The sequence below is a fragment of the Pseudomonas sp. S10E 269 genome (assembly GCF_002798465.1).
Lineage (GTDB): Bacteria > Pseudomonadota > Gammaproteobacteria > Pseudomonadales > Pseudomonadaceae > Aquipseudomonas > Aquipseudomonas pergaminensis.
In genome coordinates this window covers 5,664,316-5,721,986 of sequence record NZ_PHIJ01000001.1, presented here as the reverse complement: position 1 = coordinate 5,721,986, position 57,671 = coordinate 5,664,316, and the positions used below count along the sequence as shown (strand labels likewise).

General features: G+C 60.1%; 42 protein-coding genes and 3 pseudogenes (2 of these 45 only partly in view). 17 read left to right on the top strand and 28 right to left on the bottom strand.

Features of this window, described 5'->3' with window-relative positions; genetic code table 11:
• Together ligD and CWC48_RS26485 are read right to left on the bottom strand one after the other, a co-directional pair.
• A protein-coding gene (gene ligD / locus CWC48_RS26490) for a DNA ligase D (RefSeq protein ID WP_100490734.1) crosses the window boundary here: on the bottom strand, positions 1–2,377 show its 5' portion. It extends 110 nt beyond the left edge of the window; the window shows 2,377 of its 2,487 coding nt (coding positions 1–2,377); its start codon is at positions 2,375–2,377; the stop codon falls past the left edge of the window.
• Positions 2,378–2,380: 3 nt separating this feature from the next.
• The gene (locus CWC48_RS26485) at positions 2,381–3,214 is read right to left on the bottom strand and encodes a Ku protein (RefSeq protein ID WP_099491154.1); all 834 of its coding nucleotides are present in this window, start codon (positions 3,212–3,214) and stop codon (positions 2,381–2,383) included.
• 186 nt (positions 3,215–3,400) lie between these two features.
• Here CWC48_RS26485 and CWC48_RS26480 point away from each other — a divergent pair, with 186 nt between their 5' ends.
• A complete protein-coding gene (locus CWC48_RS26480; RefSeq protein ID WP_078048373.1) occupies positions 3,401–3,715 on the top strand; it encodes a hypothetical protein in 315 nt (104 codons plus the stop codon).
• A 12-nt stretch (positions 3,716–3,727) separates the two neighbouring features.
• Positions 3,728–4,885, top strand: a complete 1,158-nt coding sequence (locus CWC48_RS26475) for a PQQ-dependent sugar dehydrogenase (protein WP_100490732.1) — start codon at positions 3,728–3,730, stop codon at positions 4,883–4,885.
• A 71-nt stretch (positions 4,886–4,956) separates the two neighbouring features.
• Here CWC48_RS26475 and CWC48_RS26470 read toward each other — a convergent pair whose 3' ends face one another.
• Together CWC48_RS26470 and CWC48_RS26465 are read right to left on the bottom strand one after the other, a co-directional pair.
• Positions 4,957–5,436 (bottom strand): nuclear transport factor 2 family protein, encoded by a 480-nt coding sequence (locus tag CWC48_RS26470; protein ID WP_078048375.1) that lies wholly within the window; start codon positions 5,434–5,436, stop codon positions 4,957–4,959.
• 53 nt (positions 5,437–5,489) lie between these two features.
• Complete coding sequence (locus CWC48_RS26465) at positions 5,490–6,053, bottom strand: TetR/AcrR family transcriptional regulator (protein WP_078048376.1); 564 nt, start codon at positions 6,051–6,053, stop codon at positions 5,490–5,492.
• Positions 6,054–6,178: 125 nt separating this feature from the next.
• Here CWC48_RS26465 and pssA point away from each other — a divergent pair, with 125 nt between their 5' ends.
• Positions 6,179–7,522 carry a CDP-diacylglycerol--serine O-phosphatidyltransferase gene (gene pssA / locus CWC48_RS26460; RefSeq protein WP_099491152.1) on the top strand — a complete coding sequence of 448 codons (1,344 nt, stop codon included), beginning with the start codon at positions 6,179–6,181 and terminating at the stop codon, positions 7,520–7,522.
• 64 nt (positions 7,523–7,586) lie between these two features.
• On the opposite strand, the gene efeO (CWC48_RS26455) is transcribed toward pssA, so the two are convergent.
• The 5 genes from efeO (CWC48_RS26455) to CWC48_RS26435 all read right to left on the bottom strand — a co-directional run bounded on the left by efeO (CWC48_RS26455) (position 7,587) and on the right by CWC48_RS26435 (position 13,312).
• Complete coding sequence (gene efeO / locus CWC48_RS26455; protein WP_078048378.1) at positions 7,587–8,405, bottom strand: iron uptake system protein EfeO; 819 nt, start codon at positions 8,403–8,405, stop codon at positions 7,587–7,589.
• A 28-nt stretch (positions 8,406–8,433) separates the two neighbouring features.
• Positions 8,434–9,738, bottom strand: coding sequence for an iron uptake transporter deferrochelatase/peroxidase subunit (gene efeB, locus CWC48_RS26450; RefSeq protein WP_078050918.1), 1,305 nt, complete (start codon positions 9,736–9,738; stop codon positions 8,434–8,436).
• A 14-nt stretch (positions 9,739–9,752) separates the two neighbouring features.
• Positions 9,753–10,955: an iron uptake system protein EfeO gene (gene efeO, locus CWC48_RS26445; protein WP_100490730.1), complete on the bottom strand. Its 1,203-nt coding sequence runs from the start codon at positions 10,953–10,955 to the stop codon at positions 9,753–9,755.
• Positions 10,956–10,965: 10 nt separating this feature from the next.
• Positions 10,966–11,811, bottom strand: coding sequence for an iron uptake transporter permease EfeU (gene efeU / locus CWC48_RS26440; protein ID WP_099491149.1), 846 nt, complete (start codon positions 11,809–11,811; stop codon positions 10,966–10,968).
• Positions 11,812–11,917: 106 nt separating this feature from the next.
• Positions 11,918–13,312: a J domain-containing protein gene (locus CWC48_RS26435; protein WP_100490729.1), complete on the bottom strand. Its 1,395-nt coding sequence runs from the start codon at positions 13,310–13,312 to the stop codon at positions 11,918–11,920.
• Positions 13,313–13,442: 130 nt separating this feature from the next.
• Between CWC48_RS26435 and CWC48_RS26430 the strand changes: the two genes are divergently transcribed.
• Both CWC48_RS26430 and CWC48_RS26425 read left to right on the top strand, forming a co-directional pair.
• Positions 13,443–14,459: an AraC family transcriptional regulator gene (locus CWC48_RS26430; RefSeq protein ID WP_100490727.1), complete on the top strand. Its 1,017-nt coding sequence runs from the start codon at positions 13,443–13,445 to the stop codon at positions 14,457–14,459.
• Positions 14,460–14,655: 196 nt separating this feature from the next.
• The gene (locus tag CWC48_RS26425; protein WP_157806776.1) at positions 14,656–18,171 is read left to right on the top strand and encodes a hypothetical protein; all 3,516 of its coding nucleotides are present in this window, start codon (positions 14,656–14,658) and stop codon (positions 18,169–18,171) included.
• Positions 18,172–18,367: 196 nt separating this feature from the next.
• On the opposite strand, the gene CWC48_RS26420 is transcribed toward CWC48_RS26425, so the two are convergent.
• The 3 genes from CWC48_RS26420 to mexE are packed head-to-tail and all read right to left on the bottom strand — an operon-like array spanning position 18,368 to position 24,216.
• Complete coding sequence (locus CWC48_RS26420) at positions 18,368–19,783, bottom strand: efflux transporter outer membrane subunit (protein WP_078048384.1); 1,416 nt, start codon at positions 19,781–19,783, stop codon at positions 18,368–18,370.
• Positions 19,780–22,959: an efflux RND transporter permease subunit gene (locus CWC48_RS26415; RefSeq protein ID WP_099491145.1), complete on the bottom strand. Its 3,180-nt coding sequence runs from the start codon at positions 22,957–22,959 to the stop codon at positions 19,780–19,782. Before CWC48_RS26415 ends, CWC48_RS26420 begins: the two co-directional genes overlap by 4 nt.
• A 15-nt stretch (positions 22,960–22,974) precedes the next feature.
• On the bottom strand, positions 22,975–24,216 hold the full coding sequence (mexE, locus tag CWC48_RS26410) for a multidrug efflux RND transporter periplasmic adaptor subunit MexE (RefSeq protein WP_099491276.1): 1,242 nt from the start codon (positions 24,214–24,216) through the stop codon (positions 22,975–22,977).
• Between the two features lie 456 nt (positions 24,217–24,672).
• Here mexE and CWC48_RS26405 point away from each other — a divergent pair, with 456 nt between their 5' ends.
• Entirely contained in the window at positions 24,673–25,866 is a 1,194-nt protein-coding gene (locus CWC48_RS26405) for a hypothetical protein (protein WP_100490724.1), read from the top strand.
• On the opposite strand, the gene CWC48_RS26400 is transcribed toward CWC48_RS26405, so the two are convergent.
• The 5 genes from CWC48_RS26400 to CWC48_RS26380 all read right to left on the bottom strand — a co-directional run bounded on the left by CWC48_RS26400 (position 25,847) and on the right by CWC48_RS26380 (position 33,409).
• The gene (locus tag CWC48_RS26400; RefSeq protein ID WP_100490722.1) at positions 25,847–27,469 is read right to left on the bottom strand and encodes an ABC transporter ATP-binding protein; all 1,623 of its coding nucleotides are present in this window, start codon (positions 27,467–27,469) and stop codon (positions 25,847–25,849) included. The genes CWC48_RS26405 and CWC48_RS26400 overlap by 20 nt on opposite strands.
• Complete coding sequence (locus CWC48_RS26395; RefSeq protein WP_100490721.1) at positions 27,466–28,365, bottom strand: ABC transporter permease; 900 nt, start codon at positions 28,363–28,365, stop codon at positions 27,466–27,468. Before CWC48_RS26395 ends, CWC48_RS26400 begins: the two co-directional genes overlap by 4 nt.
• A 3-nt stretch (positions 28,366–28,368) precedes the next feature.
• Positions 28,369–29,319, bottom strand: coding sequence for an ABC transporter permease (locus CWC48_RS26390; protein ID WP_100490720.1), 951 nt, complete (start codon positions 29,317–29,319; stop codon positions 28,369–28,371).
• Positions 29,316–30,926 carry an ABC transporter substrate-binding protein gene (locus CWC48_RS26385; RefSeq protein WP_177409509.1) on the bottom strand — a complete coding sequence of 537 codons (1,611 nt, stop codon included), beginning with the start codon at positions 30,924–30,926 and terminating at the stop codon, positions 29,316–29,318. The genes CWC48_RS26390 and CWC48_RS26385 overlap by 4 nt, the downstream gene beginning before the upstream one ends.
• 62 nt (positions 30,927–30,988) lie before the next feature.
• On the bottom strand, positions 30,989–33,409 hold the full coding sequence (locus tag CWC48_RS26380) for a TonB-dependent siderophore receptor (RefSeq protein ID WP_100490718.1): 2,421 nt from the start codon (positions 33,407–33,409) through the stop codon (positions 30,989–30,991).
• A 306-nt stretch (positions 33,410–33,715) separates the two neighbouring features.
• Between CWC48_RS26380 and CWC48_RS26375 the strand changes: the two genes are divergently transcribed.
• Entirely contained in the window at positions 33,716–34,162 is a 447-nt protein-coding gene (locus CWC48_RS26375; protein WP_100490717.1) for a GNAT family N-acetyltransferase, read from the top strand.
• An 80-nt stretch (positions 34,163–34,242) separates the two neighbouring features.
• Here the strand turns inward: CWC48_RS26375 and CWC48_RS26370 are convergent, their stop codons facing one another.
• Positions 34,243–34,617: a hypothetical protein gene (locus CWC48_RS26370; protein ID WP_250883724.1), complete on the bottom strand. Its 375-nt coding sequence runs from the start codon at positions 34,615–34,617 to the stop codon at positions 34,243–34,245.
• Between the two features lie 39 nt (positions 34,618–34,656).
• Complete coding sequence (locus CWC48_RS26365) at positions 34,657–35,208, bottom strand: GNAT family N-acetyltransferase (RefSeq protein WP_100490716.1); 552 nt, start codon at positions 35,206–35,208, stop codon at positions 34,657–34,659.
• 162 nt (positions 35,209–35,370) lie between these two features.
• On the opposite strand from CWC48_RS26365, the pseudogene CWC48_RS26360 reads away from it, so the two are divergent.
• Positions 35,371–35,577, top strand: a pseudogene (locus CWC48_RS26360) (zinc-binding dehydrogenase); the annotation flags it as partial.
• Between the two features lie 33 nt (positions 35,578–35,610).
• Here the strand turns inward: CWC48_RS26360 and CWC48_RS26355 are convergent.
• Together CWC48_RS26355 and CWC48_RS30470 are read right to left on the bottom strand one after the other, a co-directional pair.
• A complete protein-coding gene (locus CWC48_RS26355) occupies positions 35,611–36,366 on the bottom strand; it encodes a DUF4239 domain-containing protein (RefSeq protein ID WP_100492465.1) in 756 nt (251 codons plus the stop codon).
• 127 nt (positions 36,367–36,493) lie between these two features.
• A pseudogene (locus CWC48_RS30470) lies at positions 36,494–36,565 on the bottom strand (aldo/keto reductase); the annotation flags it as partial.
• Positions 36,566–36,960: 395 nt separating this feature from the next.
• On the opposite strand from CWC48_RS30470, the gene CWC48_RS30990 reads away from it, so the two are divergent.
• The gene (locus CWC48_RS30990; RefSeq protein ID WP_371857053.1) at positions 36,961–37,125 is read left to right on the top strand and encodes an integrase arm-type DNA-binding domain-containing protein; all 165 of its coding nucleotides are present in this window, start codon (positions 36,961–36,963) and stop codon (positions 37,123–37,125) included.
• A 207-nt stretch (positions 37,126–37,332) separates the two neighbouring features.
• On the opposite strand, the gene CWC48_RS26345 is transcribed toward CWC48_RS30990, so the two are convergent.
• Positions 37,333–37,689 carry a type II toxin-antitoxin system RelE/ParE family toxin gene (locus tag CWC48_RS26345; RefSeq protein ID WP_100490715.1) on the bottom strand — a complete coding sequence of 119 codons (357 nt, stop codon included), beginning with the start codon at positions 37,687–37,689 and terminating at the stop codon, positions 37,333–37,335.
• Between the two features lie 2 nt (positions 37,690–37,691).
• A complete protein-coding gene (locus CWC48_RS26340) occupies positions 37,692–37,982 on the bottom strand; it encodes a type II toxin-antitoxin system ParD family antitoxin (RefSeq protein ID WP_057010991.1) in 291 nt (96 codons plus the stop codon).
• Positions 37,983–38,284: 302 nt separating this feature from the next.
• Here CWC48_RS26340 and CWC48_RS26335 point away from each other — a divergent pair, with 302 nt between their 5' ends.
• Both CWC48_RS26335 and CWC48_RS26330 read left to right on the top strand, forming a co-directional pair.
• Positions 38,285–39,268, top strand: a complete 984-nt coding sequence (locus CWC48_RS26335) for a 5'-nucleotidase (protein ID WP_177409508.1) — start codon at positions 38,285–38,287, stop codon at positions 39,266–39,268.
• A gap of 146 nt (positions 39,269–39,414) precedes the next feature.
• A pseudogene (locus tag CWC48_RS26330) lies at positions 39,415–39,564 on the top strand (transposase); the annotation flags it as partial.
• 9 nt (positions 39,565–39,573) lie between these two features.
• On the opposite strand, the gene CWC48_RS26325 reads toward CWC48_RS26330, so the two are convergent.
• Positions 39,574–39,891: a hypothetical protein gene (locus tag CWC48_RS26325; protein WP_100490714.1), complete on the bottom strand. Its 318-nt coding sequence runs from the start codon at positions 39,889–39,891 to the stop codon at positions 39,574–39,576.
• Positions 39,892–40,125: 234 nt separating this feature from the next.
• Between CWC48_RS26325 and CWC48_RS26320 the strand changes: the two genes are divergently transcribed.
• Genes CWC48_RS26320 through CWC48_RS26310 form a run of 3 tightly spaced genes read left to right on the top strand, consistent with a single transcriptional unit; the run spans position 40,126 to position 47,316 of the window.
• A complete protein-coding gene (locus CWC48_RS26320) occupies positions 40,126–45,282 on the top strand; it encodes an AAA domain-containing protein (RefSeq protein ID WP_100490713.1) in 5,157 nt (1,718 codons plus the stop codon).
• Positions 45,275–46,297, top strand: a complete 1,023-nt coding sequence (locus CWC48_RS26315) for a hypothetical protein (RefSeq protein WP_100490712.1) — start codon at positions 45,275–45,277, stop codon at positions 46,295–46,297. Before CWC48_RS26320 ends, CWC48_RS26315 begins: the two co-directional genes overlap by 8 nt.
• Entirely contained in the window at positions 46,294–47,316 is a 1,023-nt protein-coding gene (locus CWC48_RS26310; RefSeq protein ID WP_157806775.1) for a hypothetical protein, read from the top strand. Before CWC48_RS26315 ends, CWC48_RS26310 begins: the two co-directional genes overlap by 4 nt.
• 85 nt (positions 47,317–47,401) lie before the next feature.
• On the opposite strand, the gene CWC48_RS26305 is transcribed toward CWC48_RS26310, so the two are convergent.
• Positions 47,402–47,608, bottom strand: coding sequence for a sigma-70 region 4 domain-containing protein (locus CWC48_RS26305; protein WP_057010985.1), 207 nt, complete (start codon positions 47,606–47,608; stop codon positions 47,402–47,404).
• Between the two features lie 191 nt (positions 47,609–47,799).
• On the opposite strand from CWC48_RS26305, the gene CWC48_RS26300 reads away from it, so the two are divergent.
• Positions 47,800–48,888 (top strand): hypothetical protein, encoded by a 1,089-nt coding sequence (locus CWC48_RS26300; RefSeq protein WP_100490710.1) that lies wholly within the window; start codon positions 47,800–47,802, stop codon positions 48,886–48,888.
• A gap of 32 nt (positions 48,889–48,920) precedes the next feature.
• On the opposite strand, the gene CWC48_RS26295 is transcribed toward CWC48_RS26300, so the two are convergent.
• The 3 genes from CWC48_RS26295 to CWC48_RS26290 are packed head-to-tail and all read right to left on the bottom strand — an operon-like array spanning position 48,921 to position 49,773.
• Positions 48,921–49,271 (bottom strand): hypothetical protein, encoded by a 351-nt coding sequence (locus CWC48_RS26295; RefSeq protein WP_100490709.1) that lies wholly within the window; start codon positions 49,269–49,271, stop codon positions 48,921–48,923.
• 3 nt (positions 49,272–49,274) lie between these two features.
• Positions 49,275–49,463 carry a hypothetical protein gene (locus CWC48_RS30465; RefSeq protein ID WP_218261623.1) on the bottom strand — a complete coding sequence of 63 codons (189 nt, stop codon included), beginning with the start codon at positions 49,461–49,463 and terminating at the stop codon, positions 49,275–49,277.
• Complete coding sequence (locus CWC48_RS26290; RefSeq protein ID WP_256581781.1) at positions 49,432–49,773, bottom strand: thioesterase II family protein; 342 nt, start codon at positions 49,771–49,773, stop codon at positions 49,432–49,434. Before CWC48_RS26290 ends, CWC48_RS30465 begins: the two co-directional genes overlap by 32 nt.
• Positions 49,774–50,468: 695 nt before the next feature.
• On the opposite strand from CWC48_RS26290, the gene CWC48_RS26280 reads away from it, so the two are divergent.
• Both CWC48_RS26280 and CWC48_RS26275 read left to right on the top strand, forming a co-directional pair.
• A complete protein-coding gene (locus tag CWC48_RS26280; protein WP_100490708.1) occupies positions 50,469–52,190 on the top strand; it encodes a ShlB/FhaC/HecB family hemolysin secretion/activation protein in 1,722 nt (573 codons plus the stop codon).
• Between the two features lie 33 nt (positions 52,191–52,223).
• Positions 52,224–57,671, top strand: the start of a protein-coding gene (locus CWC48_RS26275) for a filamentous hemagglutinin N-terminal domain-containing protein (protein ID WP_100490707.1). It continues 6,870 nt past the right edge of the window; 5,448 of the gene's 12,318 nt are visible here — the first part of the coding sequence; its start codon is at positions 52,224–52,226; its stop codon lies beyond the right edge, outside the window.

Sequence of the window (57,671 nt, the reverse complement as noted above, 5' to 3'; positions counted from 1 at the left end):
GATTGGCGACTGTCCACTGCTGTGCACTGCGTAACCCCTTTAATTCATAACGACTGATCGGCACCGAGACCGGCAAGCCCGGCCGCGCCCGTACCGAATACGCGGCCACCGTGCTGGCACCCCGCGCATTACGCAAATAGTCGATGAATATCCTGCCGACCCGGTTCTTGGGGCCTGAGGTCGCGGTAAAACGCTCCGGCAATTGTGCGGTCATGAACTGGGCGATGGCCTTGGCGAAGGCCTTGACGGTGTCCCAGCTGTCTCGGCGCGCCAGTGGCACGACCAGGTGCAAGCCCTTGCCGCCGCTGGTCTTGACGAAGGCTTGCAGGCCTATTTCATCCAATACCGAGAGGGTCAATTGCGCCGCTTCGAGCATGGCTTTCCACGGCAGCGCCGGGTCCGGGTCGAGATCGAGCACAAACAAGTCAGGGGTTTCGATCTTGTCCGAGGTGGCGCCCCAGGTGTGAAACTCCACGGAGCCCATCTGCACGGCCCCGATCAACGCCTTGACGCTGTCGATTTCCATCAGGCGCGCATGCCCTGGGTCGAGGGCCTGATCCAGTTGCTTGATATTGGGAATGGCCAGGCGCTCCGAGTGTTTCTGGAAGAACTGCTCGCCGTCGATGCCTTCAGGCGCCCTGAGCAGTGAAACCGGGCGGTGGTGCAGGAAGGGCAGGATCCATCGGCTGATCCCCGCGTAGAACTGCGCCAGTTGCTGCTTCTGCGTGCCGCTTTGCGAGTCGATCACACGATCGGGGTGTGTGATGTTCACCCCTGCGCTGGGTTTTTTTGCGGGTTTCATGGATTTTGCCGTACGCGGTTGCTCATGAATGATCTGGGCTGCGGGTTTGTCGGTGCGCATCGCCACGAACGCCGCCTGGCGCACCACGCCTTCGCGGGTCCATTCGGCAAATTGCACCTCGCCGACCAAGGTCGGCTCCACCCAGTGCACACCGCGGGCCTGGGCGCTGGTCAATGGTTTTTCCAGGGGCGATGCCTTGCGCTCCAGCGGCGTGAGTTGCGCATAGATGGCTTTCAGCGCCGCTTGATCAAAGCCTGTGCCCACACGCCCGGCATACACCAGCCCTGTCTTGTCGTTCACCGCCAGTAATAGCGCCCCGAAACCACTGCGCGAACCCTGCGGCCGCGTGTAGCCGACGATCACGAACTCCTGGCGCAGGCGGCATTTGAGCTTGATCCAATCGGCGCTGCGACTGGACACGTAAGGGCTGCCCAGGCGCTTGCCAATCACGCCTTCCAGGGATAGGTCACAGGCACTTTCAAAAATATCGCGATGGTGGGCGGTGAACGCTTCCGAGAACCGCAATAGCTTGCTTCTGCTGCCCGCCAACGCTGCCTTGAGTGCCGCACGGCGATCTTCGACCGGTGCCTGGCGCTGATCCTGGCCATTGAGGAAGGGCGCATCGAACAGGTAATAGACAATGTCCAGGCTGCGGCCGATATCAAAAGCATTTTGCAGCGCCTGGAAGTCCGGCAGGCCGTCGCCGTTGAGGCTGACCACCTCGCCGTCGAGCCAACTGTCCTTGAGCTTCAGGGCTTGCAGGGCCTTGGCCTGGCGCGGCAGGCGTTCGGTCCAGTCATGGCCGTTGCGGGTGAACAGGCGCACGTCGCCATCGCGTATGCGTGCGAGCATGCGGTAGCCGTCGAACTTGATCTCGTAGTGCCAGTCGCCTTCGGGGGCGCGGTCCACCAGCGTGGCCAATTGCGGTGCGAATTGCTCAGGGAGGGCGGACGTCGCGGCTTTTTTGGGCTTGGCCTTGGTTTTCGCCGGGGGCTTGGCTTTGGGCGCGCCGACCGACGCGTTGCTGACCACGCTGTTCGGCTGAGCCTGGACGATATCGTAGTCGTCGGCCGGGCGTGCCTGCGGGTCTTTCTCCTTGATCAGCAGCCACTGCTCCTTGTCGGCGCTGCCTTTAAGGCGGGTGCGCACCAGTGTCCAGTCGCCGGAAAGTTTCTCACCGACCAAGGTGAATTTGAGTTTTCCAGCGGCGTAGGCCTTGCGCGGGTCGTCATGGGGTTGCCATACGCCACGGTCCCACACGATGACATCGCCCGCGCCATATTGGCCGGCCGGAATACTGCCTTCGAAGCTGCCGTAGCTGAGGGGGTGATCCTCCACGTGTACGGCCAGGCGCTTCTGCGACGGGTCCAGGCTCGGGCCTTTGGGCACCGCCCAACTGAGCAACACGCCATCGAGTTCCAGGCGAAAGTCATAGTGCAGGTTGCGCGCGTCATGTTTCTGGATCACGAAGGACAGCGCCGATGCTTTGCGCTTGGCGGCGGGCGCACTGCCTGCCGGCTCGCCGGTAACGCCGAAGTCGCGCTTGCGGTTGTACTCGCTAAGGGGCTTTGGCATGACTTAAGAGGCCTTGGTGGATTTTTTCGCCGCGGGCTTCTTGGCGGGTTTGCCGGCCAGGCTGCGCTTAAGCAGTTCCGTCAGGTCGATCACGTCGGCGGACTTGCGCTCTTCAGTGTCTTTGCTGGTTTCCACGTCTTCGATCTTGCCGGCCTTGGCCTTCTTGGCCACCAGCGCCATGATTTTTTCCTGGAAGCTGTCGCGGTAATCATCGGGCTGCCAATCGGCGCTCATGTCTTCCACCAGACGCTTGGCCATGTCCAACTCACCCTTGGCCAGGGTGGGTTTGGTCACGTCGCTGCCCAGTTCCAGTTCATCCAGGCTGCGCACTTCGGCGGGCCAACGCAGCATCACCAGTACCAACGCCGAGTCCAGGGGCATCAAGGCCGCCAAGTGCTGCTTGGTGTGCAGCACCACGTTGGCCAGCGCAACCTTGCCGGTTTTTTTAAGGGTTTCCCTTAGCAAGGCATAGACCTTGCCCCCACGCTTGTCCGGGGCGAGAAAGTAGGGGGTGTCGATATTCTGCAATGGGATCTGGTCGCTGGCGACAAACGCGATGATCTCGATGGTCTGGGTCGACTTGGGGTGGGCTGAGCGGATTTCTTCTTCGCTGAGCACCACATAGCGACCTTTCTCGAAAGCCACGCCCTTGACGATGTTTTCTTTGGTGACTTCCTTGCCGGTGGTCTTGTTGATGCGCTTGTAGCCCACCGGGTCCATGCTGCGCTTGTCCAGCCAGTCGAAGTCTACGCCCTGTGATGACGTGGCCGAGACCAGCGACACCGGGATATGCACCAGGCCAAAACTGATGGCGCCTTTCCAGATTGACCGTGGCATATGTGCGATTCCTTAAGTAGAGGCTGTGTTCTGGTGACTCGGACGCTGCGTGAAAAGTTTCCCCAGGCAGATGCGCGGACAGATCGTGTTACACCTGATGAGAAAGTATTTAGTGTCGAAAGCCGAACCCTAGGCGTAGCGTGTTATCGAAAGCACGTACTCCTTGGCCCCCAGAGAGGCTTTGTCATGAATAGCTGTGTGCGTCACGTTGCTGCGCTGGTGTTGGGGCTGGCCCTTGCGCCTTTGGCCCTTGCGCAAAACCTGCCCGGCAACAACAACTCCAATAACAGCCCGATTCACCGGGCCAACCCGAACAGCATGCAGGGCACGCAGCCCAATGCGCCCGCCGTTCGCGGTATTCAGACCGGGCCGACCACACGCACCCCAACCCTGGAGAACGGTGGCATTGGCAATAGTTACCCCAAGCGCGATGCCGCCCCCAGTCGCCCAGCGACTCAAACCAAATCCCCCACCTATGATGCCAACGGCAATCGCCGGTAAGGATCCCGCCCTATGTTGCTACGCAAAACCCTTCTCGCCGCCTTTTGTGCAACCACGCTGCTGCCGATGACGGCCGCTTTCGCTGCCGACACCCAGCAGTTCCCCAGTGAACAAGGCAGCATCACCGCGACCCCGATCGCCAAAGGGCTTGACCACCCTTGGGCGGTGGCTTTTCTGCCGGACAAGCAAGGCTTCCTGGTCACCGAACGCCCTGGCCACCTGCGTTTTGTCAGCCCGGACGGCAAGCTTTCGGCGCCACTGAAGGGCGTGCCTGAGGTGTGGGCCAAAGGGCAGGGCGGTCTGCTGGATGTGGTGCTGTCGCCGGACTTCAAGCAGGACCGCCTGGTCTACCTGTCCTACGCCGAAGGCGGTGGCGAGGGCGGCAAGGCCGGTACTGCCGTGGGGCGTGGCCGTCTGGCCGCTGACCTCAGTGGCCTGACCGACTTCAAGGTGATCCTGCGCCAAGAGCCCAAGCTGTCTACCGGCAATCACTTCGGCTCACGCCTGGCCTTCGACCGTGATGGCTACCTGTTCGTGACCCTGGGAGAAAACAACGACCGCCCGACGGCCCAGGACCTGGACAAGTTGCAAGGCAAGGTCGTGCGCATCTACCCGGATGGCCGCGTGCCGGATGACAACCCCTTCGTCGGCCAACCAGGGGTGCGCCCGGAAATCTGGTCTTACGGCCAGCGCAATCCCCAAGGCCTGGCCTTGAATCCCTGGAGCGGCACGATCTGGGAAAACGAACACGGCCCGCGCGGCGGTGACGAGATCAACATCATCGAGCGCGGCAAGAACTACGGTTGGCCGCTGGCAACCCACGGTATCAACTATTCCCTGACGCCGATTCCCGAAGCCAAGGGCAAGACGGCAGAAGGTACGGTGCCGCCGCATCACGTCTGGGAAAAATCACCGGGTATCAGCGGCATGGCGTTTTACGATGCAGACCGCTTCAAGCCTTGGCAGCACAACGTGTTCATCGGCGCGCTGGTCAACCAGGAGCTGATCCGGTTGCAGTTCGACGGTGACAAGGTGATCCACGAAGAGCGTTTACTCGGTGGTTTGAAAGCGCGGATTCGCGACGTGCGGCAGGGGCCGGATGGCTTCTTGTACGTGCTGACGGACGAGGACAATGGCGTGCTGTATCGGGTCGGCCTGAACCAGGACTGAAGGTCCACGCCCGCCGTAGGCAGCCGGCTGGGCGGCGATGGCGATTTCATCAGCGCCATCGCCGCCAAGGTTTACAGGCCTAGTTCAGACAGCCCCGGATGATCATCCGGGCGTCGCCCCAGCGGCCAATGGAACTTGCGTTCACTCGCTTTGATCGGCAGATCGTTGATGCAGGCAAACCGATTGGCCATCAGGCCGTTCTCGTCGAACTCCCAGTTCTCGTTGCCATAGGAGCGGAACCAGTTGCCCGAGTCGTCGTGCCACTCGTAGGCATAACGCACCGCGATGCGGTTATCGGTAAATGCCCACAACTCCTTGATCAACCGATAATCCAGCTCCTTGGCCCATTTGCGGGTAAGAAAGCCCTTGGCGTCTTCACGGTTGTAGGCGAATTCGGCGCGGTTACGCCATTTTGTATCCAGGGTATAGGCCAGGGACACCCGCTCGGGGTCGCGGGAGTTCCAGCCGTCTTCGGCCAAGCGGACTTTTTCGATGGCCGACTCGCGTGTAAATGGCGGCAGCGGCGGGCGTGTTTCAGCGGCGGATGACATGGGCATTTCCTCAAAGGAATAAGGTTTAATCGAAAGTTGCGCTGACCTGTGCGTCACAGTCCCAATAACGTTCGCGCCATGCATTGCGCATTATCGGCGGCTGTTGAATCACCCATCACCAGGGCAACGGTAATGGCGCCATCGATCAGGATCAGCAGTTGCGCGGCCTGCCGTTCGGGGTCGGGGGTGCCATGTGCTTGACACAGTTCAAGTGCGTACTCGAACAGTTTCTGTTTATGGGCCTTGGCCAGCAGGCGCACCGGGTCTTGGGGGTCGCCGGTTTCGCCACTGGTGTTGATAAAGGCGCAACCGCGAAAATCGGCGGTGCCGAACCAGGCCTTGAGCGCGCTGAACAGCGCGAGCAAGCGTTCGCCCGAGCCTTCACTGCGTTCCACTTCATTGCGCAGCCACTGCATCCAACGCTCGTCGCGGCGTTGCAGGGCGGCAATCACCAAGTCGTCTTTGTTGGCGAAGTAACGGTAAATGCTTTTTCTCGAGACGCCGGCGGTTTTCACCAGAAGGTCCATGCCGGTGGCGGCGATGCCATGGCGATAGATCAACTTTTCGGTCACATCGAGGATGATGTCGCGGGTTTCATTTTGAGTAATATCGTTCATGAGGCTAACAGTAGAACGATCGTTCTTCTTGGTCAATAAGATTTTTTCCATGCGCCACAGCGAGACCTGGGCACCCCCATGGTGTAAGCTCGGGGACTCTTTGGATTCGACCCACTGCGAGCCTTATGCCGTCGTTCTTCAAACGCTCCCTGTTGCCCAAACTGCGCGGTTTCCCCGTTACTCCAGACGCCCTTGAGGTGTTGTCCGGCGCCGACGCATACCGCCGTTGCCTACTGGAAAAAATCGCCCAGGCCACCCGGCGTATCTACATCGTCGCGCTGTATCTGCAGCACGACGAAGCGGGGCAGGAGATCTATGACGCCCTGCACGCAGCCAAGGCTGCGCGGCCGGAGTTGGACATCGTGGTGGTGGTCGACTGGCTGCGCGCCCAGCGCGGCCTGATCGGCGCCGGCAAACAACCGGGCAACAGCGCCTGGTACCAGGCCATGACCCAAAGCCACAGCAGCGAGGTGCCGGTGTATGGCGTGCCGGTGCAAACCCGCGAGCTGTTCGGCGTGCTGCACCTCAAGGGCTTCGTGATCGACGACAGCGTGCTGTACAGCGGCGCGAGCCTGAACAATGTGTACCTGCACAAGTTCGACAAGTACCGTTTCGACCGTTATCACCTGGTCCACAGCAAAGCCCTGGCGGATTCGATGCAGCACCTGGTGGAACACGGGCTGGTCGCCTCCAAGGCGGTCAATCGCCTGGACCTGCCCAACCCGCCCACCACACGCAGCTTGCGCAACGATATCGGCGACTTGCGCAGCCGCCTGAAACACGCAACCTACGACACCACCACGGGGCAATTGCCCAACGGGCATCTGTCGGTCAGCCCGTTGCTCGGGGTTGGCAAGAACAACCCGCTGAACCGGGTGATCCTCGAACTGATCGCCAGCGCCCAGCACCAACTGACCATCTGCACGCCGTACTTCAACCTGCCGCTGCCGGTCACCCGTGAAATCAACCGCGCGTTGGCGCGTGGGGTGAAGATCGACATCATCGTCGGTGACAAGACCGCCAACGACTTCTACATCCCGCCGAGCGAGCCATTCAAGGTCATTGCGGCGCTACCGTACCTGTACGAAATCAGCCTGCGCCGCTTCGCCAAGCGCCATCAGCCGATGATCGACAGCGGCCAGTTGAACCTGCACCTGTGGCGCGACGGTGACAACACCTACCACCTCAAGGGCATGTGGGTCGACCTGCGCTACACCTTGCTGACCGGCAACAACCTCAACCCGCGCGCGTTCCGCCTTGACCTGGAAAACGCCCTGTTGATCGACGACCCCCAGGGCCAGTGGCTTGAGCCGCGACGGACCGAGCTGGCGCAGATTTTCCAGCACACCACGCGTATCGAGCGTTACCAGGACTTGCAGACACTGCCGGACTACCCGGAGGCGGTCGGCAAGTTTCTGCGGCGGGTCAGCCGTGTGCGGATCGAGCGGTTGCTGTACCGAATCCTGTAAAACCTTCCGGCAAAAAAAGACCCGGCCCCTTCAACAGGGCCGGGTCTTTTTTTTGGCGTACGGTTTAGTTCAAGCCCAACTTGCCACGCAGGGTCGACAGGTCTTCCGCCAAGGTGTTGACCGGACCCACCAGGGCCTTGCGGTCGTTTTCCTTGACCTTGTCGTAGGTCTCGAAGCCGCCGTCCTTGGTCTTGTACTTGGCCAGGATCTTGTCCACGGTGGCGAAGTTTTTGTCGACCTTGGCCAGGAAGGCCTTGTCTTGCTTCTCGATCTGGCCACGGAACAGGTCGACGATTTTCTTCGCGCCGTCGATGTTGCCTTGGAAGTCATACAGGTCGGTGTGACTGTAGCGGTCTTCTTCGCCGGAGATCTTGGTGGCGGCGACTTCTTCCAACAGCGCTGCGGCACCGCCCACGACTTTCTCGGGTGGGAAGGTCAGGCCATCGACGCGGGTCTTGAGGTCGTTGACGTCGGTGTTGAGCTTGGCGGTCAGCGCTTCCAGGCCCTTGGTGGTGTTCTGCGAGAACAGCGCGTATTCGATACGGTGGAAGCCGGTGAAGTCTTCGGCGGTCACGCCTTTTTCGTGGTCGTCGACGCGGGAGTCGATGGACGCATCGAGGTCGCTGAACAGCTCGGCGATCGGCTCGATGGACTCATAGTGCACGCGGGTCGGTGCGTAGAGCTTCTTGGCGGTGGCCAGGTCGCCTTTGTTGATGGCGTCAGTGAAGGCTTGGGTCTGGGTGACCAGCTCGCCGATTTCTTCGGTGACGTAGATTTTGTAGTCCGACACCGGGCCAACCAGGTCCAGCGGCGCGGTAGCGGCGAACGCTGCCAACGGCGAAAGGGTCATTAACAACGACAACGCAATAGTCGACTTCTTCATGGGACGGTATCCGCTCTGGGTATGTTTATTAGGTGTTGGCAGTGGTTTGAGGGTGCGTTGCAGCGAGTAGCGTGCGCCCGATGAAATCCTGGGCCCCGGTGACGCCGGGCAAGGTGAAGAAATACCCGCCGCCAACCGGCTTGAGGTATTCCTCCAGGGGCTCGCCGTTGAGCCGGGTTTGCACACTGATAAAGCCTTTCTCCAGGTCAGCCTGGTAGCAGATGAACAACAGCCCCATGTCCAGCTGACCGTTTTTGTTGACGCCGTTGGAGTAGTTGAACGGCCGGCGCAGGATCAGGTTCGCCTGAGTCTGCGGGGTGCGCGGGTTGGCCAGGCGGATGTGGGCATCAAGCTTGGTCAACTTGCCTTCCGGGTCCTTGCTGTAGTCGGGCACCTGGGTCTCTTTGTCGCCGTCCATGGGCGCACCGGTCGGCTTGATGCGGCCGATGATGCTCTCCTGTTCTTGCAGCGGGGTACGGTCCCAGCGCTCGACGAAGTTACGGATGATGCGCACGGCCTGGTAGCTGCCGTTGGCCGCCCAGGCCGGTTCGTCGCTGCCGGGCTGCACCCACACAATCTGGTCCATGGCCTTGGCGTCGTTGGAGTTGGGGTTGGCCGAGCCGTCACGGAAACCAAGGAAGTTGCGCGCGCTCTGGGCTGGCTCGCCAGGTTTGGCCGGCGCCTGTGGCGGCACGCTGCCTTCCTGCTTCCAGCGCACCAGCAACAGGTCGGGCAGGTTTTTCACGATGTCACGCAGCGCGTGGATATTGGTGTCCGGGGTGTTGGAACTGAATTGCAGGCTCAAGTCGCCGTGGCACTGCGCCGGTTCCAGCGCATCGTTGGGGAAGCCGACCATGCGGCTCAGGCGTTTGGGCTTGACTGCCGTGAGACCAAAGCGCTCATCGAACAGCGATTCGCCGACGGACACGGTGATGGTCAGGTTGTCTGGCGTGACCACTGGGCCGAGGATGCCGGAATCGGTGGGCGGTAGCTTCGGGTCGACTTGCGGCACGGTGCCGCCGGTCATCAGGAAGGCGATGCGCTCGTTCAAGGTGCGGAACAGGCGCTCCAGGTCTTCGCGGTCGCTGGCCAGCACATCGAATGCCACGAGCATGCCGCAGGCTGGGCGTGGGGTGACGATACCGCTCTGGTGCTTGCCGAAAAAATCGTGGTGGTCCTGGGTCTTGTCGCTGCGTGGCGCAGTGGTGACTTGCTCGGCAGCGGCGGCCATGGCCGGGCAGGTCAGGGTGCTGCCAGCAATCGCAGCGCCAGTGGCGGCCATGCCCAACAGGACACGGCGGCGTTGGAGGTCAAATTGTGCGGAATCACTCATGTGTGCGGTCGTCTTCACTGCAGGCCAGAAAGGCCAAGGGCGGGGTCGATTCCATCGAGTGCAGCGGCCAGAGCCTTGGCCTTGTCGGCGATCTGCTTGCGCTGATCGGCGGTTACGCTGTCGTAGCGGCGGTACTGGCCGTCGACTTTCAATTCGTTGAGTTGGCTGTCGAAGGCCGTGAGAGCGCTGTCGACTTTAGGCAGCAGGTCTGGGGCAGACTTGGTCAGCAAAGGGCGCATCAGGTCGACGACTTTGTGGGCGGCCTCCAGGTTGGCAGCGAAACCATTCAGGTCGACGTGGCTGTAGCGTTCCTCTTCACCGCTGATGGCGCGTACATCGGCCAGGCTGTTGAGGTTGCGCACCACAATGCTCACCAGTTGCTCCGGCGGCAGCGACTGGGCCAGCAATTGTTGCTTGAGGGTGGTGACGTCGGTCAGCAAGCGCTGCGCAATTGGCGCCAGGCCGTCGAGGCTGCGTTGCTGGAACAGGCTGTATTCCAGGCGGTGGAAGCCGCTGAAGGCCGGGTCCTGCTCGCGTTTTTCAAAGTAGTCGGCGCGGGCGTTGATGGCATTGTCCAGCTCCGCCAGGCGTTGGGACGCCGGGGCCAGTCGCTGGTAAGCCTCTCGCGCAGGCACATAGAGCGCTTGTGCCTGGGCCAGGTCGCCGCTGTCGATGGCCTGCTGCAAGGCGGTGACCGCCTTGACCAATGCACTGCCTTGGCTGCTCAGGTACACGCGGAACTCCGACAGTGGCCCGATAAACGCCACCATCGACGGTTTGGCCTTGGCCTGCGCCTCGGACTCGGCAGTGGGCGTTACGTGCAAGGTGCCACGCGGGTTGCTCAGCAGCCCGCAGGTGATCGCATAGTCACCGGGCAGCAGGTTGGCGTTGATCACTTGGCTCAGGCCGGGAGCGATGTTCTCGCGTTCTTCGACCACCAGCACGCCGTCGAGGATTTCCCATTCCACTGCACGGTCCGAGCGGTTGATGATGCGAAAGCTCGCACGGCCGGCGGGGACCGTCAGTTCATTCGGCTCACAGGCGTGGCCATGAATGGTCACGGCGATTTCATTGTGGTTGGTCTGGCGCTTGCTGACCGCCAGTTGCGAGGCGTAATAGAACAGGCCTCCGGCGGCGATCATCACGACCACCGAGCCCGCCACGGCCCAGCGCAGGGCGCGGGGTGGCGAGGACGGTTGAGGGGTTGGGTTGGGCAAGAGGCGGTCCTTACTGGTTGGCAACAGAAGAAGGTGAGGCGGCAGGCTTGGACGGTGCGGTGGGCAGGAAGAACATCACCAGGGCCACCACCAGGTAAATCAGGTAGGCGCCGAGGGTGCTGAGGGTGGGCGCTTCCTGATAGCCGAACATCCCGGCCAGCACCGAGCCCAGCGGGCTGTCCATGGGCAGCGCGGCGCTGAAGTCGAACAGCACGGTTTGCAGGTGGTTCCACACGCCGGCTTCGTGGAGGGCCTGTACCGAATTGGCGAGGATGCCGGCGGCCACCACGAGGATAAACAAGCCGGTCCAGCGGAAAAACGCACCGAGATTCAGGCGCATGCTGCCGGTGTAGATCAGGAAACCGACGATGATCGCCAGGATCAAGCCGAGCAGGGCGCCAATCGGCGCGCCCGGGCCTTCACTCTGTTGGAACACCGCGAGCAGGAAGAACACGGTTTCCAGGCCTTCGCGGGCCACGGCGAAAAACACCATGAGGATCAGCGCGGTGACCTGGTGCTTGGAACCGGCCAACGCGTGATCGAGGGATTCATGCAGGGAATGCTTGATGGAACGCGCCACCTTGCGCATCCAGAACACCATGGAGCTGAGGATGCCCACGGCGACCAGGCCGACGATGCCTTCGAACAATTCCTGCTGTTTTTGCGGGAATTCGGCACTGACCAGTTCCAGGCCACCACCGACCAGCAGGGCCAGTGCGGCGGCGAGGAAAACGCCAATCCACACGGCGGGCATCCATTGGCCGCGGCCGGTCTGTTGCAGGTAGCTGGCGATAATGCCAACGATCAATGCGGCTTCAATGCCTTCGCGCAGCATGATGAGAAAAGGAACGAGCATTCGGCACCGCATCACAACTAGATAGGAGCCTAAGTTGTAACATAATGATACTCATTACTAAACAAGCAATCTTGACGTTTGCTGAACCCTGGCTGAACGGCGCGCGTCAGCCACGCCGGCCGAACAAACGCTGTGCGATCCCCAAGGCTTGCAGCGACACCCCATAGCCGATAAAGGCATAAGGGCCAAGGATGACCCAGATCAGCGCACCCAACAGCCAGCACGGCAAGATCTCGCGGATGAACAAGGGTGACGGTCGGCGAAAGCTCAGCCAGCGTGACAGCGGGGCGAGTCGGTCGTCGATTTCGCCGTAGCCATCAGTGGCTGGGCGCCAGATTGCCAGGATCATCAGCGCCGGTATCGTAATAAGAAACGCCCAGGTCGGCGCCATGCCGAGGGTTTCCATCAACGTGTGGTCGGTCACCTGCTGGTCGCGCACAGCCCAGCCGGCGGCCATGCCCAGCAGTGCCACGAACATCGGCCAGGGGCGGGTGGCACGTTCCCAGTCGCGCCAGAAGTACGGGTCACCGCCGGGCGTCAGGGCACAAAGTGACGGGAATTGGTTCAGAAGGGTTTCGCTGAGCGTACGGCAGGCGTTCCAGTCGGGCTCGCCAAAGCGTCGGGCGAACCGCTGGCGTTGTTGCAGCGGCATGTCGCCGAACAACAACCGTGCGGCGCGACACTGCGCATCGCGCGAATCCAGGCTGGCCTGGGCGAAGGTGTGCGCCTTGAAGCGCTCGAGTGCATTGCGCGCCTGGAGTTGCGACCACTCGGGTTCGGGGCAGGGGTTTTCCAACTCTTTGTCGGACCAGGCCTGTTGGGCACATAGGGTGTCGAACAATGCCTCGGACCAAAACCGGCTCGCCAGCAGGGTGCGGGCCAGCAGGTCGTTGATCCGTGCGTGACGGGCCAGCGGCTTGAGCCATTCGGTGTGGTTCAATTCGGTCAATGCGGCCTTGAACGCCTCGACCTGTTGTTGATCAAGCAACCCGACCAACCGCTGCTCGACGTGCGTAAACATCTGCTCCAGCAGCACGCCGAGGCGGTACTCGGGTAGGCAAATCGGTGCTTCGCGTTGCCAGGGGCTGAGCCAATGCAAGTGGGTGACGGCCCATTCGCTGAACGCCGGGTCGGCCGATATCAGGCAGCGCTGCAGCAACAGGGCCTCGAATGCATCGGCACAGTCACTGTCCATGGCCTGCCGGTACCGGTTGGCGAGATCGCTGGCAGTGGCGCCTGCGATCAGGGCTTGAGCCTGTTCGCCACGGGTGTCGGCTTCGTGCGTGGCCGGTTGCACGATATCGACAGGCACCGGTTGCGGCGAATCAGCGGCCGCGTCGAAGCGGTGCCACTCAAGGGCGTGCTCATAGGCCTCACGCAAGCGCTGGAAGCCGCTGGGGTCTTCGTCCGGGCGATGCTGCTTGAGCAACACCGCGTACTGGCGCTTGATTGTGCGCGTGTCGGCGTCGCGCGTCAGTCCAAGTACTTCCCAGCAACTCATCGGTTCAACATCCTGTCAGTAAAAATCCGGGCGCAGAATACCTGAGACCTGTTACGCGGCGCCTACTCTTTTATCGCGTGACTGCCTAAGATGGCGGCATTTCACCCCACCCAGGGCACGGACCGCGCCAATGTCGGAAAAAGACACCATCTCCCTCCACCTCGTGCGCGAAGCCTTGTTGCAAAGCTGCGTCCCTGGGGCGGCCACTGCCGAAGTGCTGCTTAAAGCCGGGATTGATCCGGCACTGTTGGCCGAGCCCAATGCACGGGTCTCGGCCACCACCTACGCGCGCCTATGGCGTCTGCTGGCGCGGCGCATGGACGATGAGTTCTTTGGCATGGACCCGCGCAAGCTCAAGTTCGGCAGCCTGGCGTTTCTCTGTCGCGCCACGATGGCGCAACCCACCCTGGCCACCAGCCTGGAAATTGGCCTGGGGTTCCTGTCGCTGATGCTGGAGCGGATGCCCGCTGAACTGGTGCGTCAACAGAGTTTGGCAGAGATCGTATTGCTGGAACCCGAGTCCGAACCCAATCGGGCCTTCACCTACTTTACCTACTGGATGATCGTGCACGGCGTCGCGTGCTGGTTGGCGGGGCGGCGGATTCCGATCCTGGCGATTGAACTGCGTTGTCCGAAACCGGACTTCTGCGACGACTACCAGGTGATGTTTTCCGACAACCTGCGTTTCGATCGGCCGCGTACCCGCATGATCTTCTCCGCCGACTGCCTGGACCTGCCGATCAAGCGCAGCACAGAGGAACTCAAGCGCTTCCTGGCCCATGCGCCGGCCAACATCCTGGTCAAATACCGCGACCCGGACAGCCTCGCCACTCGCATCAAGCATGACCTGCGCCAGCGAGCCCCCGACACCTGGGAGGAAACCGAAGGCCTCGCCGCCAGCCTGTGCATCTCGGCCTCAACCTTGCGGCGCCGATTGGCAGAAGAAGGGCAAACCTACCAAGGCCTCAAGGACAGCGTGCGCAAGGAACTGGCCATTGTCTGGCTGGCTGAACCGGAGATCAGCTTTGCGGAGATCGCCGCGCGGCTTGGGTTCGCCGATACCAGCTCCTTTTACAAGGCATTTCGCAAGTGGGCCGGTTCCAACCCTGGGCACTATCGCAGCTTGATTTTGGATGGCGCTGAGTGAGGCCGAGTACCACAAGGCAATGCGACTAATCCGATAGGAAACACGCGCCTCCCAACGAAAGTGAAACACTCGGCAACGTGCCCAATTCGCAACCGCAATACATGGATAAACACGCCCGAATGGCTCAGGACAACTCCTACATCATGTAAAGGTAGCGGTTTACAGAATGAAGTCTCCTAAATACTGGAGTACTTATATGAGTGTGCAAACCGTTAATACTGGGGGCGTGTCGAGACCTAACTATTCTCCTAACGGCCGAGATGAAACAGTCAGGCGTGAGCTGTCTGATCCGCAGGAGACCGCCCAATCGGGTGTATCAGCTAATGAACCTGTTTCGCGAACTTCCTCTGGGGGGTTGGACGAGGCCATTAAAGCGGCAAAAATAGAGGACGATAAACTGGCCGCAACTGTAGCAGATTCGCACGTAGACATCGGATGGTGGACGTGGCCGTCGGATAAGTCATCGGTGGGTCAGTGGCTCAAACTTTACAATAAATCATGGAACTCCGAGGCGTTGCAGACCTGGGTAAAGGCGCAGAACTTAGTGCCTGACTCACTTCGTCTTCGGGGTTCCACGCTCACCGCACAAAAAAGGGTCGATGGTAAACTTACCGCCGTCAAGTTTACCCCGTCAGACAAGTCGGGTTGGTGGCCGCTAGGACGCCAAGCTATTGAGAGTGCTGCCATGCTCGACCCGCAACGTACAGGCCTGGCTGGTAATGGCAACGCTAAACTCTCACCCAAAGAGGTCATGGCATTCTACGGAGGAACCTGGCCGATCAACACTGTCGAAGCCCGCGAACTCAAGAGAGATGGTTTCCCTGCCGTAAACGCTGCTGATAATCCCACACGTGGACCTATGGCTCAGCAATTAACATTGCGCCAGTATCAGGACACGGAGCAAGAATCCGCGTTGATAAAAACATTACTCGGCGCTATCAAGGATAAACCGGACGATGAAAAAATCGATTTAGGGACGATCCGGTCGGACATTGTACAGGGGTCATCACTTGCCTCTGCCAATTCGTCAAAACCCGAGCTATTGAAGAAGCTGAGGCAACTTCCCCAGATGGCTTCTATTCTGCTAGCGCACCAGGCGGATTGTTATGCTCCCACTCGCCTGGTAGATGGCCAATTGTTCATAAAGAGCCGTGGTAAATCCGGGACGTGGAAAAATGTGACCGCGCAAGTTCGAGCCAATGCCGTATTGGCCCCTCTGCTCGATAACGCTATCGAAAAGGCCAAAAGTACCGGGGGTATCATCAACTCGGGAGCAAGGGCCGACGCCGTGCAGATGCTGCGTGCTTCCGGACTTGACGACTTTCCCAGCACGCCCACGGTGAAGGAACTGCGGAATCTGATCAGCTGGAAACTTAATCCAATCCCACCTGGAGGTTCACTTGGCAGCTATGGCCGGGAATATCTGACGGATTCCGAAACGCCGAGCGCCGACCATCGCCACCGAGTGCGCCGTACTGCGACTGACAATGACCCGGACGCAAAGTTAACCCTATTCGATTGCTCGCCTAAACCGTGGGCCGGTAAAACCTTGGAGCAAATACGTAAGAATGCCGACAAACTCATTGCCCAGGCGTTAAGCCAGGGAGAAGGGTTGGCACGTAGCCAAACCATTCTCACCCGGTTTGACGGCGAACTCCCTTTCGCGATCGCGGACGCCACTCCCGGTGATCGACAACAGTTGCTGATGCTACGCGATATGCTTCGCGTTGATATAGACCTGGGTAAAAAACGTAATCTTATTGCGGGCTACAACCTGTATTCAGCATCGAATGCGGGGAAAAAGCTGTCTGAGGTGCGGGATGAGTTGGAAAAACACATAAGTGTCACTAAAAAGCTCCCCATGGAGCAGGCTGTACTGATGACGCATGCCTTGCTGGCGACGGTCGCTCCAGAGTTCCTGGTTAAGGGGGCTGGCGCGGAACGGGTGGGGAGTTTGACGCATGTTAACTTGCGTATTCAGACCGCCCTCGTGGAAATGGCCTCTCAAGGCAGTTCGCGGGAAATGGATGTAGCGCAAGTCAGCTCACGCAGTGTCTTGACGCCTATAACCAGCAGCCATGAGGAATTGCAAACCGCGCTGAGCGCGGGGCCTATTTATGACTGGGCCCTTGCACAGGGGGTTGTCACCGCCGAGGACGATTACTCGGAATCAGCAGTCAAGCGGGCACTCACAAGCTACAACCAGCGTCTTGAAAACTACAGCGCGATGAACAGTGATCTGGATAGCGCTCGCATGGGTGTTATTTCCCGTTCTGAAATGGCGAAGCAAGCGTTAGAGAAAGTGTCTCCAGGTAATGAGAATTTTTTCAGTAAGCGCATCATCTATGCTGAACCAGACTCGTTGATATATAAAACCGTAAAAGCAGTTAAGGCTCTGCATCCACTTGTTCCGGACGGAACCACTGTTGATGGAAAATCCGTCTCAACGGCCGAGCATGCGGTTGGCACCCACTCGATCTTGGATTTGTATATGTCGGGCGTGCTGACCGCAAAGAATGTGGACACCGTGCAATGGAAGTTTGCCAGCGCCGCAGATCGGCTTAAGTTCGAATCGCTAAAGTCTCAGTTGTCAAAGTTAGAGCCTTTAGGCGACGTGTTCGATGACGTGTTCAATGACGGAACCCAACACCTGGAAAAATTCGTCCTTCAGTCGGCCAGGGTCATTATGAGCGACATGCCTCTTGAAGACAGAGTCCGGCTAGAGTTCGGAGAGGTCTTCGTAGTGGGTGCATCCCCCTACCAATTATCGGACGGGAGCAAGCTCTCTCAAGCGCAGGCTCAACAAAAAATGGGGCCTCTAATATATGCCAAGGACACTTCAGGCGATCAGTGCTATGAAATGCTTCCCTCAGGAGAGGGCTACGTCCTGCGTCCAGAGTACTTGCCGGCGATGAGAGCCCTGGCCGACCATGATAAGAAGTGGGTGCGCGTCTATAAAAATAGCTATCCGGAGTTGCCGGCTGACCTCGACATCTTGAGCTACTTTCCTGCAGATACACAAGATCGAAGCGAATCCAACCAGGTGCCGAACACCTTTTCATCCAAGAGAACCGATGAACTCATTAAGACCTTCAAGGAAAATCAGTTATTCCTGAATCGTAAGTTGATGTTGGAAAGCGCCAGGGGGGTAACAACGAATGAGGCCATTCAGAAGCGATTTGAAGCAGCCGAATCATTTATTATCAATACGATAATTCCTTTCAAATCCAATATTGAAGACCTCGCGTCAGGCGATCCCAAACGCATGGCGATGGGGGCAATCGGACTCGGGTTGGAAATTTTCGGGGCGTTGTTTGTAGTAGCCGGTGCTGTCGGTGCAGCTGCAAAAGCTGCCACGACAGCGGCAAAACTTGCGCAGTATGGTAGGGCCGCCCTCTCGATGTTCAATTTACCGGGTGCTGTTATAGACACGAGTAAAGCGTTGTACCGTCTCACATCTATCGGGGTTAGAAGCATAGGCACGCATGCGCCTAAAGCCTTGGCTAAAGGTGTTTCCAATTTCCGGTCGTTGGCGTCTAGTGCGGGTAAGAGTAATCATGGGTACTTCAGGAATTCATTTAAACCCTGGACAACCAATGATACGGTAGGGCTGCTGTCTAACACAGGGTTGATCAATACCGGAATCGGAACTGAGGCGTACGTCCAACAACCCCCACCTGTTCCTTCGCCAGGTACTGCTGTAACCGTTTGAACGCCATGAGTTGCTTGTAATGTTTCGAGCACGGATGCTCAACAGTCTTTATTTTTTTATGCATACACCACGCACTGCTGCGTTGGATTTTTTTTTCGAAAGAATCACATAAAAGCTTTCAAAAAAAACCCCGTGACCGAATGGACCACGGGGCAAAAAATTGGCTGGATGCGACCAACCAAAGGAGCTCTTTACATCACTTGGCGCTGGCGACCACCGTGTCCGGCTGCCAGCCACCACCGAGTGCCTTGTAGATCGCAACAATGCCGCGATACAGGTCTACTTCGGCTTGGGCCTGGGAGTCTTCGGCGGCCAAACGTTCACGCTGGGCGTCGAGCAATACCAGGAAGTCCACAGTGCCCTCGCGGTAGCGGATTGCGGCCAGGTCGGCGGCGGCGCGGCTGGATTCGCTTTGGCGGATCAGCGATACCAAACGCTGCTGGCGCTTGCCGTAGTCACTGAAGGCATTCTCGGACTCTTCCAGCGCCAACAGCACTTGCTGCTCGTAGGTTGCCAGGGCGCCATCCGCCTCGGCATCGGCGCCACGCAAACGGGCGCGCACGCTGCCCAGGTCAAACGCGGCCCAGGTGATGCTCGGGCCAAGGGCCCAGGCATTGGCGGCGGACGAGCCGATCTGCGAACCGCGCCCGGCGGTGAAGCCGAGGAAGCCGCTGAGGCTGACCCGTGGGAACAGGTCTGCCTTGGCCACGCCGATACGCGCGGTGGCGGCGGCCAGTTTGCGTTCGGCGCTGAGGATGTCCGGGCGACGTTGCAGCAGTTGCCCCGGGTCGCCAATCGGCAACGCCTTGGCGATCGCCGGCAGGTCTTTCGGCCCCAGGTCGACGCTGAGCTTGTCGGGACGCTGGCCGAGGAGGGTGGCGATGCGGTTACGCTCACGGACTTGTTCGGCTTGCAGTTGCGGCACGCTGGCTTCGACTGCCGCGAGGCGTGCGTCGGCACGCTCCACGTCGAGTTGGTCGCCCACACCGGCATCCCGCAGGCTGACCGTGATGGTGCGCGATTCCTGCTGGTTCTTCAGGTTGTCCAGGGCAATGCGTTCACGCAGTTGCGCGCCCCGCAATTGGCCGTAGGCGTCCACCAGTTCGGCAATCATGGTGACTTGCAGCTGGTACAAGTCAGCCTCGGCAGCCTGCTGGTCGGCGTCGGTGGCTTCCAGGTTGCGCTGGATGCGGCCGAACAGGTCCAGTTCCCAGGCCATGTCCAGGCCGAGGTCGTAACGCTCGGTCTTGACGCGGCTAGTGGTCTGGCCTGGGATCTGGCCTTTGCCCTGGTCACTGCTGACCCGGCTGGTGATGGTCGGCATGGCGTCATTGCTGGCGTCATCGCGGATCGCACGGGCCGCCCGCAGGCGGGCAAAAGCGACGCGCAGATCACGGTTACCTTGCAGCGATTGGGTCACCAACTGGTTGAGGGTCGGGTCCTCGAACTGCTGCCACCAGATGCCTTCGAACTTGGCATGGTCATACTTCTTGGCATCGGCAGCGGCCGTGATATTGGCCGCCTCCGGGGTTTGGGTCTTGTAGTCCGGGCCTACGGCACAGGCGCTCAGCGCCAGTACCAGCAAGCTCGGCAGGAATACTTTCACGCTCATTGCTGTGTCTCCAGCTTCAAGGCCTTGGCCGCTTTGCGCGCTTCGCTGCGCTCCACATAGCGACGGATCAGTACGTAAAACACTGGCGTCAGCAACAGACCGAAGAAGGTCACACCGATCATCCCGGAGAACACCGCCACGCCCATGGCATGACGCATCTCGGCACCCGCACCGCTGGACAACACCAGTGGCACCACACCCATGATGAAGGCGAACGAGGTCATCAGGATCGGCCGCAGACGCAGACGGCAGGCTTCCAGCACCGCGGCGAGCGGGTCGAGGCCTTCTGCCTGTTTATCCTTGGCGAATTCAACGATCAGAATCGCGTTCTTACACGCCAGGCCCACCAGTACGATCAAGCCGATCTGGGTGAAGATGTTGTTGTCGCCGCCCGAGATGATCACCCCGGTAATCGCCGACAGCAGCGTCATCGGTACGATCAGGATCACCGCCAATGGCAGGCTCCAGCTTTCGTATTGGGCGGCCAGTACCAGGAACGCCAGCAGTACGCAGAGCGGGAACACGAACAGCGCAGTGTTGCCCGAGAGGATTTGCTGATAGGTCAGGTCGGTCCACTCGTAGGTCATGCCGTTGGGCAGTTCCTCTTTCAGCAGTTTCTCGATCGCCGCTTCAGCCTGGCCCGAGCTGTAGCCCGGTGCAGCGTTGCCATTGATTTCTGCGGTGATAAAACCGTTGTAGTGCATCACGCGGTCCGGCCCGGAGGTGTCGCTGACCTTGATGAAGGTCGCCAGCGGGATCATCTCGCCTTTGTTGTTGCGCACTTTCAGCTGGCCGATCTGGTCTTCATCCAGGCGGAACTGCTGCTCAGCCTGAACGTTGACCTGGTAGGTGCGGCCGAAGCGGTTGAAGTCGTTGGCATACAACGAGCCCAGGTAGATCTGCAGGGTGTCGAAGATGTCGCTGATCGCCACGCCGTGGGTCTTGGCCTTTTCGCGGTCGATGGCGGCATCGACCTGGGGCACGTTGACCGTGTAGCTGGTGAACAGGCCGAACAGCTCCGGCGTGGTGCGGCTCTTGGTGATGATGTTCTGCACTTCTTTGTACAGCTCGTCGTAACCCAGGTTGCCGCGGTCTTCGATCTGCAGGCGGAAACCACCAATCGTGCCCAGGCCCTGTACCGGCGGCGGTGGGAAGATCGCCATGTAGGCTTCCTGGATGCTGCTGTACTTGCCATTCAAGGCACCGGCAATCGCACCGGCGGACATGCTCGGGTCCTTACGCTCGTCGAACGGTTTCAAGGTCACGAACACGATGCCGCTGTTCGGGCTGTTGGTGAAACCGTTGATCGACAGGCCCGGGAACGCTACGGCGCTTTCCACGCCTGGTTGTTTCAGGGCGATGTCGGACATGCGCTTGATCACGTCTTCGGTGCGATCCAGGCTCGCGGCGTCCGGCAATTGGGCGAAGGCCACCAGGTATTGCTTGTCCTGGGCCGGTACGAAACCGGTCGGCGTGTGGGCAAAGCCCAGCCAGGTCAGGACCATCAGGCCGGCGTACAGGAACAGCGCGATACCACTGCCACGGATCACGCGGCGCACGGTACCGACATAACCATGACTGGCCTTGTCAAAGAAGCGGTTGAACGGTTTGAACAACCAGCCGCCCAGCAACTTGTCGAGGAACTTGGAGAAACCATCCTTCGGCGCGTTGTGGCCCTTGAGCAATACGGCAGCCAGGGCAGGGGACAGGGTCAGTGAGTTGAACGCCGAGATCACCGTGGAGATCGCAATGGTCAAGGCGAACTGCTTATAGAACTGCCCGGTCAAGCCGCTGATGAAGGCCGCAGGTACGAACACCGCACACAACACCAACGCGGTGGCGATGATCGGGCCGGTCACTTCGCTCATGGCCTTTTCAGTAGCCGGGAACGGTTCCAGGCCCAGTTCGATGTTCCGTTCGACGTTCTCCACCACCACGATGGCGTCGTCCACCACGATACCGATGGCCAGTACCAATCCGAACAGGGACAACGCGTTGAGCGAGAAGCCAAACAGGTGCATTACCGCAAACGTACCGATCAACGATACCGGTACCGCCACCAACGGAATGATCGAGGCGCGCCAGGTCTGCAGGAACAGGATCACCACCAATACCACCAGGATCAGCGCTTCGAACAGCGTGTGCACCACCGCTTCGATGGAGCCGCGCACGAAGATGGTCGGGTCATAGACGATGCTGTAGTCCATGCCTTGCGGGAAGCTCTTTTTCAGCTCCTCCATCTTGCCGCGTACTTCGTTGGAGATCTCGATGGCGTTGGAGCCAGGGCGCTGGAAGATCGGAATCGCCACGGCCGGCTGGTTGTTGAGCAACGAACGCAGGGCGTATTGGCTGGAGCCCAGCTCCACCCGTGCGATGTCTTTGAGGCGGGTGATTTCACCGTTATCGCCGGAGCGAATAATGATGTTCTCGAACTCTTCCTCGGTCACCAGGCGACCTTGGGTGTTCACCGACAATTGGAACGCGGTTGCGGTCGGTGCAGGTTGCGCACCCAGGGCACCGGCGGCCACTTGACGGTTCTGCTCACGGATTGCCGTCACCACGTCAGTGGCCGTCAGGTTGCGCGAAGCAGTCTTGTTCGGGTCCAGCCAAACACGCAGGGAGTAGTCGCCCATACCGAACAGCTGCACATCACCCACACCGCCCAGACGCGCCAACTCATCCTTCACATTGAGCAAGGCATAGTTGGACAGGTACAGCATGTCGTAGCGCTGATCCGGGGAGGTCAAGTGCACCACCATGGTCAGGTCGGGGGAGGCCTTGTCCACGGTGATACCGATGCGTGTCACTTCCTCAGGCAGTTTCGGCTGAGTCCGGGTCACGCGGTTTTGCACTTGCACCTGCGCGTTGTCCAGGTCGGTGCCCAGGGCGAAGGTGATGGTCAGGGTCAGCTTGCCGTCGGCAGTCGACTGCGAGGACATGTACAACATGTTCTCGACGCCGGTGATCGCCTGCTCCAGCGGCGCGGCCACGGTTTCACCGATGACTTTAGGGTTGGCGCCCGGGAAGTTGGCACGTACCACGACGGTCGGCGGCACCACTTCCGGGTATTCGCTGATCGGCAATTGGAACAGCGAGATCGCGCCGGCGATCAGGATCAGCAGCGAAAGCACCGCTGCGAAGATCGGCCGCGAAATGAAGAACTTGGAAAAATTCATCTTGAGTCGTATCCCTTAACCGCGTGGAGTCGCAGCGCTGGCAAGTTTGGGCGCGGCTTTATCCGGCGCCACTTGTTCCAGGTTGCTGGCTTCAAGCGCTTGTCGTTGTTGGGCCAAGGCGGCGAGGGTTTCCTTGCTGGCCATCGGAATGGTTTCCGGGGCGACCGGCGAGCCAGGGCGCACGCGCTGCAGGCCCTTGACGATAATGGTGTCGTCCTTGTTCAGGCCGCTGCGCACGATGCGCAAGCCTTCGATCTTCGGCCCCAGTTCCACCGCGCGATAGGCCGGCTTGTCGCCGTCCATCACCAGCACGAACTTCTTGCCCAGGTCGGTGCCGACAGCTTCGTCGTTGATCAACACGGCGGAATAGGTGCCGCTGCCGACCAGCTTCAGGCGTGCATACAGCCCAGGGGTGTATTCGCCCTTGCTGTTGTCGAACACGGCGCGACCACGGATGGTGCCGGTGGCCGGGTTGACCTGGTTGTCGACAAAGTTCATCTGGCCCAGGTGCGGGTTGCCGGTCTCGTTGGACAGGCCCAGGTAAACCGGAGTGGTCGCACCACGACGGCCTTGGCGGGCCAGTTCGGTGTACTTGAGGAACACACGCTCATCGGCGTCGAAGTAGGCGTAGACCTTGTCGGTGGAGACCACGCTGGTCAGCGCGGTGACGTCGGCGGTCACCAAGTTGCCGGCGGTGATTTCGGCACGACTGACACGGCCGCTGATCGGCGAGGTCACGCGGGTAAAGCTCAGGTTCAGCTTGGCCAGATCCAACTGCGCCTGGATCCCGGCGACGGCGGCGCGGGCTTCCTGGGCGGACGTGGTGCGCGAATCGGCCAGTTCGGCGGAGATCGCATTGCTCTGGCGCAGGCGCTCGCCACGTTGCGCTTCGTTATCGCTGCGGGTTGCCGCGGCGCGGGTTTGTTGCAACTGGGCTTCAAGGCGGCGCACTTCGGCCTGGAAAGGACGCGGGTCGATCTGGAACAGCAGGTCGCCTTTCTTCACCAGGGCGCCTTCGGTGAAGGCCACCTGATCGATCTGGCCGGACACGCGCGGACGGATCTGCACGGTTTCCGGGGCTTCCAAACGACCGGTGAACTCATCCCACTCGTTGACCGGTTGTTCCAGCACCTTGGCCACGCTGACTTTGGCAGCTGGCATGGCGGCCGCTTGTTCCGGGCTCTTGCCGCACGCGCTCATCACGACCACGGCCAAAATCGCCAGAGGGAAGCGCAAATGTTTGAGTGACTGTTCCATGAGGTGCATCCGCCAATGTATTTGAGATGGGCGGATCATGCGCGGCGATGTGCTATGTCACGAATCGAATGAAGCAAAGGTAACTATCATTCGGAATGATATAAGCGAGCGATTAGCCCTCTAGCATGGGGGTTTCGTTAGGGGGCTATCAATAGGCGTGATGACAAAGGTGTTTTGCGTGGGTGGTAAAGACGCGTCGGCGTCAGGCGTTATTTGAAGCAGCCATGTGCAGAATATCCCTGTAGTGCCCGACGACTTGGGGGATTCTGATGCGCAGCGCTATTAGCGGCAACAGGGCCATGAGGGCTGCGTCACGCATTGAGACTGTCGCCAGCCGCTGGCGCTGCGGCACGTCAGGCCAGCGTTTGCGCCAGGATGCCGTGCCCATACTGTTTGCGGTGAGGTTGTTTGTGGATTAAAACAGCCGCCTGAGAGTGTTCACTTCAAGGAGATCTGATGTCGCCGGCGCCCGCTTCAACGTTCCAGATGTTTTTCCGCAGTGGGTTCAAGCGCCTGCTTGAACACTGGACACCGTTTACGGTGACTGTAATTTTTCTCGGCACGGGCTTCGGCATGCTCAGCCTCTACATCTACACCAAAGCCATCGGGCGCCCGGACATTTTCATGTCCACGCTGGACTCCAAATCGGCGTTGCTGGTGTGGGTACTTGTGGTGACCTTCATGATGACCCTGCAACTGGCAGTGCTGATGGTTTCGGCATGGCTGTACGGAATGTCGGTTTCATTGCTCAACAGCCGCCGCGAGAACACCCGATACATTGCCGGATGGCTTCTGGTGCCACTGGTTGTCGGGTTCACCACGTTTATGACACTGGCTTTTTACTGGAATGAAGAGGTCAGCGCAGGGCAGGCCCTGTCGATTGTTTCGGGCACTACGCTTCTGGCACTGCTGGGGTTGGCTCAAATAAGAGCGGTGCGGGTGCTTATCGCGCGAGGAGCGCCCCGGGACCAACGCAAGTGGGTGTACGTGCCCATCGCCCTGATGCTGCTGATGACGGTCGTTTCCGGAACACTGCCGACGCTGTTGATCCTGGACAGCTACGTCGGCCAGGATGACGAGGCGGCAGTCACATTTGTGGCGATTTTTTCGATTTGCACCTTCGTGCTCAGCCTGATACCGGCACTCTTGTTTTTTGTCGTCCAGGGCAGTCTGTTTCGTCGCATGTCCATGGTAGCGGTGTCAGTGATGATATTTTTCATTCTGTTCCTGCTTTCCGCGCGCGGGCCTATGTCGAGCATCACTTACATCGTCGCGGGCACATTGGAGATCCGCCAGGCTCACGCTGCCCGGTTCATTCTGGAGGACCAGGTGAAATTGGGCGATCTGGATTCGCTGCAATGGCAGACACGCCTGCGCGATGATGCAAGGGTGCAGGTTAGCGCGTACCAGCTGTTCGCGTTCGGCGACCTATTGTTGATTTGTCCAATGGCTATCCATACCGCCAAACTTCACCAACTGCCGTCCTATACCAAACTCTGCCTGTTCACCCGCGCCAGCCGGATACAGCGCATGCCCCCGCAGATGAACCTTCATGCACCGCCGACGGCAAAATCGATCTGGACCAAGCAAGCTGCTCGACTCGTGGGCTGGGAGCAGCTTAGACGAGAGATCACGCCGCCGTCGCCGTAACTTGCCGACCCGGTATGGCTGCAATCAATTCCCGCGTGTAATCACTCGCCGGCTGATTGAATATCCGCTCGACCGAGCCTTGTTCAATCACCCGGCCATTGCGCAGCACCAGCACTTCATGGGCGAAGTTGGCCACCACCGACAGGTCGTGGGACACCAGCACATAGGCAATGCCCATCTCCCGTTGCAGCTCTTCCAAAAGATCAAGAATGTGCGCCTGCACCGACACATCCAGCGCGCTGACCGGCTCGTCCAGCAGCAACAGGTCCGGTTTCAACGCCAGTGCCCTGGCGATGGCGACGCGTTGGCACTGGCCGCCGGACAATTCGCGCGGCAGGCGGTCCAGGTAGCTGACCGGGAGGTGGACACGACTGATCAACTCCCGTGCCGCCTGTTCCAGCGCCGGGCCCTTGAGCACGCCGAACGACACCAGCGGCTCGACAATGCTGTCGAACACGGTAAAGCGTGGGTCGAGGGCGGCAAACGGGTTTTGCTGCACCAGTTGCAGGCGCTGGCGCAGCGGGCGGAAGTCGCGCCAGCTCAGGTCGGTGACGTCCCGTTGCTCGAACCAGACCCGACCCTGTGTGGGTTTTTCCAGGCCGAGGGCGATACGCAGCGCGGTGCTCTTGCCCGATCCGGACTCGCCCACGATGGCCAGGGTCTGGCCGGGAAAGACCTGCAGGTTGAGGTCTTCGAGGGCAACGAACGTCGAATCCTCCCCCTTGACCTTGGGCAGCGCAAACGTCTTGCCCACATTGTGCAGGCTCAGTATCGGTTGTTGCGCCGGGTCAATGCGCACCAAGGGCTCACGGCGCTTGGCGAACGCGGGCGCGGCGGCAATCAGCGCGCGGGTGTAGTCGTGTTGCGGCGCGCTGAGGATCTGGCGTGGCGGCCCCTGCTCGACAAGTTCGCCTTGCTGCATCACCAGGATCCGATCGGCGCGGTCGGCAGCCACGCCCAGGTCATGGGTGATGATCAACAGCGAAATCCCACGCTCACTGACCAGGCGTTGCAAGTGGTCGAGAATCTTGCGCTGCACCGTCACGTCGAGGGCACTGGTGGGTTCGTCGGCGATGATCAAGCGTGGGTTGCCGGCCAGGGCAATGGCGATCAGCACGCGCTGGCGCATGCCGCCGGAGAGTTCATGGGGGTACTGGCGTGCGCGCAGCAGAGGCTTGTCGATGCCCACCTGTTGCAGCAGTTCGACAATGTCGGCATCCACGGCGGGGTAGCGTTTGCCCTTGGCCAGGATCAGCGCCTCGGCAATCTGCTGGCCGATGCGCAGGGTCGGGTTGAGGCTGACCATCGGGTCCTGGGGCACCAGGCCCACTGTGCGGCCGCGCAGGCTGCGTTTCTGGCGCTCGTTGGCGTGGGTGAGGTCGTTGCCGTCCACCCAGAGTTGGCCGGTGCTGATCTGCGCATTGTCTGGCAGCAGGCCGAGGATGGCATTGGCCAGAGTCGACTTGCCCGAGCCGGATTCGCCGACAATCGCCACCGTCTCGCCTTGGGCGATAGCGAACGACAGCGTGCGCACCGCTTGATTGACGTGCCCGCCGGAGCGGTAGCTGACACTGAGTTGGCGAACATCCACTAAAGCGTTCATCGCTGGATCTCCTCGAAGGTGCGGGCGATATGGTTGAGGCTGAACACCACGGCCACCAGGAACAGGCCGGGCAGCAGCGACACCCACGGTGCAGTGATCAGAAAGTGCCGTCCGTTGGCGATCAAGGTGCCCCATTCGGCTGCCGGTGGCGCGGCGCCAAACCCCAGGAAACTCAGACCCGCAGTCGCTAGGATGGCCGCGCCAAAGTCCAGGGTCGCGAGCACCGCCACTGGCCCCCAGGCGTTGGGCAGGATGTGCCGCAGCAAGGTGCGGCCCCAGCTTGCACCGCCCAGGCGCGCGGCCTCGACGTAGGGCAATGTCTTGACCCGCAGTACTTCGGCGCGGGTGGTGCGCGCAAACCCTGGAATGATGCCGATGCCCACGGCGATAGCCACCGGCACGGTGCCGAAGCCGATCGCCGTCACGATGGCCAGGGCCAGCAGCAGGCCGGGCAGGGCGAGCAACACATCGACAAAACGCATGATCACCGCATCAATGCGCCCACCGGCGAAGCCCGACAGGATGCCCAGGCCCAGGCCGCCCAGCAGGGCGATGCCCACGGCGAGAAACGCCGCCAGCACCGAAAGGCTGGAGCCGAACACCACGCGGGTGTACAGGTCGCGCCCCAGCTCATCGGTGCCGAACCAATGGCTCAGGTTGGGCGCGCGGAGCTTGTCGATGGGGGACGTGGCGTAGGGGTCGAAGCCGCTCAACAGGTGCGGGGCCACGGCGGCCACCAGCGCGAATACCACCACCAGCAGCGCCAGGCTGAAACCGGGCCTGCGCAGCAGCGGCAACACCACCGCCGTGGCGCGTTGCAGGCGGCTGCGGCGGCGCCACAGCGCCGGGCTGGCCGGGAGGGCGCTGCGGCCCAGGTTCTGCTCAAGGATCGTCATGGTCTAGGACACCTTTGGCGTGTGAGAGATACGCGAGTCGAGCCACGGATAGAGCAGGTCGACCAGCAGGTTCACCAGTACAAATGCCGCTGCCGACACCGCGACGATTGCCAGCACCACCGGTATGTCCTGGCGCAATACCGCTTCCTGGGCCAGGCGGCCAATGCCGGAGCGGGCAAAGATGGTCTCCACCAACACCGCGCCCGACACCGTATTGCCCACCTGCAAGCCGATCAGGGTGAGGATCGGCAGTGCGGCATTCTTGAACGCATGCCGTGCCTGCACCTGGCCACGGCTCAGGCCCTTGGCGTAGGCCGTGGCGATGTAGGACTCTCTCCACACCCCCTGGAAACTGCGTTGCAGCACTTGGGCGTACACCGCCGCACTGGGAATTGCCAGGGTGATGGCCGGCAGCACCAGGCTTTCGAAACCCCGGCTGCCAGTGGCGGGAAACCAGCCCAGGCCAAACGCAAACACTTGGATCAGCAACAATCCCATCCAGAACACCGGCACCGAAAACCCCAGCGACGGCAGGCGCGCCAAGGCCTGCTTCAACGGCTGCCAGCGGATATAGGCCGTCAGGTAGGCCAGGCCGATCCCGCCCAGCAGCGACAGCACGATGGCCAGGCCGGCCAGGGACAAGGTCTGCGGCAGGCGTTCGGCGAGCAGCTCGGCGACCGGGCGATTGAGCGAGAGTGACTGGCCGAAGTCACCGTGCAGTGCGCCGAGCAGCAGGTCGAAATACTGTTCGAACAGGCCCTTGTCCAGCCCGTAGAAAGCCCGGGCCTTGGCCAGGTCTTCCACCGACAGCGAGTCGGCTTCCATGCCCGACGCACTGAGCATGATCGACAAGGTGTCACCCGGCAGCAGATAGAGGATGAAATACGTGATGCTGTACGCCCCCCACAGCACCAACAGGGCTTGGCCTACGCGACCGATCAAGTAACGGCTCATGGCGTGCCGATCTCGATATCACCCAGCAGCGCGAAGCCCTCGGCGGTCCAGCGGAAGTTCTTCACCTTGGGCGACGTCGCCGCCTGCCACACGCGCTCGTACACCGGGAAGGCAGAGCTTTGATCGATCAGCAGGTCCTGCAAGTCACCATAGGCTGCTGCGCGTTGTTGGCCTTGGGTCGCGGTGATACCGGCATCGAACAAGCCCTTGGCTTTTTCCAGCACCGCCGGTTCGTAGGTGTTGGTGGCCACCGTTGAGCTGTTGGCGCTGCGCGGATCGAGGATGGTCTGCAGGATGATCGGGTCGGCGCGGGTCATGTAGTTGATGGTCAGGTCGTAATTGCCGGCAGAGTTGTTGGCGACCCATTCGGCGCGAGTGACCACGCTGAGTTTCAATTCGATACCGACCTTGCGCAGTTGGTCCTGGATCAACACGTCGCCAGCGGTCTCGGCGGGGCTGATGTTGTAGCTGAGGGTCAGGCGCTTGCCGTTTTTTTGCCGGTAACCGTCCGTGCCCTTGGCCCAGCCGGCTTGGTCCAGCAAGTGTTCAGCGCCCGCAGGGTCATAGGCGAGCTTGTTGCCCTGGCTTTTGAAGTAAGGCGTGGTCACATCGAAGATACCGTCCACCACCGGAAACTCGCCGTTGTAGACGGTGCTCGCGTAGCTCTTGCGGTCGAGGGCCTTCTGCACCGCCAGGCGTACGTGCTGGTCAGCGAGGATGCGCTCGCCACGGGTGTTGGGGTACAGGTTGAGCGCAGGCCCTGGCAGCGAGCGGCTCTGGATGGTCGCGCCCTTGGACTGGAACAGTTTCAGGTCGACTTCCGAGAACGGGTTGCGTGGCCACAGGATGTCGGCCTTGCCTTGCAGGAACAGACCGTTGCGTACGCTTTCTTCGGGGATGTAGCTGATGTCCACCGCGTCCAGGTGCGCTTCCCCCTGGTTTTTCATATTGGCTGAGGCCCAGGCGTAGCCCTTGCGCTTGGTCAGGTGCGCACCGACTTCCGGCGTGTAGCTGGCCAGTACAAAAGGCCCGGTGCCGATGATCTTGCCCAGTGAGCGCTCCTTCACCGTCAGTGCGTAGGAGGCGGGGGCGAGGATCGCCAGGTTGGTCGTCGACGTGGCTTGCAGGAAGCCGGCGTTGGGCTTGGACAGCACCAGCTTGACGGTGAAATCGTCTACCACCTCGGCGTGGTCGAAGCCCGCCAGGTAGGTGGCGCCAAAAGTGGCTGGCAGCTCAGTGGCCAGTGCCTTGTCACTGTCGAACGCGGTTTTCACCGCCTTGGCGTCGAAGCGCTCGCCGTTGCTGAAGGTGACGTTATCGCGCAGGTGGAAGGTGTAGGTCAGCGCGTCGTCACTGACCTCCCAGCTTTTGGCCAGCCAGGGAATAATCTTGCCGGTCTCCGGGTCCTGGTCGGTCAGGGATTCGGCGACATTGCGCAGCAGCACCCGGTGTTCCAGCCAATAGACCTGGAACGGGTCGACACTGACCAGGGTGGTGTTGTCGCCAAAGAACGCGATGTTCAGAGTCTTGCCGGCCTGGGTGTCATTCCCGGGCGAGCAAGCAGCGAGGCTCAGCGCCAAGGCGCAAGGGGCCAGCAGACGGCTCATCAAGTTGGAGGTATTCAATGGGGTGCCCTCATGTGGCGTTGCGGGTGCATGCAAGGTGTGGATCAGAAGTCGTACGCCAGCTTGGTGTACCAATAGCCGCCGCCTGGGTAGAACGGTGGGTTGCCGTAGGCCGCCAGGCCGAGGTTGCTGTACACGGCATGTTTGTCGGGGCGTACGTCGAAAATGTTGGTGCCGCCGATGCTGACGGTGAGGCTGTCGACGAAGGTGTAACTGACGTCCAGGTCGGTGATCCATTTGGCGCCGAAGCTACGGTCGCCCGTCGGGTTGACGGCCAGGGTCTTCACCGCGCCGTAACGGGCGGTCTGCAGGTTGACGGCCAGGTCCTGGACCTTCCAGTTGGCGCCCAGGATCCATTTGGTCTTGGGTGATGCGTCGGTCAGGTCACCTTCGCGGTCGCGGCCCACCAGGGTCACGCCCGAACCTGCCAGCGCACTCGGCGTGTCGCGGGTGCCTTCGATGGTGGTCTTGTTCCAGTTGAAGCCCAGGCTCCAGCGCACATCGCCCCAGGTATCCAACGGTGTGGTGTGGTCGGCCACCACATCCAGGCCCTTGGTGCGCGTATCGAAGGCGTTGGTGTAATAGTTGACCCAGGTACCCGTGGGCACACCCTGAGCGGCGAGAATGGCGTTGATTGCGCCATTGCCACGGTCATAGATATTGCTGGTCAGGGCAATGCGGTCGTCGATGTCGATCAAATAGGCATCGGCGGTGATGCTGGTGCGTGGCGCCGGTTGCCAGGTCAGGCCCAGCCCGAGGTTGCGGGATTTCTCCGGCTTAAGGTCATCGCCGCCAAGGGCCTTGGCCAGGTTGCTGCCCGACGGCGTCAGGCGCGTCACGGCCGGCACCACATTGCCGTTCACATCGGTCGCCACCCGATTGTCGGCCACGGTGTAGCCGATCTGGGTGAGGGAGGGTGCCCGGAAACCGGTGCCGACGGTGCCGCGCACGGCCACAGTGTCGGTCAGTTCGTAGCGTGAGTTCACTTTGAGGCCGAAGGTATTACCCGAGTCATCGTCGTAATGCTCGACCCGGCCAGCCATGTCGAGGAACCAACGGTCGGTCAGGTCGAAGCCCAGGTCGAGGTAACCCGCGTAGTTGTTACGGATCAGGCTCACTTCATCTTCGGGGCGAATCGTCACGGCAGCCTGCGCGCCGGAAGCGGCGGGGTAGGTGCCAGTGACATACGCCTCTGGGTCGCCGGCGAAGGTACTGAAGTGCTCCCAGCGATGCTCCAGGCCGGCCGATACCTGCACTGGCGGCGTCAGGTTGAACAGGCTGTCGTAGCGGCGGGTGAAGTCCAGGTTGTTGACCCACTGCTCGAAGCGGAAGGTCGCCAGGTTGTCGAATTTGGTCGGAGAGGCGGTGCCCAGCGACGGGTTGATATTCAGGTCGCTGGAGTGGTGCACGTTGTTGCGCCCGTAGGTGGTGCTCAGGTCCCAGTTCCAGTCGGCAACCAAGCCCTTGCCGCCGAACAGGAACTGGTAGTCACGGTCCTTGATGTTGTTGAGCGGGAAGTAACCGTCGGGAAACACCTCAGGCACTGCCGCCGTGCCAGTGGGCAAGCGGAAGTAGTTGGCGGCCTCGGCGTCCCGCTCGCCATAGGTAGAGAAGGAGTACAGCGTCACGTCTTCCAGGGGCAGTTCGGCGTTGTAGGCCAGGTTGAAGGCCTTGAGGTCAGGGTCGCCATTCTTGATCGCCACCCGGTCCCAGGCCGCTTGTTTGGCCGGGTCGGCGAAGGCGCGCACGGTGCTGTCGGCCTTGTCGTTCCACGAGGCACTGCCGCGTTTGCGCGCATCGGCCGAAAAGTGGAAGAAGCCGCCTTGGCCGAGTTCAAAGCCCTGGTCACCCGCTACCTTGATGGTTTCGCCCTGGCCGGAATACAGCTGGCCGTAGCTGGTTTCCAGGTGGCCGCCACTCTTGGTGTTCTTGAGAATAATGTTGATCACACCCGCCACCGCGTCCGAACCGTACTGTGCGGCAGCGCTGTCTTTGAGCACCTCGATATGGTCCACGGCACTCACCGGAATCAGGTCGATGTCCACCGCGTTCGCGCCGCTGTTATCGATGGAACCGCGCTGGCCGGTGGCGCCGTTGTGCCGGCGTTTACCGTTGACCAACACCAGGGTGTAGGCCGGCCCCAGGCTGCGGTTGCTCAGCGGGCGGGTCACCGAGTTATAGCCGGCGATGTTGGTGCCGAAGTTGAACGACGGCAGCAGTTTGGCGATGGCCTCGGACAGTTCGGCACGACCGGTCTTGAGCAACTGGTCGCTGTTGATCACATCGATCGGCGCCGGACTGTCCGCCACGGTGCGCTGCTGGCCCCGCAGGCCGGTGGAAATCACCGTGACGGTGTCGAGCTTGGCGTCTTCGGCAAAAGAGGGCGCAGCAGTCAGGAGCAGGGAGCCGGTCAGGAGTGAAAGAGGTAATTTCTTGAAGTGCGTGGGGAAGGCGATGTCTGGCATGGAGGTAACCTGGAGGGTGTGGGTGCGTCCTCCGCCAGGTATGGGGTCGGTCTGTGAAATGAAGATATATCTATAAAAAACCTTGTGGAAAGTCTTTTTTGGAATAAGATAATTATTAAACATTGTTATGTTGTTAAAAAATAAGATCATCTATTTTTATTTAGTGGCTGTGTCAGTTCTGTACTCTCAGCAGCGGCCAAATCCGGCTCCCTAACGCAGTAGCTGCACTCCCACTTGCCGCTTATAGTCTGCACCCGATGCATCCTCGATAAGCCAAACGGATTCACACCGAATCAAGGACGACGAATGAAACGAATCGAGATTCAACAGATTACGCACCTGCCGGCAGAAGTTTTTACGTTGGAGAAAGAGGCAGTTGCAGAAGGTTTCAGGTTTCTTACGCGCCTGATTTCGGAGTGGGAGTCCGGAACGAATCGCTTCAACGCGCCCGGTGAATGTCTCATGGCTGCGTATTCGAACCAGCAAGTGATAGGTATCGGAGGGCTATCAGTTGATCCCTATACTCAGCCCGATACCGCAAGGCTACGGCGCGTGTACGTGACACCTGCGGCAAGGAATCAACACGTCGGTCAGGCGCTGGTAAAAGCGTTGGTTGCGCAGGGCACGCTTCACTTTCAGGCGGTGCGTCTTTCCACCGATACGTCAGGAGGCGACGCGTTTTACCTGCGCTGCGGCTTCACTCGAACAAAAGATGTCCATGCCACCCACATCATCGAGCTGGCCAACGCCTGACCGGGCAGCTTTCGCCATTGGCGAATTCTGGCGCCCACACCGGCCAGTTCAGCTGCGATATCGGCATGCCAGTGCGGGCGCTATGACGCAGGTTTGGCGTCAGGCACCCACAAGGTGCAGGACGTTGCGGCCTGGGCGATCAGCCAATCGTGATCGCGCTTCGACAAGGGCCGAGGCATCCCGGCAGAGACTCGAAGTGCCATTTTGTGCGCTCCCGCAACTTCGTTTTCACTCGGCGTTGCCTCTCCCAGCTTTGTATTGTTCTTGAGCCCGCCAATGGCGCCCTGCAGCGCGAGTGTCTGCTTGAAGGTGTCGGCACTTTCTTCAACGATGGATACCGCGATAAAGGCGGCGTTTGAGCAACGATCCATCTTTTCCCACTGCTTCATCTGCGCTTCTGAGCCGAGGGCGGCTGCCGATGACACCAGGACCATAAAACCAATTAAACAACGCATTGTTTGCCTCCCTTCAAATAATCGCCCTCTTCCGGTATCTCACGCAAATAGACTAGCGCCCTCCCATTGAGCGCGCGTCAGTCCGTAACACTTCGCCAAGGCAGGTGCAGCGGATATTTTCAGTTCGGCGTCATACAAATGCACCGCCCCCAACTTCATCGTGGCCGTTTGCGAGCGAATGTTGGTAGGCGCGATGTGGAAATAGACAATGTCGTAAGCCGTGAAGGCATGTTCCAGCATCAACTGCTTAAGTTCGCGGTTGGCATTGCCGCCCCACTTCGCCCGCACCAGAAACGTAAAACCGATGGCTATGCTGTTCGGTAGATCCGGCGGCGTGTAGTAGCTTGAGGTGCCGACGATATCCCCCGAGGCACTCTCGATGACCGCGAGCGCCTTCTTCGTGGCAAGTAGAGAGGCGAAGTACGCCTCGAACACCTCGCGTTTATAGCGATCCCGCGCGGGATGACCGCACCAGATGTCCGGGTCAGCCGCTGCCTGGAACATGCCTTCAAAATCACCGTCTGCCAGCGGTTTAAGCCTTAGGGTGCTGCCGTACAGGTCGGGTTGGCAGTCGAAGTCGGGGGAGGGCATGGGTATCTTTCCGATTGGCCAAAGGGGTTGGAGCCAGTCTAGAGCGGCAGTTTGATAAAGAAAGATCCAATGTGACGGGTTATTGATGGAGCCATCGCAGTGCGTAAATCCGAAGGGCTGGAGCCCTCAGCTTTGATAGCCAGTCGCTAACCATCACCGTATTTGATGCCACTCATATTCCGCCAGACGACCCTTCGCGGTATCGCCGTAGCACCGCGCTCATCATTTGACCGAATGTACCTGTTCCTCAACGAACACAAGATCCGCCCCGTGATCGACCAGGTGTACCCATTCGAGCAAGCACGAGAAGCCTACGAGCATCTCGCGAAGGGTGCATTTGGCAAGGTTGTGATCAAAGTCGCTGAATAACATTGAGGCGCCAACCGGGCGCCTTTTTTTCGCCTAGAGTTGCATGACGGCGAGCGCCCGGCGCAGGGGCTCGTCGGATATTTGGATAGGGCCATGGAAGGGCACATCCATGTCCAATACAAGGTAAACAGAAGCCCCGATGAGCAATGATGAGATGATGAACATGCCGATGACCATCGAGTTCCGGGGCGCGCGGTAGCCAAAACTCGCGAAGATGAGTGTCAACCAAGCGACCAGCATCCCGATCAACGGGCTTGGAATCGCGCCTTCCGACTGCTCGACGATCCTCCAGCGTTGCTCGATGAGCGAGTGGTATTGCTGGCGGATATCCTGAAGCATGGTTTCATGGAAGCGGTCCGGGGGCTTTATACCGGCTAGTGACTTCCCGATGTCGTCCAGGTATTTAGCTGCCTCACTGTTACGATGCTGCAAGGCTTCGTCACCTCGGTATGGGGTCTCGATAGCACGCTCAAGATAAGCGACCAAACGGGTCCTTGTTTCTTGTGTGGCTTCTCCGTAGCCCCGCAGCGTCCGGTCAAAAATGATCAGGCTGGTTGCATACCCATGGAAGTTCGCATCAATGGACTCAAAGGTATTCTTGGCGGAATTAATCATCAGGCCGAAGACCAGCGACGTCATCACCACAAAAATATTCGCGACCAGGCGTATCACGGTGTTGGTCTCTTCATCCCTGTGGCGTGCTGGCAGCTTGGGGTACCAATGCATCATGAGCAGCGAGGCCGCAACCAGGCACCCAAAAATGGCGAATGCGATCAAGAGTGAGTTCATGCATTGCGCCCTGATCAATAGGATTCAAGTCTTAGAGAATAGACTGTCGGGTGGACTTAGCCCGTCACCCCCTATACCGCAACGCCTCAATCACCACCCTGAAGGCAGATGAATGCTCCCGCCGGATACTGAGCTCCATGCAGCCCAGGCCCAGGGCCGAAACTTCAAGAGAACTGTTGCCGAGTTTGCGTTTTTGCATAGGAGATCCACCAGACTGGCGCGCCGCATTGGGCGGGCGCCGGGTGTTTACGAACAGGCTGCACGGGCCGTGGCGCGTGCAGATGTGGTGTGAACACGTTAGGGGAGGTGGGGTATTGAGTTGGGTTCTTTGATTCAGAGGCTGTCAGGATCGCCAAAAAACATTTTGACTAGGCTCTAGGACAATGTTTTCAGGTCGATAACGCTTTTGTTTGCCCCCATTTTTGCCCCCATTCGCACCGAATGTGCGAGTGATCGCGAATGGCGATCTCCGACGGACTCCAGTATGGCAGTGGCTGGTATTCAGTGCGCCTCCGTATACTGGATGAGCAACCCGTATCTGGCAGACCCTTGGTCGTTCGGAAGAGGATATGGGTAATGAGTCGATATCCTTAAGTGGCGTTGTCGGGTCTGTCTCTCTGCACCTATCCTGAAATTGATTCGCGAGATGCTCGTGCTCTGCGTGATGTTGCCAGGGCTCTGGTCGCTAGGGACATCGATCCGCGTGTCCATCGACAGCTGGAGCGTAATGCTAGGCGGCTGGTCATGGAAAACGCCTAAGAAGCGGTTGTTCTGCATTGAAAGTGATACGCAAAGTTGAACATAGTGTTTCTGGTCGTGGATCTCGATACCCCGGTTGGACCCAGAACCTCCCCCTTCGATTGGCCGCCAAGTCGGCTGACAACGAGGGCGCTCAGGTTGAGATATAGAGGAGGCGCCTTACCTTCGCTATTTCTGGCCAGTTAAGCCGTTGGGCCAGGTCGCTGATCAGTCGTTAGGCAAGTGCAACTGCACTTCCATGGCGTCATGAAGGAGTCTGACGACCTCGATCACGTCGTCGTTTGCCACACGATACAACACGATATGGCGTGGGCTTTTGACCGTTCCATGGGTTTGTTTGGCCTGCTGGCGTGAATAGATGAGGTGATAGCTGCGAAGGCCCGGTGCAAGCTCATCGCGGTCGTGGCTGCCAATGCGATAGGGCGTGTCGGCAAGCGCTTGCAGCGCCGCGAGGATCAGCGCCTGGTAGCGCTGGCGAGCTTGATCGCCGAACTGCGTCTGGGAGAGCCTGAGGATGTCGACAATGTCGGCGCGCGCCGGGTTGGAGATCCGATACTGCGGCATGCTCAGTGTTTCTCTCTCGCAGGGAGGGTTGCCTCCAGGCTCAAGCTCTCGAGGTAGTGCTCCAGATCACCCTCGTTTACCTGAGTAAAGCGCCCGTGCTCAAGATCCATGATGCCGATCGAGGTCGCCTGACGCAGTGCCTCAATTTTGGCGGTGTCTTCGGCGACGCGCTGCTCCAATAAACGTAAACCTTCTCGCATCACTTCGCTGGCATTCTGATAACGGCCGGACTGCACCAAGTCATGGATAACCTGGTCCTGGTGAGGGGTGAGCACAACGTTTCGCGTCGCCATAACTAGCTCCAGTTCTATGCAAACAGATACTTTTGATGTTGGCATATTATGCCAATTTCGCTCTGGAGAATAGCTTGGGGCCGACATCCGGCGATCAGGTGACGGCTGACTTGGCGCCAATCAGCAAGGTTCAAAGTCATCCTCCCATAATGAAAGCAACCGGCAGATTGATTTGAAGATTGATATGCCTGACTGTGCGTGGGAGGAGGCGCGCGATGTGTGCTTCTCGATCCGCCCTGAAATCGATCGGCATGTTCGATGCCCATCAATATTTGCGTTTAGAGGCATCAAGAGAGGTTCCAATGCCCTACGAGTTAGAAAATCGCCTAGTGATCGGCGTCGCTTCCAGCGCTGTGTTTGATTTGCTGGCATCTGACGCAGTGTTTCAGAGTCAGGGGGAGGAGGAATACCGCAAGTTTCAGCAAGACAATCTGCACGTCCCGCTTCCTAAGGGGATAGCGTTCCCCTTCATCAAGCGTTTACTGTCAGTGAATGACCTGAGCGTCGATCCTACGGATCCGCTCGTCGAGGTGATACTTCTTTCGCGCAATGATCCCGACACCGGGCTGCGCGTACTGAAGACTATCGAGCACTATGGGCTTGGGATGGCAAGGGCGATTTTCATGCAGGGAAAATCTCCTTATGAATACATACCAGCACTGAATATCGCTTTATTTTTGTCGGGTGACAAAAAAGACGTGGAAGCGGCTATCAGGGCCGGGTACCCGGCTGGCCAGGTTCTCGATTCAAAATTTGAAGACGACGAGACTGATAAAACCCTACGCATCGCATTCGACTTTGACGGCGTGCTCGCTGGCGATGAGTCCGAAACAATCATGCAGGCCTCTGGATTGTCTGAATTCCATGCGCACGAAGTGAAGAATGTCATGCAGCCCCATAACCCTGGGCCGCTGAAGGAATTCATGGTGCGGATATCCAAAATCCAGTCGGTCGAGGAGAAGCACAAAAAGCTCAATCCTGAATACGAAAACCGCATACGCGTCTCGATCGTCACAGCCCGCAATGCTCCGTCTCATGAGCGTGCGATGAATACACTCAAGAGTTGGGGTGTCATGGCCAATGACGCATTCTTCCTAGGCGGCATCGAGAAAGGAAAAATTTTAGGTGTATTGAAACCACACATCTTTTTCGATGACCAATCAGGGCACCTTAAATCGACTAGCGCAGTTGCTCCATCCGTGCACATTCCTTTCGGCATCACCAACCATGTCGCTACTGTGGATGCGCTAGAGCCTGAAGCGGATCAGGTCCAGCAGGTGGTGTAACACGGTGGCTTGAGCGCGTAGTACCACAGGAATTCGTATCGGTTCTGTGCTTGAACTGGCCTAATGATCCCGGACACCTCTTAAGGGCGATATGATTCGCCCAATCAGGAGGTTCCATGCAAGAGCGATAGTCCTACACCCGCGAGTTCAAGCAACGTGCTGCAAGCATGGTTCTTGATGATAGCTGCTCAGTTCCCGACGTCTGTGCATCTATGGACGTTGGGCCTACGGCTCTGCGCCGCTGGATTGGTCAGGTCCAATCGTTGTGTAGATACCTATGCCGATCAATGGGTTAAAACACGTGGCTACCAGCCACCGGGAAACCATTGCCGGGCGAGCTGCACCGTTACGCGCAAGGTGTGCTGGCTTTGTTCGCACGCAAGCGCCTGTTCTTCAGGAGACGCCGGTTTGCCCCACTTTGGCTGGGTTGCCAAGCGCTGTGCATAGCTAGCTTTAAACGCAGGGCTGGCCTCCCCAGTCAGCCACATCGCTTTAGCATAGTCCGCCTCGAGATCTTCGGGCAGCGAACCACAGGCCAGTTTGGCTTGCTGATAGCGCACGGCGTACATGAAGCCATCGGTGGGGGCTTCGTCGTAGGTGTAGCGGGAGGGTTCTGCGGCCATGGCAGTACCGGTGAGGAATAGGGCGATGAGGAGGGGGCGTCCGTGCATGGGCGGGGAAAGTCTAGGGTGGTTGACGGTGCGTTTGACCTGAACACGAGTTGTATAGCATTGAACAGGCCACTCGTTAACTATACGTGCCCGGTTTGAATTGCAGCGACCAAGGCAATGAGCCATCATTGTTGGCTCGCTACGAGCCATTCTTCGTATGCCGTTCGGTTTTATAGGGTGTAATAAATGTTTAGGCGTCTCATGGACTTGAGCAAGCGGTTGCGCAAGGATTTTGCTGCTGTACCGGTTTCCAAGGAACAGGTTCTGCGCCCGCTGGAGGTGCACCCTCAGGCAGGACTCGTCGCGAGTTTGCCCGCGAATGTGTTGGACTACTGGCACAGAGCGCTGATCGCCGATGACTTGGGTGGCCTGCAAGCCACCGATGTTCGCATTCCGTTGAAAAATTACGCGAGACTGGCCTGGCCCGACTTCAATCTTGGTTTCGGCACGCGCCCGGCGCTGGCGCTGGGCATTCTCACCGAGCGTGCCGCAGAGGCTCGGCGTAAACAGCAAGCGCAGGCGCTTGAGGCTTCAGAGGACGACGCAGAGGGTGAGCAGGAGGCGGACGAGCCGGATGACGATCCGCGCATTCCCATGGCGCTGGTGTTTCATCAAACCACTTCATCAAACGATGAGGTCCAGGTCACGTGGCCCGACCCGGATAAAAAGCCTGCGCCGGGCGCAAAAAAAAAACGCCTCAAGCCCGACCGGCTGAATATCGCGTTCTGGTTTCCTTTCGACCTGGACGACAAAAACCAAATATGCCTGCCACGCGACCCCAACGATTGCCGGCCGCGTGTTGTCCGCCAATGGCTTGAACCGCAGCCATTGATGGCGGCCAACGACCTGCCGCCGGCCATTGGCCACTTCGATTGCTATCGCGACGAGCTCAAGCTATTTCTAGCGACGTTGAGCCAAAGCGCCAATTTGAGCGGTTATGTCGACGCCTGTTTTGCCTTGTTCGCCCGCGTTCAAGCGGATGGGGTTGAGACGGGAATGGCGCCGATCACGGGGCAATGGGTTGCGGTGCCGCGACAGCCTGGCTATGCAACACGTGCGCTCGCCAACGTGTATGAAGCGATCCCCAATGCGCCGTCCATCGGCGCACTGGAGCAGCTCATAGGCGCCGGACGACACCGTTCGGCTGTCCAGGCAGGCGGCATGGCAGCGCCGAAGGTGACGATCCGGCACGTGGCCATGGTCGATAAGGCCACACACCTCGACAAGCCAGACGTCAATCGCGGCGCAGACCCCTTGAACGAATCGCAGCGCCGCGCATTGCACGCCCTCGGCCGGTTGGGTGAGCAGGTCGGGGTGGTTGCGGTCAGTGGGCCGCCGGGCACCGGGAAGACGGCCATGCTGCGTGCGATGATCGCCAACCAATGGGTGTTGGCGGCTTACGATAACCGCGAACATTGCCCCGTCACGTTTGTGTGCGGGGCGACCAACCAGAGTGTCGAGAATGTGATGGGCACGTTCAATGGTGCCGTAGGCAGGAAGCATGCCCTGGCACGTCGTTGGTTGGACCCTACGGGCAAGCCACTATTGGGTTTCACCGCCAGCGCACCGTCCAAGGCCAAGGGGAAAACCCATCGCAGCAAGTTCACCACGCTTGAGATCCGGCAAAAGCAGTTGCGCATCTTGGGCGTCGGGTCCTCCAGCCTCAAGCAATCGTACGAAGACGGTGTTGCGGCAGCCCTTGCTTTGGCGCGGCACTTTGAAGATGCCTTCCGCGAGCTGCCAGAGTTGTTCAATGCGTTGTTTAGCGTTGAGCAGAAACATCAGGTCAGTGATGCCACGCGTTTTATCTATCTCATGCAGAAGAGTGCTTCGACAACGCCTACGGCGTCGACCCTCTGCGAGCACTTGAACACGCTGACCCAGGTATTGCGCAGTGGGTTGGCCTCAGCAATCGAGCGCCAGGCTGACATCGACGCGTTGATCGAGCCCGGTGAACTGGCTGCGCGCTTTCCTAGTGAGGCATGGGCATCTTCCTGGGCCATCGACATCCTCGCGGATTTGCATGTGGCCGCAACCCCCGAGGCGCGCCAGGCGCAGCAGCAGAAATTGCTGGATGTGGTGTGGCGGCCGATTATTTTCCAGTTGGCCGCGCGTTACTGGGAGACGCGTTGGCTGGCCAGTGTGATCGCAACCCCCGAGCCTGGCAGCCGAAAGAACGCACTCAGGCACGCAGCCATGCTGTTTCCGTGCATTGTCGCCACCTTGCACAGCGCCCCACGGTTACTGGGAGAGGGCCGTAGGCCGCTGTTCGCGTTCCTGGATTTACTGATTATCGATGAGGCGGGGCAAGCTGCGCCGGAGCTGGGTGTGCCGGTGCTTAGCCTGGCTAAAAAAGCCGTGGTGGTTGGCGATATGAAGCAGCTCTCCCCCGTGTCTTCGGTAACACCCGAGGTCGATGCGCGTCAGGTGCAGGACCGTTGGGCTGATCCGTCGTCTTTGGGCGCCTTGCTCGTGCGTGGCGCGGACTCCGCCACGGGTTCAATCATGAAGCTTGCCGCAACCGGGTCATCGTTTGCCGAGGCCATGCCGGACGGACGGCTACGGGACGGGCTGCTCCTGCGGGAGCACTACCGTTGTGCAGAGTCGATCATCAATGTGTGTATCGATTTGCTGTACCACGATCACGACCGTGATGCCGAGGGCGGGTTGCTCGACAAAGAGTTGGAACCCAAAGTGCCCAACCCGCTGGCAGGGCTGTTCGCGGATGCCCAGTTGCCCTTGCTCGAGGGCGAAGCTGAAACGCAGTTGCGCAAACGCATGAAGGCAACGTTCCCGCTACCGCCGCTCGGGTTCTATCAGACCGGTGGCCCGAACGATGAGCCCTGCAAAGGCGACTCATGGTCCAACCCTGGAGAAGCCAAGGCCATCGTGGACTGGCTTAAAGAGCACGGACCGCGCCTGGCGAAGTGGGTCGCCAGGGTCGAAGGCCACCCGGAGCAGCCGATAGGGTTGGAAAAACTTGTCGCGGTCGTCACGCCATTTCGAGGCCAGGTCGAAGCGATAAAGCGTCGGGTACGCGAAGAACTCGACCCTGATGACGCTGACCTGAGTGAGCGTTTGACCATCGGCACGGTTCATACCCTTCAAGGGGCGGAGAAACCTGTGGTGTTGTTCAGTGCCGTGAATCGGGAAAGCCGCGCCAGCCGTCGAACCGATACCAATCATCGTGAGCGGGTGTTTATCGATCGTGACGATGGGCGCCTGCTCAACGTAGCGATCAGTCGTGCACAGAAAAGCTTCATTTTGTTTGGCCATTCCGATCTGTTTTTTTCCCAGCAGGCGATGGACCCGAATAACGATTTGCCTTCGGCTGTGGTAGGACGATGCTTGGCCGGTGTGCGTGAGCCAGAGCATGAGCGGCTCACCTGCGCCCCGCGGGTGCCAGCGTGCAAGCTCGGTCCCGCCACGCTGATGGTTGTCGAATCCTTGCACAAGGCGAAAATCATTCAAGAACTGGTACCTGGCGGTACTCAGGTGTTCGGCTGTGGCGGTCATATTCGTGACCTCCCAGGCCCCGGTGCGATCAGTTGGCGTGATGGGTTAAAACCGCACTGGCAATTGAGCGAGCGCGAAGGCAGTGACCTGGCGGCGTCCCTACGCAATACCGGCAGCCGTTTACTGCAATGCACTGAGCTGGTGTTGGGGACGGACGATGATGCCCAAGGCGAAGCTATCGCCTGGCACATGATCCAGGTACTCAAGGAAGCACCGTGGTTCATGCATATCCAGAGGGTGCGTCGGGTAAGGTTTCATGCATTGACCACCCTCGAAATGGCCCGATCATTTGAGGAGGGTCGGTGTGTACAGGTCGAGGGCGCTACCGCCGACGAGCGAGCTGGCAGCGCTTGCCGGGCCTTGAATATGGGCTTGGCATATGGAGCCATTGCCCAGCGGGTGCTGGACAACCTCATCGGCTCGGTCTACATGCGTCACGGTATTGTCGGGGGCGGACGGGTCAAGGGGCCCTTGCTCAGGGTACTGGCGGGCCATGGTGACTCCCCGGGGTTACCCGGTAAACGGTTGGGTGTCGCGATAAACCTGAAAGTAAACGATACCCTCGTGCCGGCTCGCCTGATGGTGCGGCGCGGCAGCGAAGCCTGGCGCGCGTGGGGCAGTGACCGCACAGAGAGCGTTCACACCTTGATCGACCAACTGAGCGACGCGGTGGTTTCACCGACACCTTGCCTGCTCGAGCATGAGGACTTGCTGCTGGCACCTGCTCAAAGCCTAGGCACTAACCTGGTCCTGCAAGAGGCGTTCAGGCGATTTGGCTGGATGCCGTCGAGCACCATGAGCACGTTGCAAAAACTGTATGAGATGCGCGAGGGGCAGGACGAGCCCGAGTCAGCACCGAACGACAATGGTTGGGCTGCATTGGATGCGCAGGGGCGCCTGTTCCTTACCGAGTCCGGACGGCGCCAGGCAGATAAGGTGCTGAACAACCCTTGGCTGAACACAATCAGCGCCAATGCGTTGTTGATGGCCTTCGACGATGCGCTGACTCACCTGTCCCAATTGCCGGATGCAGGGGAGGCGGACTACCTTGCGTTCGTGCACACCTGGGCGGCGCAGTTTGATGATCAGTGCGGCGCGCAGCCGGTTGCGGGCCCCCATGCACCAACGGTCGATGCGCAAGGCGCTGAGGTCGCGCTGTTTTCCCTGCAGCCCGCCGTCGAGCTGAATACGTGGGGCGCGCCTGCCGGTTCGCCTTCACCCGCTGAGGCCGAGCAGCACGACGATGATCCCGCGCCTGGTGCGCAAACCCACCCGGTTTCGGACAGCGGCCGCAGCGGTGCCCACGGAGCACTGGTGCCTCTGGACATCAGCCTGGAGGCCGACAACCCCAAGATGGCCGCGCTTACCCTGAGGCAGCGGCAACTTTACGACCTGATGTCCAAACTGATGTTGGCCTCTTCCCTGCGAGATGGACAGTTTCAGACTGTACGCCGGATTTACACCCTGACGTGGCCGGCTAAACCGGCTGTCCGGCAGGTTGAAATTGGTGTCGAGGTGATAACAGGCAAGCCGGGCAACTACCCAGGCTGGTTTACGCTGGACCCCGATGGCCTGCACCAGCACACGCGCAATTGGGCGTCGGCAGAGATGGAGGCAGTGCTCGATGAGCAAAGCCCTCGCTTGCAAGTGATAGTGCAAGACCACTGCATACGCACCCGCTCGCTGCTTGAGCCGACAGTCGATCATTTATTGGCGTGGATGCAAGCGCGTGGACACGGTAGGCCCTCGACATTCGGCAAGCACATCGATGATCTGGTACGTGGCAATACGTCGAACACGCGCGCGGAGGGCACTGCCGATGAATAGCAGTTTTGCCGCCATGACCCTGATGCGAAACGCCTATGAGGCCGCATTGCGCGCCCCCTCGGACGCAGTTGCCCAGGCAGCGTTCGTCGCTGCGCACCAAGCGCAACAGCACACGTTCGTTGATTCATTCGACGTCGCGGGCATTACCTACCCGCGTACTGATGGGCACACACTGAGTGAGCGTGAAGCGCGCGAGGTGATTTCCAGAATCCTGTCCAACCCGGCGTACAGCGTATCGGACCTGCGGCCCAGCGTCATTGAAGCGGCCTACCCGCTACAGGCAGACGTGCTGCGTGCGGAAATCGAAGCCACGGTCGCGCGGGCCGATAAAATCAATGGGCTCGACTGGCGAACCGACGCGCTCGATGCCAGCACCAAGCAAGCGATGCGTGAACTGCTACGCATGCCCACCTTGGCGGGCGGCTACAAAATCATTTCCCAGGTCAAGTCCGCGGCCAACGCCCAGGTGTTGAATATCTACCGTGGCTACGATGCCGATCACTTGATCCCCGACAAGGCACTGCGAGGGTCACTGCACAGGGGGCAGTCTTTCAGCCTTGACCAGAGCTACGCGACGTTTATGCAGGATTCACAGAACAGAGGATCGCAGCATAAATTTGTGACGGACGCCCAGAAACACACACGCAAACGGCTGCGCGGCGATCCGACACTGCTCGCGAAAAACCCAACGACTGGCGAGTACCTGGAGCATGTGCTTGAGTGGATGACCCATGTCTATACCACCGCGGATCTGGGTGTGGATGTGGCCGTCAGGAACAGTGGCCTTGCCAACTCGGATGAATTCAAACGTTTCAACGTCAAAGGTTTTGCCTTGGCGCAGGCAGGGTTCATGACGTGGAATGAACGCAAAAGTGTCGGCCGCGCTGTCGCCATGGTGCTCCTGATTGAGGCGCGTGAGTTCTACACGGCGGCCGGCTGGCCCATGGACAGGGAGTTGCCTTTGTTCTACGACGTACCTTCTACAGTGACCCAACAACCGGTGCCTGTGACATGAGCGACAACATAAACCCATCAACACCCGCCCATGGCGTCCGGCGCTACCAGCTTGCCGACCTGACAATGGCCGCCGGTGTGCCCTGGTTTGCCGTGCACGTGTCGGACGAAAGCGGTCATACATCGTCCTGGATTATCAAGGGTGAACTGGACGGTGAGCATTTACGCCTGCAACCACAGGTTTGGGTGCCAGATGCCATCCAGGCCATCGTCAATGATAGCGACGGCCAAGTCTGGGCGATCACTAGCGAAGATGAACTGATCACCAACACCGTCCTTGGACAGGTGGCTGGATGGCGGCAGGTTACGCCCCATCCGCAGCTCAACGCGCGCGATGAGTGGTACTCCCGCACACTGGGTTATGTGGCCACGGATGGCCAGAACGTGGAGCTTGCTGAATGCCTGTGTTGGGCAAGCGATGGCTTGTTGATCGGTACGTTCAGCCGCCGGTTGTATCGTTGGACATCGGGCGATGTTGCTCGCCTTGAACACGACGATCACATTGTCGGAACGCTGGGTGGTGTCAACAACATTGTCCAGACGCAAGACGCAATATACGCGCTGGGGTATGCGGGCCTGATCCTGCGTCGGCCGGTGGGCGGGACCTGGCATCGAATTGATGGACCATGGCCGCCTGAGGCCGGCGCGTTCATCAATATGATTGCGGGTGTCGAAGGTCCGAGAGGGGAATTGTGGGCCATAGCGGCGGGCGGTTCGGTCGTCAGCGTTGCGGGTGATGTGACCCGCACCATTGCACAAGTACCCGGTGAGCCTCTGGGCATCACCCGTTTCCAGCGCCAGTGGTTCGTGTCGACCCTCGACGGTTGCTACGAACTACCGGGGGATGGTGACACGGTCCTGATCAAACGCGATATTTTGATGGGTAAATCGATTGATGCCGGGAACTGCCTGATTGCCGTCGATGCCGAGCCACAACACGCCGATCACGCGCAGGTCCACCTGTGGTTGCGCACCAGAAACCGCGATGCTTGGCTGCGCCCAATCATTTGCCGGGCCTGATTGAGGCGTTAAGGCGCAAGCGCGCGGGATACGGGCTTGCTTTCGAGGCGCAAGCCCGTGGTTTCACCTGGTCGGCCAGGCAGGCTCAATTGGTTTGTGGGCCGCGCCCGCGATGCGCAGTGATGCGGTTGTAAATGTTGGGTGCCGTGACCGCCATTTCTTTGCTGATCTCCGGGACTGAGTAGCCTTTGTCATAGAGATGTTGCAAGAAAGCGTCTTGGTCACGCCGGGCAAGCTGGCCGTAAAAGCCGCGATTTATTTCTTTCTGGATGCCTGAGAAAAAACCAAACATAGGGACCTCTGTATTCGACTCGCGTCATGTTGATGGTGGGAGGAGAAGGCGTGGCTTGGGCCGCTCCTTCTGTATGCAAGCCCCTTGTAAACCCCGGATTTGGAGTCTGAGTGAGCTAGCCGGTTGCAGGTTATTCACTCTGCTGCTTATCGGCCATCCCAACCTGGGTAGCACCCAGCATGGTGTGATTTATGCGAACAGACGAATACACGGATGACGAAGTCGAGACAAAGGACAAGTGGGACAAACTGTTCTGGATTGAGCTTGCTAAGCGCAAAGAGCGCTTGGTAACCGGGGATGCACACCTGATGCTTGTTCAATTGCATGATCAAATTGCCCAGGCCATCGATACACCCGGCCAAGTGATGGACGAGCCCATCGAAGGCATAAGGGGGGCTGCGGTCCTTTTGGACGCGTTTCAGTGGCAGTACGACCCGGCTGATGAGGCTGATGACGAACACCAGGCTCAGTTGTTGCGGGACACGATGAATCGCTTCGAAAGCCAGATTGATGAAGTTTGGTCAAGGTTGCAGTTCACGCGGGGCTTCCGACTTGCCGACCTAGCCGTAGAAAACGAACTTGAGCTGATGTGGGGTTGGTGGGTATTCATCAACTCTTCAGCCGGGCGTGAGAAAATGGGTATCACCACCGGAAAGTTCTCATACCATGGCAAGCAGAGCCGAATGGACGAGGACCATGAGCCGCCACGGATGATTGAGGTCCATACGTTCTATAACCGCCCCGGGCAGTCTCCCATCCCTGTTTCCAATCGCAGTGTCAGGAGCTTCACCACTGACGTGGATGAAGTGATAATCAACGGCAAACGGGTCACCGATAGTGTAATTGTGGTGTTTGACTCCGAAACTCCGGCGCCATCCAGAAGGGAAATCGTGAACGCCGCTTATTCCGGCAGAGGAATGATTCGGGCACGGCGGTTAGCGGATGCCCGTGCAAAAGGCGATTACGCCAGACTGCAACGCTTGCTCGACGAACCGTCGCCGACCACGGATTTTGTCGACTTATTCGAGCCTGTACAGGCGCATAAATTGTTCAAGACACTCACCAGCGTTGCGCCGTTGATTCGAGGGCTATTCGCCTGGGATCTTCACCATGACCAGGGACTCAGCAAAGCGCAGGCCTGCCGAGTTACGGCGGAAAAACTACCTGGAATGGGCACTACCCCACGCAGCGTCAACAATGCGCTTATATCAGTGGGAAAAAAGATCAACGGCTACCAACCAGAGCAATTGCCTTGGATTTTTCAACGCTTTAGCGATTGAGGGTTCCGTCGCCGGAACCCGGTCGGGTTGAGCTAAGCAGCGCCGAATTGGGCGATACGCCGTTGTGCCAGCGCCTCGCCCTCGGCCTGCGTCGCCGCGGTTTCATAACGAATGCCAGAGGCTTGTTCGCCAATCTTGTCCATGGCATCGAAATGCGCACGACGCGCCTCATCGGCAAGCACGCTGATCAAGCTGATACACAAATGGCCAAAGGCCTCCTTGTGCGTCTTCAACCACAGGCTGCGCAGCTTGCGGTTGGCGTGGGCTTCGTCGTCCCCAGGTTCCAGGTAGATCAACACAAAGGGTACGCCATGGGCCATGACGGCCTCGATTTCGGCTTGCCACTGTGCACCGTAGCCCGGTACGGCCACGTCGTTGCGCACTATTCAGCGCGGCGGGTGTTGCAGGGCTTCAGAAAGCCAGCCCAATAGCTGCGTGCGTTGCTGACGCAGGAAAAAGTGCCCGCCGTCCACCAGGCGCCAGTCGAAACCGGCTGCTGCGTGCCGTTTCCAGCGGCGCGCGGCTTCCACCGTGACCAGGTGATCATCGCTGGCGGCAATCATCACCATCGGCACGGCCAGGGTCGTATCGGTTGCTACGCAGTAGCCTTCCGACAAGGCACTGTCGCGTGCCGCCCAGGTGTCGGACTTCGAGGGCGAAATCCTCCTCGCTGTAGTCCGACACTTTGCGCTGGATCGGCAAACTCGGCGCCGGGCACGCCATCAGGAACAGCAACTGCGGGTGGCGACCCTCGCTGGCCAAGGTCCGCGCCACTTCGAGGGCGATCTTGCACCCCAGGCTGCAACCCAGCAATGTCCAGGGTTTGTCGGTGTAGGGCCGGATCGCGTCCATGAGCTGGCGCATCAGTTGCGTCATGTCCTGGATGCTCGGTTCGGCGATGCGGCTTTCGCTGAAGGATCTACGAGTAAGCCTGTTCCGGGGAAAGCATTAACCTTGCTTTGGCGGGGTGGGCCATGAGGCTTATCTGATCGGTTTCAATGCCGACACGACTCGGTCATTAATACGGGGTAGGGCTGAGGGCTCATATCTCCTTCAGTCCATTCATCCTCATCAATAGCCTGCTTGGCCTAAGGCTGGGGGCATCCTTTTCAAGCCATCCAAAGCATGCCCTCAGATGTGCCCCCAATGTAGCAATCCACTGGAAGTGAATGGAGCTCCATGGTTGGTGGAAACGCAAAAATGATCAGCCGAACAGCCTGCCAGCCGACGCCTAAAGACTCTCAGGGTCCCCGAAAAACATTTTGACTGGGCTCTGGAACGGTCTTTTAAGGTCCGAAAAACTTTTCGATGCCCCCATTTTGGCCCCCACGGCGAACATCTTTATTGATCAGCGATGGCTGTTCGCGGGGGCGCTTGGCGGCCTTGAGAATCCGGGTGCCCGAGGTTGACTCGCGCAGGGATAGGGTTGCGCGGTGAATTCGGTCTCTACCGCTTCTTGCGACTTGATATCAACATTTCAACGCTGAAACAAAATCATACATTTAATTGACGCCATCAAATCGCCACTCTAAGATCGCCGAAAAAAATAGTGGCACAAGGCCATTTAGAGGGATCTAGAAATGTGGCATTCGGTACGTCGGACCAGGCTTTGCCTGCTGTTCGCATTTTTTTGCCTGAGCACGGCCGGGATGGCCCAAGGCGCAACCCCGCAGGACACGCCAGGCGTTACCGACCTGATCCGTGACCGCCAGGATCGCCTGCTCGAAGAGCAACAGCGCCGCCTCGAAGAGCTCAAGGACCTGCCCGGCAAAGCCGCCGCCCCCGCCAAGCCGGCAGCGCCCGCCGACACTCGCTGTTTCGCCATCAACACCATCGAACTCAGCGGCGCCGACGCGCTGTCCGAAGGCGAACGCGCCAGCCTAATCAAGCCTTACATCGGCCAATGTCTTGGCGTGCCGCAGCTCAATGATCTGCTCAAGGTCATCACCGACCACTACCTGGCCAAAGGCCTGGTCACCAGTCGCGCCTACCTGCCGCAACAAAACCTCGGCAGCGGCAACCTCAAGGTGCAGGTGGTGGAGGGCCGACTGGAAGGCATGAAGGGCGCCGAGGGCAGCGGCATCACTGACCGTCAATTGGCCATGAGCTTTCCAGGTAAACCCGGCGACCTGCTGAACCTGCGCGAAATCGAGCAGATGGTCGACCAACTGAACCGCTTGCCCTCCAACCAGGCCCAGATGGAATTGGCACCGGGCAAAGCAGTCGGCGGCAGCGAAGTGCTGGTCAAGAACACCCCGCAAAAACCCTGGCGCGTCGGCCTTTTCCGTCACAACGGCGGCCAGCGCAGCACCGGCGAACAGCAGTGGGGCGCCAGCCTGGATTGGGACAACCCGCTGGGCCTGGCGGACCAATTGTCGCTACGAGGCGGCCACGATGCGATCAGCGACCACCAGAAAACCTCGCGTAACTCGATGCTCAATTACAACCTGCCGTTCGGCTGGTGGAACCTCAATTACACCTACAGCGAGAGCGACTACCGCTCGCTGGCCCAGGCCAGCGGCTTTAACTTCAAGCAATCGGGCGACAGCCAAAACCACCAACTGCGCCTGGAGCGGGTCATCCACCGCGACGCCCTGAGCAAAACCTCCCTCAGTACCGGCGTGGCCTACCTGCGCACCAACAACTTCATCGAAGACAGCAAACTCGCCCTGAGCAGCAACCGCCTCAGCGAAGCCCAATTCGGCATCAACCATGGCCGGCGTATTGGCGGCTCGTTCCTCAATATCGACCTGGGCATGCAGGACGGCATCGGCGCGTTCGACGCCCAGGCCAATCACAACCCACGCCCTGGCCAGGCCGATGCGCGCTACCGCAAATACACCGCGACCCTGAGCTACCTGTACCCGTTCAAGTTGTGGGGCGAGTCGTTCAGCTTCAGCAGCCTGATGACCGGCCAACGCAGCGAAGACGTGCTGTTCAGCCCCCAACGCATGAGCCTGGGCGGGCAATCTTCGATACGCGGTTACAAGGATCAAAGTCTGTCCGGCGACAGCGGCGGCTACTGGCGCAACGACCTGCGCTGGAGTAGGCCGGTGACCCTCGCGTGGTTGCAGCCAGTGTTCGCCGAATACGGCACCAGCCTCGGCTACGACCAGGGCGTGATCAGCCATGGCCGCTACAACGCCGAACAGCACGGGCGCATGACCAGCAACTCCGTGGACTTGTTCGCGCGCGGGCAGAACGTCGCCGCCACGGTGACCTTTGCACACTCTTTGGAACGCCCGGGGCCGATCACTGAACGTGAAGCGCCGGTGTATTTCCGACTGGATTTCTTCCTTTAAATCTTTACCGCCCCTTGGGCATCGAGACATGACATGGACGTTCGCCAGCTCGCCTTCCTTGCGCGCCAACCTTCTGCAGCCGTAAAAAGCCGTTCCAACTTCTTGGGCTTGCCCAAGCGCGGGCTGGCATTGGTCTTGGCCAACGCCATGTTCTGGCAGCCATTGCTGGCGCAGGCGGACGGGATTGTGGTCAGTGCGCCGGGGACGACGCTCGGCCAGGCGGGCAACGGCGTGCCTATCGTCAACATTGCCGCGCCCAATGGCAGTGGGCTGTCGCATAACCAGTTCAAGGATTACAACGTCGGTCAGCAGGGCGTGATCCTCAACAACGCGACCGGTCGGACCCAGTCGACCCAGTTGGGCGGGATCATCCTCGGCAACCAGAACCTCAATGGTACGGCTGCCAGCGTGATCCTCAACGAGGTCAACGGCGGCAGCCCCAGCCAGTTGCGCGGTTTCACCGAAGTGGCAGGGCAGTCGGCGCATGTCATCGTGGCCAACCCGTATGGGATTACCTGTAACGGCTGCGGGTTTATCAACACCCCGCAAGCCACGTTGACCACCGGTAAAGCGGTAATCGAAAACGGCCAGATCAGTCGCTACCAAGTCGATCAAGGCAGCGTGTCCATCGAAGGCGCAGGCCTGAACGCCAACAACATCGACCAGTTCGAAATCATCACCCGTTCGGCCAAGCTCAATGCCGAGATTCAAGCCAAGAACCTGACGATCATTGCCGGTGCCAACGACGTCGATGCCAAGACCCTCAAGGCCACCGCACGTGTGGCCGACCCAGCAACAGCCCCGCAACTGGCGATCGACTCTTCAGCCCTGGGCGGCATGTACGCCGGGGCGATCAAGCTGGTCAGCAGCGAAGCCGGTGTCGGGGTAAAACTCGATGGCAAGATGGCTGCCAGCGCAGGCGACATCCAGATCGACGCCAACGGCGACCTGACCGTTGCACAAGTCGCCGCCGACGGTGCAGTGAACATAGAGGCCGTCAGCGCCAACATCCAAGGGTCGGCCTACGCCGGCACCACACTGGAGATGAAAACCCGAGGCGACCTGACCAGCCAGAACAACCTTGTCGCCAAGGACCGCATAACCCTCACCAGCGGCGGCCAGTTGGTCAACAATGGCATCATCGAAAGCGGAGTCAATCCCGATAACACCCGCAACACCAACGCCGATATCAGCATCAGCGCGCAGAGCCTCAACAACGCCGGCAAGAACATCATTGCCAGCCGTGACCTCGACATCACCACCACCCAGACCCTGAACAACCAGGGCGGCACCCTCAGCGGGCAGCGGCAGACCACCGTCACCGCCGGCACCTTCGACAACCAGAACAAGGGGCGGTTGCTCAGCACCGACCGTCTGACCTTGACCGCCGACAAGGCCGTGAACGGCCGGGACGGTCTGATCTCCAGCAACGGCGACCTGGTGGTGAACGTCGGCGCATTGGGCAATCGCGGTGGGGAAATCTCCAGCCTGGCCGATGTCACCCTGAATGTCGCCAGCCTCGACAATACGTCCGGCTTGATCGCGGCTGACAGGGGGCTCAGCCTCACTGCCAGCGGCGCGATCAATAACCGTGACGGCACCTTGTCGGGTTCAACCCTGGCGACCTTGAAGGCCGTCAGCCTGGACAATACCCGCGGGCAGATTACCGGCGATCTGGGCTTGAGCATCGACCTCAGCGGTGCCTTGGATAACCATGCTGGGACCCTGGGTTCCGGCAAGGCCTTGACCCTGGCCGCCGCCAGCCTCGACAACCGCGCGGCGGGCACGGTGCTGGCGGCGGACGGCACGCTGAGTGCCACCGTTCACGGCGCGCTGGATAACCGCGAACAGGGCAAGCTGCGCGCCACGGGCAGCATCGAGCTGACCACCGGCAGCCTGGACAACCGCGGCGGCAGCCTGGCGGGCAAGGACCACCTGACCGTACGCGGAGGGTCGGCGGACAATCGTGGCGGCCTGATCCAGGCCGACAAAGACCTCAAGCTGCTGGTCGATCAACTGGACAACCGCGACAAGGGCAACCTTGTCGCCAAGGCGGCCGTCGGCTTCGAAGGCACCCGCCTGGACAATAGCGGTGGCCTGCTCAGCGCAGTCGGCCCGGTCAGTCTCAAGGCCAAGGAGGTTGCCAACACCCAGGGCCGTATTGCCAGCCAGGGTGACCTCGAAGCCAGCATCGACAGCCTCAGCCAGCAGGGCGGGGCGCTGGTGGCCCAGGGTTCCCTGCTGCTGACCGGCAAGAGCCTCGACAACCGCAATGGCGGCACGGTCGCCAGCACCCAGGGCCTGACCGTCAATGTCGAGCAGATCGACAACCGTACCGGCGAGCTGTCCAGCACCCACAGCAGCGTCAGTGTCAGCGGGCAGCGTTTGGACAACAGCGATGGCGGCAAGCTGCTGACTGAGACTGATCTTGGCGTCGCAGTGGCGCAAGTGATCAACCAGAACCAGGGCCGGCTGTTCGCCAGGGGCAGCGTCAACCTGAACGGCAAGACCCTGGATAACAGTGGCGGCAACATCTCCGCCCTGCAGGGCCTGGATATCCGCCTCGATGGCGCGCTGCTCAACAACACCGGCTCGCTCAGCAGCGAAGGTGCGCTGGGCCTTACGGTCGGCAGCCTGGACAACACGGCCGGCAAGCTCGGCAGTGCCGCCGACCTGTCGATCGACAGCCTCGGCGCAGTGCTCAACCAGGGCGGGTCGATCCTCACGGACCAGGGCCTGGTGCTTGCCAGCGGCAGTCTCGACAACAGCCAGAAAGGCCTGATCAGCGGCGAGGGTGCGACCCGCGTCACCACCGGCACCCTGGATAACCACCAGGGTGGCCGCCTGACCAGTGGCGACCGCCTTGACTTGACGGCCACCCAGGTCAACAACGGCGCTTCCGGGCGTATTGCCAGTGCCAAGGATCTGACGGCCAACGTCACCGGCCTCGACCAACAGGGCGGCGAACTGTTCAGCAAGACCCAACTGAACCTGGACCTGCACAACGGCCGCCTGGACAACAGTGGCGGCCTGATCAACGGCCCGCTGCTGGTGCTGAAGAACCTCGACGTGGTCGTCAACCAGGGCGGTGAAATCTCCAGTGCCCAAGCCTTTGCCCTGGCCGCGAAAAGCCTCGACAACAGCAACGGCAAGCTGCTGAGCAACCAGGGCCTGACCCTGCGTATCGATCAGGCGCTGGGCAACATCAAGGGCCTGGTGGCCGCGGCTTCTCTCGACAGTCGTAGCGCCAGCCTGGACAACAGCCAGGGCCTGATCAGCAGCCGCGGTGCGGTCGACCTCGGCGTAAGCGGGGCGTTCATCAACCAGGGCGGCACCCTGGTGGGCGACGGCGCTATCCTGTTGACGGCCAACAGCCTGGATAACAGCAACGGTGCCGTTTCCGGAAAAGCCGATGTCACAGCGAACATTGCTGCTCTGGATAACCGCAACGGCAAGCTGATCGCCAGCAGCGCGCTAGCCCTGAGCGGCGCCTCCGTGGATAACCGGCTGAACGGCCTGGTAGGGGCGACAAAAGCGCTGACACTCGATGTCGACGTTATCGACAACCGCGGCGGTGAACTCTCCAGCAGTGCCGATATTCGCCTGACCGGCAAGCGCCTGAACAACAGCGACAGCGGCAAGCTCCTTGCCGATACCACGCTGACCCTCGAAATGGCCGAAGTGCTCAACCGCAATCTGGGACTGCTCAAGGGCAAGACCGGCGTCACGCTGGACGGCCAGGCCCTCGACAACACCGGCGGCCAACTATTCAGCGACCAGGACGCACGACTCACCCTCGGCGCTGACCTCGACAACAGCGCTGGCCTGATCAGCAGCGAAGGCCGGCTGGACGTCAGCAGCGTCGGGCTGACCAACACGGCCGGTAGTCTGTCGAGTGGCGGCGCGCTCAACGTCAAGGCCAACGGCACCCTGGCCAACCAGGGTGGACGCCTAGTCAGCGACAGCAGCATCAATCTGAACAGTGCCAGTCTCGACAACACCCGGCTGGGAGTGATCAGCGGTAAAGGCGCAGTGACTGTCACCACCGGCGCTTACGACAATCGCACCGGCAGCCTGAGCACCAACGAAAGCCTCACCTTGACGGCAGGGCAGGTCAGCAACCAGAGCGGCCGCATCGGCAGCGACAAGGCCCTGGTCGCCAGCGTCACTGGCCTCGACCAGCAGGACGGCAAACTCTTCAGCAACACGGCACTGACCCTGGACCTGAATAACGGCCAACTGAACAACCAGAACGGCCTGATCAACGCACCGTCATTGCGGCTCAACAACCTCAAGGGCGTGAACAACCAGGGCGGTGAAATCTCCAGTGCCCAGGCCTTCGTGCTGGCCGCCGACAGCCTGGACAACAGCAGCGGCAAACTGCTGAGCAACCAGGCCGTGACTCTGCGGATCAACCAGGCACTGAGCAACCTCAAGGGCCAGATCGCCGCCGCCGCGCTCGATATCCGCAGCGCCAGCCTCGACAACAGCGGCGGTACCGTCACCAGCCGTGGCGACCTCGACCTGACCACCAGCGGTCAACTGAACAATCGCGACCACGGCCTGATAAACGCCGCCCAAGCCCTGAACGTCAGCGCCGCCGACCTCGACAACAGGGGCGGTACCCTGCTGGGTGCCAGCACCGTGACCCTCAACGCCATGGCCCTGAACAACAGCGCCAAGGGCCTGATCAACAGCCAGGCCGACCTGACGATCAACGCGAGCCGCCTGGACTCCGGCAATGGCGGCGAAGTCTCGGCCAAGGGCGATATCGACCTGAGCCTCGGCGCCCTGGCCCAGAACGGCGGCCGCCTGCTCGGCGACCAAGCCATCCGCCTCGACCTGGCGGGGGGTGATCTCGACAACCGCAACGGCCTGCTCAAGGCCAAGGGCCCCCTGACCCTCAATCATCTGCGTGACCTGAACAACCAGGGCGGCGAGCTCTCCAGCAGCCAGAGCTTCAACCTCACCGCACGGACCCTGGACAATAGCGGCGGCAAGCTGATCAGTAGCAACCAGTTGGGCGTGGCCGGCGACGGCCTGGTCAACCAGGGCGGCCTGATTTCCGGCTGGCAGGGGCTGGCCGTCAACGGCGCGAGCCTGGACAACCGCAACAGCGGCACGCTGTCCAGTCGCAGCGGCAATCTTGATGTCAACGTCAGCGGTGCATTGCTCAACAGCAATGCCGGTGCGCTGGTCAGCCAGCAAGCCCTGACCGTCAACGCGGCCAGCCTCGACAACAGCGCCGGTATTCTTTCCAGTGGCGCGGCCCAGCGCCTGACCGTCAGCGGTCTGTTGAACAACGCCCAGGGCGGCTCCATCGACAGCGCCGCCACCCTGACACTGCAAGGTATGAGACTGAACAACAGCGGCAGCATCAGCGCACAACAGGCCCTGGATTTCACCGGCACTACCCTGGACAACCGTAACGGTACCCTGAGCGGCAAGGCCGCAGTCAGCCTCGACCTGCTCGGCGCCTTG

Excerpts from the sequence above, each read along its gene's own strand:
- CWC48_RS26485 (WP_099491154.1), bottom strand. The coding sequence starts at position 3,214 with ATGCCACGGTCAATCTGGAAAGGCGCCATCAGTTTTGGCCTGGTGCAT.
- CWC48_RS26480 (WP_078048373.1), top strand. The coding sequence starts at position 3,401 with ATGAATAGCTGTGTGCGTCACGTTGCTGCGCTGGTGTTGGGGCTGGCC.
- CWC48_RS26475 (WP_100490732.1), top strand. The coding sequence starts at position 3,728 with ATGTTGCTACGCAAAACCCTTCTCGCCGCCTTTTGTGCAACCACGCTG.
- CWC48_RS26470 (WP_078048375.1), bottom strand. The coding sequence starts at position 5,436 with ATGTCATCCGCCGCTGAAACACGCCCGCCGCTGCCGCCATTTACACGC.
- CWC48_RS26465 (WP_078048376.1), bottom strand. The coding sequence starts at position 6,053 with ATGAACGATATTACTCAAAATGAAACCCGCGACATCATCCTCGATGTG.
- pssA (WP_099491152.1), top strand. The coding sequence starts at position 6,179 with ATGCCGTCGTTCTTCAAACGCTCCCTGTTGCCCAAACTGCGCGGTTTC.
- efeO (WP_078048378.1), bottom strand. The coding sequence starts at position 8,405 with ATGAAGAAGTCGACTATTGCGTTGTCGTTGTTAATGACCCTTTCGCCG.
- efeB (WP_078050918.1), bottom strand. The coding sequence starts at position 9,738 with ATGAGTGATTCCGCACAATTTGACCTCCAACGCCGCCGTGTCCTGTTG.
- efeU (WP_099491149.1), bottom strand. The coding sequence starts at position 11,811 with ATGCTCGTTCCTTTTCTCATCATGCTGCGCGAAGGCATTGAAGCCGCA.
- CWC48_RS26435 (WP_100490729.1), bottom strand. The coding sequence starts at position 13,312 with ATGAGTTGCTGGGAAGTACTTGGACTGACGCGCGACGCCGACACGCGC.
- CWC48_RS26430 (WP_100490727.1), top strand. The coding sequence starts at position 13,443 with ATGTCGGAAAAAGACACCATCTCCCTCCACCTCGTGCGCGAAGCCTTG.
- CWC48_RS26425 (WP_157806776.1), top strand. The coding sequence starts at position 14,656 with ATGAGTGTGCAAACCGTTAATACTGGGGGCGTGTCGAGACCTAACTAT.
- CWC48_RS26420 (WP_078048384.1), bottom strand. The coding sequence starts at position 19,783 with ATGAGCGTGAAAGTATTCCTGCCGAGCTTGCTGGTACTGGCGCTGAGC.
- CWC48_RS26415 (WP_099491145.1), bottom strand. The coding sequence starts at position 22,959 with ATGAATTTTTCCAAGTTCTTCATTTCGCGGCCGATCTTCGCAGCGGTG.
- mexE (WP_099491276.1), bottom strand. The coding sequence starts at position 24,216 with ATGGAACAGTCACTCAAACATTTGCGCTTCCCTCTGGCGATTTTGGCC.
- CWC48_RS26405 (WP_100490724.1), top strand. The coding sequence starts at position 24,673 with ATGTCGCCGGCGCCCGCTTCAACGTTCCAGATGTTTTTCCGCAGTGGG.
- CWC48_RS26400 (WP_100490722.1), bottom strand. The coding sequence starts at position 27,469 with ATGAACGCTTTAGTGGATGTTCGCCAACTCAGTGTCAGCTACCGCTCC.
- CWC48_RS26395 (WP_100490721.1), bottom strand. The coding sequence starts at position 28,365 with ATGACGATCCTTGAGCAGAACCTGGGCCGCAGCGCCCTCCCGGCCAGC.
- CWC48_RS26390 (WP_100490720.1), bottom strand. The coding sequence starts at position 29,319 with ATGAGCCGTTACTTGATCGGTCGCGTAGGCCAAGCCCTGTTGGTGCTG.
- CWC48_RS26385 (WP_177409509.1), bottom strand. The coding sequence starts at position 30,926 with ATGAGCCGTCTGCTGGCCCCTTGCGCCTTGGCGCTGAGCCTCGCTGCT.
- CWC48_RS26380 (WP_100490718.1), bottom strand. The coding sequence starts at position 33,409 with ATGCCAGACATCGCCTTCCCCACGCACTTCAAGAAATTACCTCTTTCA.
- CWC48_RS26375 (WP_100490717.1), top strand. The coding sequence starts at position 33,716 with ATGAAACGAATCGAGATTCAACAGATTACGCACCTGCCGGCAGAAGTT.
- CWC48_RS26370 (WP_250883724.1), bottom strand. The coding sequence starts at position 34,617 with ATGCGTTGTTTAATTGGTTTTATGGTCCTGGTGTCATCGGCAGCCGCC.
- CWC48_RS26365 (WP_100490716.1), bottom strand. The coding sequence starts at position 35,208 with ATGCCCTCCCCCGACTTCGACTGCCAACCCGACCTGTACGGCAGCACC.
- CWC48_RS26355 (WP_100492465.1), bottom strand. The coding sequence starts at position 36,366 with ATGAACTCACTCTTGATCGCATTCGCCATTTTTGGGTGCCTGGTTGCG.
- CWC48_RS26345 (WP_100490715.1), bottom strand. The coding sequence starts at position 37,689 with ATGCCGCAGTATCGGATCTCCAACCCGGCGCGCGCCGACATTGTCGAC.
- CWC48_RS26340 (WP_057010991.1), bottom strand. The coding sequence starts at position 37,982 with ATGGCGACGCGAAACGTTGTGCTCACCCCTCACCAGGACCAGGTTATC.
- CWC48_RS26335 (WP_177409508.1), top strand. The coding sequence starts at position 38,285 with ATGCCCTACGAGTTAGAAAATCGCCTAGTGATCGGCGTCGCTTCCAGC.
- CWC48_RS26325 (WP_100490714.1), bottom strand. The coding sequence starts at position 39,891 with ATGGCCGCAGAACCCTCCCGCTACACCTACGACGAAGCCCCCACCGAT.
- CWC48_RS26320 (WP_100490713.1), top strand. The coding sequence starts at position 40,126 with ATGTTTAGGCGTCTCATGGACTTGAGCAAGCGGTTGCGCAAGGATTTT.
- CWC48_RS26315 (WP_100490712.1), top strand. The coding sequence starts at position 45,275 with ATGAATAGCAGTTTTGCCGCCATGACCCTGATGCGAAACGCCTATGAG.
- CWC48_RS26310 (WP_157806775.1), top strand. The coding sequence starts at position 46,294 with ATGAGCGACAACATAAACCCATCAACACCCGCCCATGGCGTCCGGCGC.
- CWC48_RS26305 (WP_057010985.1), bottom strand. The coding sequence starts at position 47,608 with ATGTTTGGTTTTTTCTCAGGCATCCAGAAAGAAATAAATCGCGGCTTT.
- CWC48_RS26300 (WP_100490710.1), top strand. The coding sequence starts at position 47,800 with ATGCGAACAGACGAATACACGGATGACGAAGTCGAGACAAAGGACAAG.
- CWC48_RS26280 (WP_100490708.1), top strand. The coding sequence starts at position 50,469 with ATGTGGCATTCGGTACGTCGGACCAGGCTTTGCCTGCTGTTCGCATTT.